A 57176-nucleotide genomic window follows, 5' to 3' on the forward strand; every position below is an offset into this window, starting at 1 on the left:
AGTTCGGCGAGGGCGAGGGCCGCACGCCGCAGGTTATGAACAGCTGGCATGTCTCAGCGCCTCTCCTGTCTCACCAACGTCCTGGTGAGGCACCAGCTTGATCGGCTACGGACTGAGCGGGCAAGTGTCTCAGTGGTAGCCGGGGACCGTTGCTCGTTCGTGACCTGTGTGCCCGGTCCGCTGACGCATCTCTCGGGGGCGGGATGGGTCGGACAAGGCAGAGCCCCGGACCACTGTTCTCGTCGACCGCCGCAGACGGCAGGTCCTTGGGACGCCTTCGTGATCGTCGTTGGCATGCTCAGGGGCAGCACCGGCAAGACCACCTCGGCCTGGTTCGATCTTCTACGAGGCCGTTACCGAGGCGAAACGGCTGATCGTGCCGGTCGCTCCCACCTCTGACGCGAGTACGCGGTGGCAGAGGTTCACGGGGAGGATGCCGGCTCGCATTCCGCCGGCACCGTCCCTCAGGTACTTCGCCCCCCTTGGTCCGCCCCAGCAGCACACCGAGGCGGGTGAGTGGGGTGTGCGACCCGTGACGCGGAGGGGGTCAGTCCACGTTCACCGCCTGCCACAGCTGGCTGTCGGCGTTCGTGTCCGTCGTCTGAACGAGCTGAGCGCCTGCTGCGGTCGAGGAGCCGGACACCGAGAGCAGCTTGCCGCTGTTCACATTCTTGATCTTGTAGTAGCCGTTCCCACTGGCGATCAGTGTCCAGTGCTGGCTCGCACCGTTGTTGTCGGGCTGCTGGACGATGGCCGCGCCGTCCGTGGTGGACCCGCTGGTGACGTCCAGCAGCTGACCGCTGTTCTGGTTGACGATCTCGTAGCTGCCGTCACCGACAGCGACCCACCGCCAGCGCTGGTTCTGCGCTCCGGTGTCGTTCCACTGGAGGACGTTCGCCCCGGCGGAGGCCGATCCACCCGAGACGTCGGTCGCCTTGCCGCTGTTCTTGTTGAGGATCTTGTAGTACGCGTTCTTGGCGGGGAAGGGGACGGAGGCGAACGCGTCCAGCGCGCAGACGGTGTTGGACGAGGCCGTGTTCTTCGTTCCGGCGCACACGACCTTGATTGTGTGGGGGCCCGCGGCGAGATCCGTCTTCTCGAACAGCGGCACCTGCTTCGTCACCGTCGAGGCATAGGCGTCGATGCCCGCCTGAGCCAGGGCGCCGTCGATGTAGACGTCGACCTTCCCCATGTTCGGCTGCTTCATGCCGAGATACCGAACGCCCGAGCCGGTGAACGCGTACTGGACGTAGTCGCCCGCCCTGTTCGTGAACTTCTCGGACCCGTTGAAGTCGCGGGAGTCGTTCCAGTTCGACCAGCCGGAGGAGTAGGTGAGAGTGGAGTCCTTGTCGTCGAGGTAGGCCCATCGCTGCCGTACGAGCGACTTCGACGCGGGGGATGCGTTCCCCTGGGCGTCCACGACGTAGAGGCGGTAGTCGCCGACTGTCTGCGGGACGTTGATGGTCGTCGCGGTTCCGGCTGCCTTCGTCATGGTGGGGCCGACGGCGAACGTCGTCGTACCGGAGGGAGCCAACCAGAGCGTCCTGGTCGCGTCACCGATGGTGCGGACGGGGATGGACGACACGCCCTTGCCGGTGAACGTGCTCGCGGGCAGGGCGTAGTCCTGCAGGCCCAGGTTGCTCTCGGGGACGAGGTCCTTGTAGGCGGCCTCCAGACCGGACTTCACGGCGATGTCGTAAGCCTGTGACGGCCACACGTTGTCCGCGTACGCGCGCACGTCCTGGATGGTGCTGTTCGGGACGCTCTTGCTGAAGATCTTGTTGACGGTGCCGTAGGTGTTGGTGATGCTCAGGTCGTGCTGCCGGCCCCAGGTGCCGGAGTTGATGGTGTAGGCCACGTTCGGGTCGACCTCAAGCACGTTGTCGTGGTAGTTGATGTAGGCGGAGCCTTCGTCGGGGTGCATCCCGTACTTGTGGCCGGCCGGAACGCCCTGGATGTAGTTGTTGCTGATCTCGGTTCCAGGCTGGCTGCCCAGCGTGTAGATGGGAGCTGAGTCGCCGAGCACCTGCATCGTGTCGACGAGCTCGTTGTACTTGACGGTGTTGTTCTTCGCCGTGGTGGTCGGGTTCCCGGGATTGATGGAGCCCGACGAACCGTCGAAGTTCCACCATCCCCAGCCGAGCGTGATGCCCGCCCAGGGGGACTTCTCGATCCGGTTGTGCTCCAGGTCCAGGGTGTCGGCGAAGTACGCCGACACGGGACTGGACCCCTGGAACAGGACCGCGCTGTCGTAGAGGTAGTTGTCCGTGACGGTGATGTTCTTGCAGACGCCCTCGACGTTCACGGGGTACTTCTCGTGGTTGGTCGAGGTGTAGTCCCCTATGTACACGTGCTGGGGGTGTCCCACGGTGAGGGCGGAACCGGCGATGTCATTCGTGAAATTGCCGGTCAGCTGCGAGTCCGTCACGTCGTTGGCCAGGGTGATCCCGTCGGCGCCGGTGTGCTGCACCGTGTTGCGCTGCAGGGTGATCCCGTCGGCGTTCTCGATCTGGATGATCCCCGGCGGCAGGTCGACGTTGCGGTAGCTGTAGGCGTGGAAGTTCTGCCTCGCGTACACGGTCGAGCCGGCGTTGCCCTGCTGGCCTTGCCGGAAGACGGATCCCGCGACATTGACCAGGTTCCAGTCGGAGTGCTCGACCGTGAGCCCGGAGAACGTGATGTTCCGGGCGTGGTCGGTCGTGGACGTGCCCGCGATCCTGATGAGGGTGGACACGTTGTTCGGCGCGAAGACCTTCGCCGTGGTCATGTCCTCGGAGCCGGACTTGTAGTAGTACAGCGTGTGCTTCGTCTTGTCGAAGTAGAACTCGCCCGGCTGGTCAAGGAACTCGTAGGCGTTCATGAACGTATGACTGCCGCCGGCTTTGAACGGGCCGTACGGCGGTGCCTGGGCGATGGCCGCACCCGGCTGCTGGAACAGGGCGACGCGGTTGGCGCCGTCCGAGCTGGTGGTGATCTGGCGGACGCCCACGATGGCCGTGGTCCAGGTCGTCGCCGACTCGATCTCGACGTCGTCCTGGTTGGACGCGATGGCCGGCAGGTCGGAGAGGCTGTACTTGGCCCCGTCGCACTGCGAACCCGACTCCCAGGCCCAGGGAGCCTGGCCGGCCGCGACGGTGTAGGTCCCGTAGCAGCCGGCCGAGTTGATCGTCTTCGAGGCCATCTCGGCGCGCTTACCGTTGACGTAGAGCGCGCGGAGCTTGTCGTCGCGGTTCAGCGGGGCCTTCCAGATGTTCCCGCTCTGCTGTCTCCAGCCGGTCACCTGAACGCCCCCGTCCAGGACCGGCTTCTCGCCCGGGTAGGCGGCGTACACGACACGGTGGCCGTTCGTTCCGGAGTCGGCCGACGTGAAGTCGATGGTGCTGCTCACCGGGTAGGTGCCGCCGCGGAGATAGACGTTGATGTCCCCGGTCATGTTGCTGTTGACCGTGCGCACGACGTCCCGTGCGTGCTGCAGGGTCTTGAACGGTGCGGTAATCGTCCCGGCGTTGGCGTCGTCGCCGTTGGGGGCGACGTAGTACGTCGCCTGGGTCGCGGCCGAGGCCGGGGTCGGCGTCGTGAGGGATGTCAGCAGCGCTGCGGAGCAAGCCATCGCAAGCACTGCTGACACCTGGCGGATGATGGAGGTGGCGGGTTCGTAACGGACTGCGAGTGTCATCGCGAGGTCAGGGTCCCTTCGGTGCGGACGCCGATCGTCAGCAGCAGGTTGACGTGGGTGCAGGGTGTCGCGGGTGTTCGCCGCGGGTGTGTCCGAGGGGTAGCCCGAGGTCATGACGCCTTCATAGAAGGTGCCCTGGGCCCACTTGCTGTTGTCACCTCCGATGCCGAGGATGATCGCGCCTTCCTTGTGCATCGGGTTGCAGCCGGAGACGGGGCCGCCGCTCACGTGCCCAGGGCCGTCACAGCCCCACTGGCTGCCATTCCTGGTTGGAGCCGCCGTTGGCGGGCCACTGGATGACCTTGGCGCCGTCGGCGGTGGATCCACTCTGCACGTCCGCGCACAGCCCGCTCTTGATGTTGACGAGGCGGTAGTAGCCGCTGGTGGCCGCCGGAACGAGCTTCCACCACTGGTTGGTGCCGTTGGCGTCCGACCACTGGTCCAGGGCTGTGCCGCTGCTGGTGGAGCTGCCCGGGACGTCGAGCACCTTGCCGCTGTTGACGTTGGACAGGCGGTAGGACCCGTCGTAGTCGGGGAGCAGCTTCCACTGTTGGTTGGCGCTGCCGGACCACGTGTACTGGATGACGGGCCCGCCGTCGGAGGTGGAGGAGCCGGAGACGTCCATGACCTTGCCGCTCTTGCGGTTGACCAGCTTGAAGGGGCCGGTCAGCAGGCCGATCGTGATCGTGGTGCTCGTTCCTGCGGTCAGCGACACGATGCGGGCGTGGTTGCCCAGCGACGACGTGGTGACCGTCGCGCCGGTGCTGATGGATGTGATGCCGCGCCGGCAGATGAAGGTGATGTTCTGGTCGATGTCGGAGGTGAGCGTGACGGTGGCCGTGCGGGCCGCCGTGTCCCAGGACAGCGACTGGATGGTGACGCGGTTGCGGCCGCGGACGCCGTTGATGGTGCCCTTCGTGAGCTGGTCGGGGAGGGCGGGGAGGATCTCAAGGACACCGGGGCGGGTGTAGACGAGTGCTTCGCCGAGGACGGCGGGGATGGTGTTGGCGGCGTCGCAGTTGTAGATGTCCAGGTTGGGGTTGTGGGAGGTCATCAGACTTCGCCACACCATGTTCTGGCCGTAGATCTTCAGCAGGTTGCCGTAGACGCCGGGGCCGTCCTTCAGGCGGGCGCGGGCCAGCGCCCGGTGGAGGCTGCCGTGGGCGGAATAATTCTGGTCGCCTCGCTTGTCCAGGGCCGTGCGGGCGTACTTGACCAGGTCGGGCTTGTCCTCGGGGTTGATCTCGTGCAGCGGCCAGGCGCCGTACAGGTGCTGGACGTGCCGGTGGTTGTAGCGGTCGGTCAGGCCCGGCCAGGACCACTCGGCGAGCGCCCCGTCGCTGTTGACGGTGTAGTCGGGCAGCTTGGCGAGAAGAGCGGTCCAGCGCTGCACGCCCTGGCCGCTGCCCTGCTCCAGGCCAAGGGTGTTGGCCGCGTCGATCGCCGCCTGGAGGGCGTGCCGGCCGGCCATGATGTCGCCGGTGGCGTTGATGGAGAACGCCTGGCCGGTGCTGGTCGGGGTGTTCTCCATGGAGTAGGAGGGGACGAAGACGGCCTTGCCGCTGGAGTCGGTGCGGGTGAGGAAGTCCTCGTAGAACAGGGCCAGTTCCATCAGGGCCGGGCCGAGCTTGTTCTTCAGGAAGGCACTGTCGCCGGTGACCTGGTAGTACTCCAGAAGCGGGTAGAGCAGCCAGTCGGCGCCGCCGGTCCAGGCCTCGCCGGGGAAGCTGCCGCTGTTGAAGTGCAGCATGTGCCCGTACTCGCCGTCGGTGCGGGACGGGGCGAGGAAGCCGCGAGCGCCGTAGAGGTTGGTGGCGTTGTCGCGCCAGTGCTGCAGCTGCCCGAGGATCAGGTCGAAGTAGCCCTGCATGGCGTCGGTGAGGTCGAGGATGTTGCCCCCGGCGACCTGCAGGTTGATGTTGGCGTCGGTGGTGAAGTCGTCGGCCCAGGAGCCGTTCCAGGTGCCGGTCCAGATGCCGGTCAGGCGTGGTGGCAGGACGCCACTGGAACTGATGAAGAGATAGCGGCCGGAGTCGTACATCCTCTCCAGCAGTGCGACGTCGATGGCGGACGCGTTGCTGTTCTGGCGGGCTATGAGCTCGCTGGTGGCCAGCCGGCGGTCGGCGGCGGAGACGTTCAGGTCGATGCTGGAGCGGTCGTACATGGCCTGGTGCTTCGGGGCATGGCGGCCCAGGAGGGTGGCGTAGTCGGCCGTCAGCGCGGCGAGGGCGGTCTGCAGGGGCTGGCTGTTCCAGCCGGTGGAGGTCTCGTACCGGCCGAGCTTGGTCAGCAGCAGCACCTTGGTGGCCTTGGCGACCACCAGGGTCTGCCCGCTGGCGGTGACGGAGGAGCCGCTGCCGGAGACCACGACGCGGGTGACGCCCTCGTAGCCGTAGGCACCGCCGGAGGGGTAGGTGCCGCGCAGGTTCAGGTAACCGTCGCCGCTGGTGACGGTGGCGGTGGTGGAGAAGGACACGCTGGTCGGCACGCCCGCAAGAGCGGTGTTGACGCTGATGGTGGTGTCCACGGTGCGGCCGGTGGCGGGCAGCAGCTCGTGGACGATGACCTGGTCGGCGCGGGAGACGAAGACGTGGCGCTTCCAGGTGCCGTACTGGTCGGTCCAGGTGTGGGTGACCTCTCCGGTGCGGAAGTCGGTGATGCGGGCGAAGTCGTTGACGGTGGTCATGCCCGGGGTGCTCAGCTGCAGTTCGTAGCCGGGGTGGAAGCTCTGCGTCCACCGCAGGCTCCAGCCGCCTGCGAAGGTCGTGGAGGCCCCGGCGTAGTCACCGGCCAGCGCCTTGTCCCGGGCCGCCTCCAGCTTGCCGGAGATCACCGGCGGCATGACGCTCCGGCTGCCGTTGGGCAGCACGAACCGGTGATGATTGAAGATCACCTTCTCGAGCGTCGGCTCCCCGTAGTAGACGGCCCCGTACTCGCCGTTTCCGCTCAGGAACCCGTCGGTCCAGGCGGAGGCGGTGGCGTTGTCCCAGATGCCGCGGTCGGGCAGGGTGACCTGGGGCGGTACGGCCGCGGCGGCCTGGGAGGCGAAGACGAAGCCGGGCAGGGCCGTGGCGCCGGCGGCGAGGGCGGCCGTGGTGAGGAAACGCCGACGGTTGAGGGGAAGGTCGGGCAGCGGCATGGGGCGACTCCGTTGTCGGACGGTGAGGACAACTGGGCACAGGGGTGCCACCGGTGCGGGTGCGGTGGTGGACAACAGCGCTTTGTCAGACATGCGGTGGCTGGATCAGCCGTCGACGGCAGAACCGGACGGCTGAGGCCGGCCCGCCCCGCGGGGACGGACCGGCCTCGAGTGTCTACGGGGTCAGGGTCACCCCGGGCGCCATCTCGGCGGTCCCATTGGTGAGCTTTCCGGAGCCGGTGGCGCCTTCGGAGCTGACGAAGCGCAGCTCGTGGTTGGTGCCCCCCGCGTTGCAGACGGCGAGCAGGAGCGTGGACTGGTTGGCCGCATAGGCGTTCTGGACGAAGGAGGTGATGTCGACGGTGATGTCGCGGCCGTCGATGGCGTTGCCCTGGTGGGTCCCGCCGCCCTCGGGGATGAGGGTCGAACCGAGGGTGAAGGTGGCCGACTTCGCGACGGAGGAGGTCGTGGCGGTGAAGCTCGGCCGGTTCTGCCAGGTCATCGTGTTGATCGGGCAGGACGTGCCGCCGCCGGTGCAGGTGGTGTCGCTGACGGGTTGCACGAGCAACTGGTCGGTGTCAGTCGACGGGACCGTCGAATAGCGGTGGCCGACGTAGGTGAGGTGGAGCGTCGCCTGGCTGGGTGCCCTGGTGAGGCTGCTGAGGGGGAACTGGATGTAGGAGAGCTTTCCGTCCCCGGATCCTGTGGTGTACTGCTCGCCCATCAGGCCGGTCCCGGTGTTGCGGGTGATGAGGGTCAGGTCCGTGGAGTTGTTCTTGGTCTGGTCGCCGGTCCACGCACCCACCCAGGTGTCACCGTTGGTGAGGGCGCCGGCCTTGACGTTCTGGGTCTGGCCGTTCGCGTCCGTGTAGGTGGTGGTCAGCGTGCCGATCCCGCTCGTCGTCAGCGGGAGCTGGCTGGTGTATTCGACGAGCTGGCCGGCGACGCGGATGTTGTTCAGCGTCGCGTTCGTGGTGCCGTTCAGCGTGCTGCTCGTGTTCTGCTGCGAGAACCACACGTTGTCGAGCTTGAAGGTGCCGATCGGGGCCCGGGTGTACGTGTACGCGGTGCCCGACCCGTCGGGGTTGGGGGCGAACCCGTAGGTCGCCTGCTGGTCGGCGGTGATGGTCTGGGTGGATCCGTTGCCGCCGTTGAGCCCGATCGGTCCCTTGGTGAACCGGGAGGTGTCGATCGAGCTGTTCTTCACCACGATGCTCTGGATGCGCGGGTACGGGTTGGGGCTGTTGTGCGTGAAGATGCCGCCGGCCAACGGCGACACGGAGTTGAAGTTGTCGAACGTGTAGTTGGTGAGCCGGTATCCGTACGAACTCCATCCGAGCCGGATCGCGTTGCCGGCGGCGACGGACCAGTTCAGCGTGTTGCTGACCGAGATGTTCTTCGAGTCCTCGTTGTCCCAGTGGTAGTTGTTGAACCCGAGATCGTCGGCGACGGTGTCGTGGGCGGCTACCGCGTTGACATAGCCCTGGACGTCGGCCGTGGAGGTGCCGAGCTGGAAGTTGTTCCACACGCCGGAGGCCAGCGGGGTGAATCCGTCGCTGGGGTTGTAGTGGCCGGAGGCGAACGCGTCGTCGTTGCCGAGGGTGAAGACGCCGTTGGCGGTGATGTCCTGGCCGCTCGCGAAGTCCGTCCCGTCTATCCAGGGCTGGCGGTACGGGGTGAGGGCCTTGATGTTGTTGAACGTCACGCGGTTGGCGCTGTGGGTCTCGTAGTTCCACTGCTTCGCGTTGCGCTCGTAGGTGTCGTTGAACGTGATGTCCGACGAGTGCATGACCATGACGCCGCCCTGGTGCTGGCTGCGGTAGGCGTCGTGCAGATCACCGCTGCTGGAGGCGTTGTAGTTCGCCACGCCGTTGCCGTCGAAGACGCCGCGGCCGTCGATTTCGATGTTGCTCGAGTTGATGATCCCGATCGCCGGCTCGAACGCCTCCATGTACGCCTGGATGCGGTTCTTCAGCAGGGCCCCTTCGTCGGTGTAGATCTTCAGCCTGCCGCCCTTGAGCTTGCTGCCGTCCACACCGTTGACCAGGAGACCGGACCACACGTACGTGCCGTTCGGGAAGTAGAGCGTGTTGAGCGCCGTGGGGTTGGCTTTGATGGTGTCGATGGCGGCCTGCAGGGCGTACGTGACGTCGCCTGCGGCCATCACCCGCACCTTCGGGTACCGCACATTGACGCTGCTCGCGCTCACCAGGCTCCCGGCCGAGGTTTGCTGACCGGCGGGGATGGCCGTGCCGTTGACGGTCTTGCCGGCCATGGAGCTCGTCGTCGCGGCGGGAGCCTTCTGAGCCGCGCTGTTCGGGTGCGCCGCGAGGTACTTCGCGGCGAACTCCTGGAAGTTGAGGACACCGGTCTGCAGGTTGACGCCGGAACCGTCCGAGGCGCTCGTGGTGTTCGGACGCTGCGCCGGATCCTCCAGAGGGTCGTTGACGACCGCCAGGTAGGGCTGTCCCGTGGCGTTGGTCGAGTCGCCGTTGACCATCACGATCGCCTGGTTCAACCCGGCGGCCGCTGACATCTGGAACGTCAGGGTGTGCTTGTCCGCGCTCACCGAGACGCTGCTGGAGGGGTAGTAGCGCGCCGGGTAGATGTTCACCGTGTCGATCGTGGTGCTGGGCAGCGTGACCGTGATCGTCGGTGTCCGGGAGTCCGACGCGAAGCGCGCGATGTCGAAGTTGTGGCCGTTCTCGGTGTACTGGACAGCCTGGACGGGCGTACCGGCGACCTGCACCTGGTACTTGGTGGACGCCACGTCCGGGGACGTCGTCGTACCGCCTCCCACTCCCGTCGGTGCGTACGTGTGGACGGTGGTGGCGGCGTGTGCGGGGACGACGCCGGTGAGCATGAGGCTCGCCGCCGTGATGGTGGCACCGGCAGCGGCCGCGATGAAGCGCTTCACGCGCGAACTGCGTCGCGCCGGGGCCGGGTTCGGGTCGGCGTCGCCGCCGGCCGGTCTGATCATGTCTGCCTCTCCTCAGGACGAGACCTCTCCAGGTCTGTTCAGGCGCTCGCCGCCTGCTGGAGACGGCGCGGAGCATTCGCGATGCTGCGGCCGGACCGCGGCCGGACCGCGGCCGTTGGGGGCCGTCGCGGCCGAGAGGACCACCCCGACGCACCGAGCGCGGGAGCGCGAGGTGACATCGAGTGTTGTTGCGCGCGGTGGACCAGGGGTGACACCGCCACGTTGACCCCGCCACGTTGACCGATCCATAGGATCAGCGTGGCGGGGACGTTACTGTCGCACTTCCGGAACCGTCAATGCTCCGCGCACTTAAAGTCGCTGAAACAGCCATGACTTGCTCATGACGCCCTCACCGCGCTGCGTAACGGCTGAATCACGGCCACGGTACGAAGCCTTGCCCTCCTGCGACAGTCGCCCTACGCTGACGCCACTTTCGTGGATCGATAAAAGTTTCGGGAGCCTACGTGGTGACAATGGCGGATGTGGCCGCGAGGGCGGGAGTCACGAAGCAGACCGTCTCCAACGTGGTGTCCGGCAAGAAGGTGCGGCCGGAGACCCTGGCGAAGGTGAACAAGGCGATCGCGGAACTCGGCTACAAGCCGAACCTGGTGGCGCGCTCACTCCGCACCGGCAGCACGTCGACAGTGGGGCTGTTCGTGCCATCGGTGGCCAACGCGTTCTATTCGGAGGTGGTCGAGGAGGTGGAGAACCTCCTGGTCGGCCACGGATACAACCTGCTGCTCGCAACGACGCGCGACGATCCCGACTACACCCGGGCCCACCTGGAGAACCTCACCGCGCGCTCGGTGGACGCACTGCTGGTCGCCGGGGACAACGGCGTCGAACAGCAGCTGCCGATGCTCGCCGCGGCCAACTTCCCGGTCGCGCTGTTCGCCTGGGAGGGCGACCCGCCGACCACACTCCCGGTGGTGTCCATCGACTACCAGCACGCCGGGTTCCTGGCCGGGTCTCACCTGCGGGATCTCGGCCACCGGAACGTCGCTGTGGTCGCCGACCTCCCCGCGCACACGCCGCGCGTCGTGGGGTTGCGCCGGGCGTTCGCCCCCGACGAGCTGGACGACCGCAAGGTGTTCGCCTGCACCAGCGACGACGCCGCCGGCGGCTTCGCCGCGGCCTGCGCGGCGCTGGAGGCGGATCCGGAGCTGACGGCGATCTTCGCCACCCACGACGTCCTGGCCGTCGGTGCCATAGAAGCGGTGGTCCGGTCCGGGCGGCGGATCCCCGACGACGTCAGCGTCGTCGGCTTCGACGACATCGCCCAAGTCGGGCGGATCCGACCGGCACTGACCACGGTCACCTTCCCCAAACGCGAGATGGCCCAGCAGGCCGTCGAACTGCTGCTGCGGGCCGTCGACTCGGGCCGGCCGCCGACCAATGTCGTATCGCTGCTGCGCCCGACCCTGACCGTCCGGGACAGCAGCGGTCCCGCCCGGCGCGACCGCTTGGCACCTGGCACCGCCTGACCTGCCACGGCACACCCTCATGAGCCGCCGGCGCAGTCCTTCCATGCCGTTGCCCGCTATGACGGGGCATTTTGAAAGGAAACACCTTTACTGATGAGCGGCCTCGACCCCAACGCCTACGTCGAAGACCGGTCGCCGGGCACCGGACGGCTTCGGCCGCGCGCCGCGTTCGCTTCCGACCTGCCCACGATCGCGCTCGACGGCGACTGGAGATTCCGACTGGCGTCGGGGCTGGACGACCTCATCGGGGACTTCGCCGCGCCGGACTTCGACGACACCGCCTGGGACCTGCTCGCCGTGCCGTCCTGCTGGCAGATGACCGGCCTGCCCGGCGAGCCGCGCTACGGTGCCCCGGCCTACACCAACATCCTGTACCCGTTCCCGGTCGACCCGCCGCGGGTGCCCCGGCAGAACCCGACCGGCGAGTACCGCCGCGAGTTCGACGTTCCGGACGGGTTCCCGGCATCGGCTGCGGTGCTCCGGTTCGAGGGTGTCGACTCCGCGTTCGCCGTGTGGCTCAACGGGATCCGGCTCGGCGACGGCAAGGGCAGCCGGCTGACCACCGAGTTCGACGTCTCCGCCGGTCTGCGGCCCGGCCGGAACGTACTCGCGGTCCGCGTGCACCAGTGGTCGTCCGGCAGCTACCTGGAAGACCAGGACATGTGGTGGCTGTCCGGGATCTTCCGGTCGGTGTCCGTGGCCGCCCGCGGTGTCGAGGACTTCTTCGTCCACGCCGCCTACGACCACACGACGGGGCAGGGCACCCTGACCGTCGACGTCACCGCCCCCACCCGGGTGTCCCTGTCCGTGCCCGAGCTCGGCATATCCGCCGCCGATCCGGCCGGCCCGCACGTGATCGACGGCATCGAGCCCTGGTCGGACGAGCAGCCGCGTCTGTACACGGGGGAACTGGTCTCCGAAGCCGGCGAGCGGATACCGCTGCGCATCGGCTTCCGCTCCGTGGCCGTCGTGGACGGCGTCCTGACCGTGAACGGCAGGCCGATCTCCCTGCGGGGCGTCAACCGCCACGAATGGCATCCGCTGACGGGGCGGACCCTGACCGAGGACACCATGGTGACCGACGTGCTGCTCATGAAGCAGCACAACATCAACGCGGTGCGCACCAGCCACTACCCGCCCGACCACCGTTTCCTGGACCTGTGCGACGAGCACGGCCTGTGGGTGTTCTGCGAGGGCGACCTCGAGACGCACGGCTTTGAACCCGGCGGCTGGCGGCGCAACCCCAGCGACGACCCCGCGTGGCGCGAGGCCTACCTGGACCGGGCCGAGCGGCTGGTGGAGCGCGACAAGAACCACCCCTCGGTCATCGTCTGGTCGCTGGGCAACGAGTCCGGCACCGGAGCCAACCTGGCCGCCGCAGCCGCGTGGATCCGGCAGCGCGACGACAGCCGCCTGATCCATTACGAGGGCGACTTCGCGAGCTGCGCATACGTCGACCTGTACTCCCGCATGTACATCGGTGTGGACGAGCTGGCCGCCGTGGGACGCGGCCAGGAGGCACCGACGGCTGATCCGGCCGACGACGCACACCGCCGCGCCCTGCCGGCCGTGCTGTGCGAGTACGGACACGCCATGGGCACCGGCCCCGGCGGGCTGTCCGAGTACCAGCAGGTCATCGAGGCACATCCGCGCCTGGCCGGTGGATTCATCTGGGAGTGGATCGACCACGGGATCGCCCGGCTCACCGGGCAGGAGGACCCCCACACGTTCTACGCCTACGGCGGCGACTTCGGCGAGGAGGTCCACGACGGCAATTTCGTCGCCGACGGGCTGCTCTTCCCCGACCGCACGCCGTCGCCGGGTCTGGTCGAGTACAAGAAGGTCATCGAACCGGTCCGGATCCACATCGACCCGGCGACCCGGCAGATCAGCGTGCACAACCTGCACCACGTCCGCGACAGCGGCTACCTGGACTTCCGCTGGACCGTCGAGGACGGCGGCGAGCCGGTGGGCTCCGGCGGCCTGACCGTGCCCGCGACCGCTCCGGGCGCGACGACGACCGTCGAATGGCCCGCCGAGGTCACCGCCGCGCTCGATGCGGCGCGCAAGAACGACTCCGGCCACGAGGTGTGGCTGACCGTGACCGCGGTGCTCGCCGCCGACGAGACCTGGGCCGGGGCCGGTCACGAGATCGCCTGGGCCCAGGGGCTGGTCGTGGCTCCGGCCGCCTCACCCGTCCCCTTCACTCCGGCGCCGGCGATCGCCCGTGACGGGTACATCGCACTGGGGCCCGCGCGGTTCGACGCCCGCACGGGGGTGCTGATACGGCTCGGCGACCTGGAGCTCGACGGTCCGAGGCTGGACGTCTGGCGGGCCCCGATCGACAACGACCTGCTCAGCGCCTTCGGCGAGCCGCAGATCGGCGCTTGGCTCGCCGCCGGACTGCACCGGATGCGCCACGATGTCCTGGGTGTCGAGCCCGACGCGTCGGGTCTCACGGTCACCGCCCGGCTGGCCGCCGCCGGGTCCTCCTCCGGGCTCGGTGTGGTCTACCGCTGGACGGCCTGCGACACACCGGATGCGGGCCAGGCCCGGCTCCGGCTGGAAGCCGTCGTCACCCCCGACGGCCCATGGTCGGTGCCGCTGCCCCGACTGGGGGTCGCGATGTCGCTGCCCGGCACCGACGCCGAAGTCGAGTGGTTCGGTCCCGGTCCCGGTGAGGCGTACCGCGACTCCCGCGCCGCGGCTCGCGTCGGCCGCCACCTGTCGACCGTCTCGGCGATGCAGATCCCTCAGGTCCGCCCGCAGGAGAACGGCAACCGCCACCAAGTCCGCCGAGCCAGGATCACCACCCCGGACGGCACCCTGCTCATCACCGGCGACCCGGTCATCGACCTGACAGTTCGTCCATGGAGCACCGAAGCCCTGGCCGCCGCGGCCCACCAGCACGACCTGGTCCGCGACGGCAGACTCCATCTGCACCTCGACCACGCCCACCACGGCCTCGGCAGCACGGCCTGCGGCCCGGGCCCGTCGGCACCGCACGTCCTGGCCGCGGTCACCACCGCGTTCGGCGTGGAGTTCAGCAGCAGCCGGTAGACGGGCCTTGCCCGCCCGCCCACCGGCCATCCATCAAGTCAGCCCCTGTCACAGAAGGTTCCCTCACATGGACAGCACCACCATACGCACCCGCAGACTTCTGACGATCACCACCGCGGCGCTCCTCGTGGCCGGCCTCGGCGCGTGCAGCAGCACCAAGAGCACCTCCGACAACGCGGACAAGAGCCAGGCCGGGCCGGTGAAGATGGAGTTCTGGGGCTGGGCCGGCTACGAGAAGATCGTCGACCAGTGGAACGCCTCCCACCCGAACATCAAGATCACCTTCAAGAAGATCCCGTCGGGCCCCAAGGGCGGCTACACCCAGATCAGCAACGCACTCACCGCCGGCAAGGGCCCGTGTCTGGCCCAGATCGAGTACCAGACCATCCCGTCGATGCTCGTGAAGAACTCGGTCATGGACATCACGCAGTACGCGAGCGACGGCATGGACAAGTACGTCCCGTCGGCCGTCTCCTCCTCCAGCGTCGGCGGCAAGATCTACGGGGTTCCGGTGGACGTCGGCCCGATGGTCCTCTTCTACCGCAAGGACCTGTTCGCCAAGTACGGCATCACCAAGCCGCCGGCCACCTGGGCCGAGTACAAGGCCGACGCCGAGAAGGTCACCGCCGCCGACCCCGGTGTGAAGTTCGGCCCCATGCTCGGCGACGCCGGCGGTTTGGCGGCCTTCACCCTGCAGACCGGCCAGTCCTGGTACTCGGCCAAGGGAGACAGCTGGACCGTCAGCATCGACAACCCCGGCACCCGCAAGGTCGCCTCCTACTGGCAGGACCTGAAGGACAAGGGGCTGGTGTCGAAGACCGGCAGCGCCTGGGACCCGCAGTTCAACAAGGCCTCGGAAGCCGGCAAGGTGCTGACGTTCGTCGGCCCGGCCTGGGCCGCCGGCGGTCTGAAGTCGGACCTGAAGGGCGAGGCCGGCAAGTGGAGGGTCGCCCCGATGCCGACCTGGGAGGCCGGCGACGGCAAGAGCGCCAGCGGCGGCGGCTCGGCCACCTCGGTGATGACCGGGTGCAAGACGCCCCGCGAAGCAGTGCAGTTCGCCGATTTCCTGTCCAGTGACCCGCAGGCCGTGAAGACGGGCATCGAAGGCGGGCTGTACCCGGCGTCGAAGGCCGGTCAGGAAGACCCGTCACTCACGGGGGGTGACCCGTACTTCGGCGGCCAGAAGGTCGGTGACGTGTACAAGGCCTCCGCCGCGCAGGTGCCCAGCACCTGGACCAACGGCCCGACCTTCCAGCAGGTCGAGTCGGACTTCACCGGTGCCATCGGTCAGGGCACCCTGCCGGACGCGGTCACCAAGGTCCAGGCCTCGACGGTCGCCGCGATCAAGAAGCTCGGACTGTCGGTGACCAACGGCTGAGGCAGCGGGACTTCAGCCCCCGATGGATTCCCGCGGCCGCCAGTGTCCGGCGCCGCGGGAACCCGCTCCCTGACGACGAACCGCCCAGCGAGGTTTCCATGAGCAGTCCCAGCAGCACCCGGACCGCGTCACCGCCGCGACCGGCGCCCGCGGCCACCCGCCGCGTCTCCCCCTCCGGTCGGCCGCGGCGCACCGGCCGCCGCAACGCGCTGACCGCGTCGGGTTTCCTGGCGCCGTTCGCGGTGCTCTTCCTGTCCATGATGGTCGCGCCGATCTGTTACGCGATCTACCAGAGCTTCTTCACCGTCCACCGCGCCGGGCTGTTCGGCGGTGCGCAGACCACGGAGTTCGCGGGACTGTCCAACTACGCCGACGCCTTCAGCGACCACGACTTCATCGCGTCGATCGTCCGGGTCGTGCTGCTGGGCTGCGTCCAGGTCCCGGTCATGCTCGGCCTGGCTCTCCTGCTCGCACTCCTGCTGGACTCCCGCTCGGCCCGGCTGCGGAAAACCTACCGGCTCACGTTCTTCCTGCCGTACGCGCTGCCGGGTGCGATCGCCGCGGTGATGTGGTCCTTCCTGCTGCTGAAAGACCTCTCGCCGTTCACCGGACCGCTGTCCCACATCGGGATGCACGTCGACTTCCTGTCGCCGTCGTGGGTTCCGGCCTCGATCGGGAACATGCTCACGTGGGGCTGGACCGGCTACAACATGCTGATCATCTACTCCGCGCTGCAGACGATCCCCGCCGAGGTGACGGAGGCCGCCGCGCTCGACGGCTGCACCGGCTGGCGCCTGGCGTGGGCGGTGAAGATCCCGCTGGTGCGCCCCGCGCTGGTGCTGACCACGGTCTTCTCCATCATCGGGACAGCGCAGCTGTACACCGAGCCGGCAGTGCTGGTCAGCGCGCGCATCCCGGGCGTCGACCCGAAGTTCTCCCCGATCATGAACACGACCCTGGGCATGGACGTGGGCGGCCAGAACCTGGCCGCCGCCGAGTCCGTCGTGCTCGCGCTGATCACCCTCGTGCTCTCGTTCGGATTCCTCAAGTACAACCAGCGCAAGGGAGCGATGGCATGAGCGTGATTCCGGCCGGCCGACCGACCCGACCGCCCCGGCGCGGCAGCGACATCGCGAGCAAGGTCGTCGTCAACGGCGTGCTGGGCCTGATGGCCCTGTACACGCTGATCCCGCTGTGGTGGCTGTTCGTCTCCTCGACCAAGGAATCGGGCTACCTCTACACCGGTACGCCGCTGTGGTTCTCCCACTTCGACCTGGTCACCAACATCAGGAACGTGTTCAGCTTCGAGGACGGCATCTTCCCCACCTGGCTCGCCAACAGCGCGCTGTACAGCCTCGTCGGCGCCGCCGTCGGCACCCTGCTGTCCGCGATGGCCGGCTACGCGCTGTCGAAGTTCACCTTCCGCGGCCGCGAAAGCGTGTTCAACGTCATCCTCGCCTCGGTGCTCATTCCGGCGCCGATGTTCGCCCTGCCGTTGTTCCTGCTCATGGCCAAGCTCGACATCACCAACTCCTACTGGTCGGTGCTGCTGCCCAGCTGTGTCAGCCCGTTCGGCGTCTACCTGTGCCGGATCTTCGCCGCGTCGTCCGTCCCGGACGAACTCCTTGAGGCCGCACGGCTCGACGGAGCAGGCGAACAGCGCACCTTCTTCCGGATCGCCCTGCCGCTGATGTCCCCGGCACTGGTGACCGTCTTCCTGTTCCAGTTCGTCGGCATCTGGAACAACTACCTGCTGCCCTCGCTCATGCTCAACACCCCCTCACTGCAGCCCGTCACGGTGGGCCTGGTGCAGTGGCGCTCGGAGTTCGCCAGCGGAGTGCCGCTGCTGCTGCCGATCACCGGTGCGTTCCTGTCGCTGATCCCTCTGCTCGTCGCCTTCGTCAGTCTCCAGCGGTTCTGGCGCAAGGGCCTGACCGCAGGCTCCGTCAAGTAGCGCGTTCGCTGCCCCACGCCCATCCTGACCCGCAAAGGACCACTGCATTGCCCCGCGCCCACGTCATTCTCGACAAGCAGGCCGTCATCGCTCCTGTCCGACGCCGCACCTTCGGCTCGTTCGTCGAACACCTCGGCCGCTGCGTGTACACCGGGCTCTACGAGCCGGAACACCCGAGCGCCAACGACGACGGGTTCCGTATGGACGTCGTCGAACTGGTCAGGGAGCTGGGCACCAGGACCGTCCGCTACCCGGGCGGCAACTTCGTCTCCGGCTTCCGCTGGGAGGACTCGGTCGGCCCACGCGACAAGCGCCCGGTCCGCCGCGACCTCGCCTGGCATTCGCTGGAGTCGAACCAGGTCGGCCTGGACGAGTTCGCCCGCTGGCTCAAGCTCACCGACTCCGAGATGATGCTCGCGGTCAACCTCGGCACGCGCGGCATCCTGCCCGCCCTTGACCTGCTCGAGTACGCCAACCACCCCTCCGGTACGGCGCTGTCGGACCTGCGTGTCGCCAACGGCACACCGGAGCCGCACAACATCCGCATGTGGTGCCTCGGCAACGAGATGGACGGACCCTGGCAGACCGGTTTCCTGAACGCCGACGACTACGGCAAGCTCGCCGCCCGTACCGCCGGCGCGATGAAGATGGCCGACAAGGACCTCGAACTCGTGGTCTGCGGCTCCTCCGGCTCCTGGATGCCGACCTTCGGCGACTGGGAGCGCACGGTGCTCGAGCACACCTACGACCACGTCGACTACGTCTCCTGCCACGCCTACTACCAGGAGCTCGACGGCGACCTCGGCTCCTTCCTCGCCTCGGCGACCGACATGGACTACTTCATCGACACCGTCGTCGCGACCGCCGACCACGTGGGCTACAAGAAACGCTCCAAGAAGAAGATCAACATCTCGTTCGACGAGTGGAACGTCTGGTACCAGAAGGAGTTCCATGAGTCCGACGAGGTCAACGACGAGTGGCGGCACGCCCCCCGGCAGCTGGAGGACGTCTACTCGGTGGCGGACGCCGTCGTCGTCGGCAACCTGCTGATGACGCTGCTCAAGCACAGCGACCGCGTCACCTCGGCCTCGCTCGCGCAACTGGTCAACGTGATCGCACCGATCATGACCGAGCCCGGCGGCCCTGCCTGGCGGCAGACGACCTTCTACCCGTTCTCGATCACCAGCCGGCTCGCCGCCGGTGAGGTGATCCGGCCCGTTGTCGAGGCGCCGACCTACACGACGGCACGCCATGGCGAGGCGTCCGTCGTCGACGCCGTCGCGACCGTCGACGAGGACCGGGCCGCGGTCTTCCTCGTCAACCGTGGGCTTTCGCAGGCCACTCAGGTCACCGTCGATGTGCGCAGCCTCGGCTCCTCGCGGATTCTGGAGGCGGTCACACTCGCCGACCCGGATGCGTATGCGAAGAACACACTCACCGAGCAGAACCGCGTGACCCCGCACGCGAACCCGAGCGCGATCCTGTCCGACGGGCTGCTCAGCATCGAGCTGCCGCCGGTGTCGTGGACCGCAATCGCGCTGGGCTGAGTGACTGTCACCGCCGCCGGCATGCAAGACCGCGACGGCGCTCACCGACTGCTGGCGCTGCTGCGCGAACGGTTCTCCACGATCAGTCTCGTCTGGGCCGATGGCGGCTACGCCGGACGTCTGGTGGCCTGAGCCAAGACCGTTCTGCGACTGACCGTGACAATCGTCAAACGTACCGACAAAACCGCCGGTTTCGTTGTCCTGCCCCGCAGGTGGGTCGTCGAGACGTGTCAAGCGCAGTGCACGTCGGCGAGTTTGTGCTGGTCAACGTGGGCGATGAGCCGGTGCGGCCAGCAGCTCTCGCGGCGTGTGGCGATCCAGCCGCGCGGTGCGGCCGCGCAGGGGCAGCGGATCGCGTCGGAGCTCTTCGGGCGTGGGCTGCGGGAGTCGGGGCACGGTCGCCATGATGCGGACGGCGGGCGCCGCACGCACCCGGTTTTCCCACGCCCCGAGGTACGGCGGGCGGTCGGTCAGCAGCCGCAGTCCGCGTCCTGGACAGGTGCCGTCAGAGGGTCGGCGGCGCGCTGCCCGGGGCCCTGCCAGGTCTCGTACGCGAAGCCCTCACGCACCCAGTACTCGAAGCCGCCCAGCATCTCCTTGACCCGGAAGCCCCGTTCGGCGAGGGCGAGGGCCGCGCGCGTCGCGCCGTTGCAGCCCGGGCCCCAGCAGTAGGTGACCACCGGCACCGCCCTGTCGAGGAGTTGCGCGGCCTGTTCGGGGATGAGCGCGGTGGGCAGGTGCACCGCGCCGGGGATGTGGCCCTGGTCCCAGGCCGCGGTGGAGCGCGAGTCGAGGAGGACGAAACCGGGGTCGCCGCCCGCCGCGAGCGCCGCGGCGACGTCGGACACGTCGGCGTGGAAGGCGAGGCTCGCCCGGAAGTGGGCGGCGGCGGTGGCCGGCGCGGCCGGGGGGACGCGCAGGACGGGGTTCTCGGTGGTCATGCTGATGCTCAACGGGCCGGCCTTTCCCTGGTGGAGTTGGCTGACCAGAAACCTATGGCGATCGATCGCCTCGCTGAACGGACGATCAACGGCGTACATCTTGATCAGCCGGGGATTCCCCTGCTATCCCTCGGGAATGACCGCCTATTCCCCGGACGCCACCGACTGGCGCATCCTCGATGTCCTCCAGCGCGACGCCCGCGCCACCTACGCCGAGCTGGCGCGCGCCGTCTCCATGTCCGCGAGCGCGGTCACCGAACGGGTGCGGCGGCTGGAGGAGGCCGGCGTCATCCAGGGGTACGCCGCGGTCGTCGACCCGGAGCGGCTGGGCCTGCCGATCCTGGCGTTCGTGCGGCTGCGCTACCCGAACGGCAACTACAAGCCGTTCCACGACCTCGTGGCCGCGACCCCGGAGATCCTGGAGGCGCACCACGTCACCGGCGACGACTGCTTCGTCATCAAGGTCGCGGCACGCTCCATGCGCCACCTGGAGGAGGTGTCGGGCAAGATCGGCGCGCTGGGGTCGGTGACGACGAGTGTCGTGTACTCCTCGCCCCTCCCCCGCCGTTCTCTCGGCCGTTGACCGCCGCTCAGCCGACTCCCCGCTGCCGTACGACGGAGCCGGTCCGGTCCTTCACGACCTCCAGCTGCGCGTGGATACGGCGTCGCAGGTCGGCGACATGGCTGACGATGCCCACGCTGCGGTCCCGCTCGCGCAGCGAGTCGAGCACGTCGAGGACCTCGTCGAGGGTCTGGTCGTCCAGGCTGCCGAACCCCTCGTCGATGAAGAGGGTGTCCAGGCGTACCCCGCCCGCCTCGTCGGTGACGACGTCCGCGAGGCCGAGGGCGAGGGCGAGGGAGGCGAAGAACGTCTCCCCGCCGGACAGGGTCGCGGTGTCGCGCTCCCGCCCGGTCCACGCGTCGACGACATGCAGTCCGAGGCCGCTGCGGCCGCGTCCGGACCGGTCGTCGGAGTGGACGAGGGTGTAGCGGCCCGAGGACATGCGCTGCAGCCGTACGGTCGCGGCGGCCGCGACCTGTTCGAGGCGGGCGGCCAGTACGTACGACTCCAGGCGCATCCTGCGTTCGTTCTCGGCGGAGGTGCCGGCGGCGAGGGACGCCAGCCGGGCCACCCGGTCGTACTCGTCGCGCAGCGGCGCGAGACGCCGTACGGACGCGGTCGCGCGCGTGGACAGCCGGTCGAGTTCGGCGCAGCGGCGTGCCGCCTCGTCCTGGGCGGAGACCGCTGCCTGCAACCGGCGGGCCGCGGCCTCGGCGGCCTGCTCGGCGCCGGGGAGGTCGGCCGGCGGCTGCTGGGCCGCCGCCACCGTGTCGGCCTCGGCGAGCATCGCGCGGACGGCGGCCTCCTCCTGCTGCCAGGCGTCCAGGCGTCGTTGCAGCTCACGATGGGCGGTGTTGTCGAGGAGGGCGGCGGCCGCGGCCTGCGGGGTGTCGAAGCCGGCGCGGAAGGCCGCGTCGGCCAGGCGTGCGTCGGCCTCCTTGAGGCGCTGCGCGCTGTCCTCGGCGGCGCGGGCGGCGTCGGCGGCCTCGGTGAGGAGGGCGGCCCGGCGCTCCAGCTGCGCGGCGCGCGCGGCCACGGTCACAGCGTCGCCCCGGGCACGGCCCAACTCCTCTTCGAGAGCCGCCCGTTCGCGTTCCAGGGTGTCCCGGCGGGAGACGCGCGCCGCCACGCGCAGGGCGGCCTCCTGCCGGGCCGCGCTGCGCCGCTCGCGCTCCAGCTCGGCCCGCCGCAGCTCCTCCTGTGCGGGGTGCAGCTGCGAGGCGCCCGCGCGTGCGGCGTTGTAGAGCCGCTCCAGCTCGTCCGCCTGCGCGGCGAGTTCGCCGGTCGGCGTGTCTCCCGCCTCGGCGGTCGCGGCGGCCAGCGCCTCCCGTACGGCGGCGAGTCGCCGTTCCTCCTCGGCGTGCTGCTCCTCTGCGTACCGGTAGGCGGCGAGCGCCCGCTCCTCCGCTTCCCGGTCGACGTGTCCGGCCACCTTCCGGGCGGGCGCGGGGTGGTCGGTCGCGCCGCAGACGGCGCAGGGTTCGCCGTCGACGAGCCCGGCGGCCAGTTCCGCGGCGATGCCCTTCAGCCGCTGTTCCTTGAGGTCGAGCCAGTGTTCGTGGGCCGCGAGCGCGCGCTCCCGGGTGGTGAGAGCGCGGGCCTGGGCCGCTTCGGTGTCCTGGGCGAGCCGGTCGCGCTCACGGGCCGCCCTCAGCCGGTTCCGGGCCGGTTCGCGTTGCACGGCGAGCTGCTCGGCGCGGGTGGCGGCCTCCTGGGCGGAGTCGATCCGTTCCTGCAGGGCGGCTCGGATCTGCTCCCACTCGGCGAGCCAGCCCTCGGCATCGTGCAGGACCTCTTCGTCGGCACGCTCCTGCCGGTCCATCTCCGCCCGTTCGGCGGCGAGTTCACCCAGTCGCCGCTCGGCGCGGCGGGCCGATTCCAGACCGCCCAGCTCCTGTGCCGCCCGGCGCGCGGCGGCCGCGAGCCCTGCGGCCCCGGCGTCCGCGTCGGTCTCCGGGAGCCGGGCACGCGCGCGTGCCTCGGCGTCGGCGGCACGCCGGTGCTCGGCCTCGGCGGAGTCGCGCAGGTCCAGGGCGGGCGCCACGGCCTCGGCCTTGCGGGCGCGTTCCATGCGCTCCCGCGCCTCCCGGTGGGCCTCGGCCCGCTGCTCCAGGAGGGCCGCACGCTCCCGGGCCTCGGCGAACCTGCGCTGGAGCCGGGCCCGTTCGCGTACGTCGTCCAGGGCGCGCTCGGCGGCGGCTCGCGCCGACTCGGCGGCCGTACGCGCGCACTGAGCGATGACCAGGCGCTCACGGGCAGTGCTGCGGGCGACGGCGGCCCAGCTCAGGACGGCATCGGCGAGCCCCGGGTCGCCGGGAGCGAGGTCCGGCAGGGGCACAGGGTCACCGGCCGCCTGCTGCATGCGGTGGGCGTCGGCGAGCAACGCGGCGTCGCCGTCCCGTACTTCGGCTTCCGTGGTCCGGCGCCGCTCCGCGAGGCGCTTTTCGGCCTCGGCGAAGCGGTGGGTGTCGAAGAGGCGGCCGAGCAGCTTGCCGCGGGCCTCGGCGTCGGCGCGCAGGAAGCGGGCGAAGTCGCCCTGGGGCAGCAGCACCACCTGGCAGAACTGCTCGCGGCTCATGCCGAGCAGCTGGGTGATCTCCTCGCCGACCTCCTGATGGGAGCGGCTGAGGTCCTTCCAGGTGCGGGCAGCGCTGTCGTACTCGCGCAGCCAGGTCTGGGCCTTGTCGGTCGTCGTGCCGCTGCCGCGCTTCTTCGGGCGCTCCCAGGGCGGCTGCCGGGTGATCTCCAGCCGCCGTCCGGCGACGGTGAGTTCGAGCCGGATCTCGGTGCGTGTCCCCGGCGCCGCGTGGTCGCTGCGCAGGGTCAGGCCCTGGCCGCTCTGCCGGGCGCCGGGCACGGCTCCGTAGAGCGCGTAGCACACGGCGTCCAGGACGGATGTCTTGCCGGCGCCGGTCGGCCCGTGCAGCAGGAAGAGTCCGGCCGCCGACAGGGCGTCGAAGTCGACCTGCTGGGTGCCGCCGAACGGGCCGAAGGCCGTGATGTCGAGTCGGTGCAGCCTCACTGGTCCCCCTCCGTTCCACGCGTGCGCGAGGTCACCGGGCGCCCTCCCGGACCGCCTGGTCGGCGCGCACCGCGTCGAACGCCTCCCTCAGCACCGCCCGTTCGCGCTCGTCGGGTCCCGCCCCGCGCACATGCGCCACGAAGTCCTCCGCGATCTGCTGGTCGGAGCGACCCGCCAGCCTGCGTGCGTACGACACGCCGGAGTCCTCGGGGGCGCGCTCGGGGTCGAAGACGAGGCTGAGGGTGTGCGGGAAGCGCTCGGTCAGCCGGGCCATGGGCTCGGCGGGCCGCACCGGGTCGGTGAGCGTGGCCTCCACCCACGCCTCCTCGTGCCGCGCCAGCTCCGGGTCGGCGAGCAGGTGCTCCAGATGCCCGCGGAGCCGGGCGAGGGGCCGCGGCACCGGGCAGTCGACGCGCTCCGCCGCGACCGAGCCGTCGGCGCCGAGGTCGACGAGCCACATGCCCTTGCGGTGGCCGGCCTCCGAGAAGGAGTACGGCAGCGGGGAGCCCGAGTAGCGCACGCGCTCGGTGATGGTCTGGCTGCCGTGCAGATGGCCCAGCGCCACGTAGTCCACGCCGTCGAAGACGCCGGCCGGCACCGCGGCGACCCCGCCTACCGTGATGTCCCGCTCGCTGTCGCTGGGTTCGCCCCCGGTGACGAAGGCGTGGGCGAGGACGACGGAGCGGGTGCCCGGGGCGCGCGTGGCCAGGTCGGCGCGGACCCGGTCCATGGCGGCCGCGAGCACCGCCTCGTGGCCCGCCCTCTCGACCGCGAACTCGTCCTTGACCAGGGCCGGTTCGAGATACGGCAGGCCGTAGAAGGCCACGTCCCCGTGCGCGTCGCCCAGCACGACCGGGGTTCCGCAGGCCGCGGGCTCGGTCCGCAGATGGATGCCCGCGCGGCCGATGAGGCCGGCGCCGACGCCCAGGCGGCGCGCCGAGTCGTGGTTCCCGGAGATCATCACCGTGGGCACGCCGAGGTCGGCGAGGCGGTGCAGGGCGTCGTCGAACAGCTCGACCGCGGCGAGCGGCGGCACCGCCCGGTCGTACACGTCTCCCGACACCACGACCGCGTCCACACCGCGCTCGCGCACGGTGGTGACGAGGTGGGCGATGAACGCGGCCTGGGCGTCGAGCATGTTCACCCGGTGGAACGCCCGGCCCAGATGCCAGTCGGAAGTGTGCAGCAGCCTCATGATCCCCGAGACTAACGGCCGGGTCTGACATCACGGGCGGTTACTCCCGTACCGGGCCGCCCCGGGACGGGAGCGGCCCCACGGCCCGACGGACCGTCAGACGTCCGGTGCGTCCGTCATGCGTCCCCGTACGCCTCTCCGCCCAGCTCCAACCGGGCCGTGCCCGCCGTCACATCGGCGAGCCACGCGCGGAACGCCTCGACGTCGGCGTCCGGCAGCCCGACCTCGATGGTGACGTTCTCGCCGTAGCGCACGTCCCGTACCTCGCGGCCGGTCGCACGCAGGTCGTTCTGCACCTTGCCCGCGCGCTGGTGGTCGACCGTCACCGTGGCGAGCCGGAAGCGGCGCCGGGTGAGGGTGCCGAGCGCGTCCAGCGCCTCGCCGACCGCTCCCCCGTACGCCCTGATGAGCCCGCCCGCGCCCAGCTTCACGCCGCCGTAGTAGCGGGTGACGACGGCGACGACGTACCGCATGTCGCGGCGCAGCAGCATCTGGAGCATGGGGACGCCCGCGGTGCCGCCCGGTTCACCGTCGTCGCTCGCCTTCTGGATCGCGGCGTCGGCGCCGATGACGTACGCGTAGCAGTTGTGGGTGGCGTCGGCGTGCTCCTTGCGGACGCCCGCGATGAAGTCCTGCGCCTCCTCCTCGGTGGCGGCCGGGGCGAGCGCGCACAGGAAACGGGAGCGGTTGACCTCGGTCTCGTGCACGCCCGCGCGGGCGACTGTGCGGTACTCGTCCTGCATCACGCCAGCGTATGCGGCACCCTCCCGGGTTCCGCAGGCGGGCCGGTGCCCGCGGCCGCCCACGCCACGCGCGCGTGGCGCTGGTCACGGACAGGGTGGGAAGGCCCCGTACGCGTGGGCTCGTCACGGCCGCCCGAAAGCCCCCGCGCGCAGGGCGTTCGTCACCGGCGCAGGCCCCGCGCGGCCGCCTCCCGGTCACCCGCCTGTACGTGTCCCAGGCGTTCGCCCCCGGCATCCGGGCACACCACCCCGTAGTGGATACTCGCTCGTCGTTGTCCGACCGCCCGACGATCACAGGGAGAACACCGCATGACCGGCACCCAGGTGGAGAGCCCGGACGCCGCCGAGCCCGGCCGTTCGCGGCCCCCCACCGCCGCGGCCCGCTGCCGGGCCTGGCTCCTGGAGGGCCTGAGCGAGCGCGCGGCCCGCCACCCGGGCCCGCACGCCACCCGGGACGACGGGCACGAGGGTCACGCCTGGTGGCGGGTGATGTGCCTGACCGGCGTGGACTACTTCTCCACCCTCGGCTACCAGCCCGGGATCGCCGCCCTCGCGGCCGGGCTCCTGTCGCCGCTCGCCACGCTCGTGCTGATCGCGCTGACCCTGTTCGGCGCGCTCCCGGTGTACCGCCGGGTGGCCCACGAGAGCCCGCACGGCGAGGGCTCGATCGCCATGCTGGAGCGGCTGCTGCCGTGGTGGGCGGGCAAGGTCCTCGTCCTCGTGCTCCTCGGCTTCGCGGCCACCGACTTCCTGATCACGATCACCCTCTCGGCCGCGGACGCCGCCGCCCACGTCGTGGAGAACCCCTTCGCTCCGCACTGGATGGACGGCGGCAACACCTGGATCACCCTGCTCCTGGTCGCCGCGCTGGGCGCCGTGTTCCTCAAGGGCTTCAAGGAGGCCATCGGTATCGCGGTCTCCCTGGTGGCCACGTACCTCGCGCTCAACGTCGTCGTGATCGCCGTCTCGGCCTGGGAGGTGCTCAGCCATCCGGTGCGGATCGGCGACTGGACACACGCGATGACCGCCGAGCACTCCTCGCCGCTCGCGATGATCGCGGTGGCGCTGCTCGTCTTCCCGAAGCTGGCGCTCGGTATGTCCGGCTTCGAGACGGGCGTGGCGGTGATGCCGCAGGTCAAGGGCGACCCGACGGACACCTACGCGGATCCGGCCGGCCGGGTGCGCGACACGCGGAAACTGCTCACCACGGCCGCCGTGATCATGAGCTGTCTGCTGCTGCTGTCCAGCCTGGCGACGACGATCCTGATCCCGCAGAACGCCTTCAAGAGCGGCGGCCCGGCCAACGGCCGCGCGCTCGCGTATCTCGCGCACGAGCACCTGGGCGGGGCCTTCGGAACGGTCTACGACATCTCGACGATCGCCATCCTGTGGTTCGCGGGCGCCTCCGCGATGGCCGGCCTGCTCAACCTGGTGCCGCGCTATCTGCCGCGCTACGGCATGGCTCCCGAGTGGACCCGCGCCGTCAGACCCCTCGTGCTGGTCTTCATGGCGGCCGCGGTCCTCATCACGCTGTGGTTCCACGCGGACGTGGACGCCCAGAGCGGCGCGTACGCGACGGGCGTGCTCGTGCTGATGCTCTCCGCGGCGTTCGCCTCGACGGTCGCCGTGCACCGGCGCGGCCACCGGGCCGCCGCACTCGGCTTCGGCACGATCACCGCCGTCCTCGCGTACACCCTGGTCACCAACGTGATCGAGCGGCCGGACGGCATCAAGATCGCGCTGATCTTCATCGTGGCGATCCTCGTCACCTCCTTCGCCTCGCGTGTGCACCGCGCCTTCGAACTGCGGGCGGCGACGGTCACGTTCGACGAGGCTGCGGCCCGGCTGGTCGACGAGGCCGCGGCGAGCGGACCGCTGCTGCTCATCGCCAACGAGCCGCAGGAGCACACCACCGGGGAATACCGCGCCAAGGAGTCCAGCCAGCGGGAGCAGACGCACATCCCGGACGGTCGGCCGGTGCTCTTCCTGGAGGTCTTCGTCACCGACTCCTCGGACTTCACCGCCGATCTGACCGTCCACGGCGACGAGAAGCACGGGGTGCGCAGGCTGCGCGTCCAGGGCGCGACCGTGCCCAACACCATCGCGGCGGTCCTGATGGAGCTGCGCGACCGCACCGGCCGGGTGCCGCACGCCTACTTCAACTGGACCGAGGGCGCCCCGTTCAGCCACCTGCTGCGCTTCCTGGTGTTCGGGGACGGCGAGGTCGCCCCGGTCACGCGGGAGGTGCTGCGCCGTGCGGAGCCGGACCCGGAGCGGCGCCCCCGGATCCACGTCGGCTGAGCAAGCCCTACTTCGGCTTCCTCCCGCGCGCCACGACCACGTCCGTGAGGAGCGCCGCGCCGGGGGCCAGCGCCTCCCAGGCGGGGCCGCGCCACGCGAGGACGGCGATGGCCGCGGTGGGGAACTTGCTGCGGACCCGGTCGAGCGTGTCGTTCAGGCCGTCCCCGGCGAGTTCCAGCACCAGTTCGGCCAGCCCCGGGTTGTGCCCGATCAGCAGCAACGTCCGCACGGCGGCGGGCACTTCGTGCACCGCGTCCAGCAGATCGGGGACATCGGCGGCGTACAGCCGCCGCTGGAGTCGTACGGGCGGTGGTGTGCCCCATTGGGCCGAGGCCAGCTCCCAGGTCTGGCGGGCGCGGGCCGCGGTCGAGCACAGGGCGAGGTCGGGCAGCCAGTCGGCCTCGGCGAGCGCGCGCCCGGCGGCCGGGGCGTCCCGGAGGCCGCGCGCCGCGAGCGGCCGTTCGTGGTCGGGGACGCCCTCGGGCCAGGCGGACTTGGCGTGCCGCAGCACGACGAGCCTGCGCAGCGGGCCCTGCCCGGCCGGGGTGCTCATGTCCGGGTACCGATCTCGCGGGTGAGGTCGAGCCCGAGCAGCCGGTCGGCGTAGGCGTACGTCTCGAAGCGCGCCCCGTCCGGCACGTCGTCGGCGCTCTCCACACACCGCAGGACGTCCAGGACGGCGGGGACGTCGAGATCGTCCTCCCACGCGGTGCGCAGCTCATGCCGCACCGGTTCGGGGACCGGCTTGGAGGGGCGGGTCGCCCAGGCGGCGACGGCCTTGCGCCAGCGGACCAGCGTGTCCCGCGCCTCGGTGAGGGCGGCCGTGTCGAGGTCGGCGGGCTGTCGGCGCGGGTGGGCGAGCAGGGCGAGGCGTAGCGCCGAGGGCGGGGCGGCGGTGTCGGCGGGGCCGGTCGCGGGGGCCACCTCGACACGTACCCCGTCGGGGGCGGCGCCGCGCGCTCCGACCACGTGCAGTACCTGTCCGATGCCCGGTGCGTCCAGCTCCGCGGGGCGGATACCGAGGTCGTCGGCGCGCGCCCGGAGCGCGGCGAGCGGTGCGCCCACCGTGACGACGGGTGTTCCGCCGAGCTCCAGGGCCCTGGCCAGCACATCGGCCACCAGCAGCACCCGCAGCGCGGAACTGTCGGTCCCGGCCGGGTGCGCATGGACCCGGACCAGGCCCGGACGGACGTCGGTGGGCTCGCCGCTGCGGGCGTCGATGATTCGGAGCACGAGGCGAGCGTAGGCGGGCCAGGCCCCCGGCGCAGCCGAGCGGACCCGGTTCCGGACGGCGGGAGCGGCCCGGCCGTACGCCGGGAATCAGCGCCTCCCACCGGCTGTTGCCGCCCTCAGCAGGCGGCGCGGGACTGCCGGGCCGCAGGACGTCGAAGGGAACCGGGCGTGTACGGCGACTCAGCAACGATCCGCAAGATCCTCACCGAGCTGGGCGACACCTGGGCGGTCGTGGGGCTGTCCAGCAACCAGCGTCGGGCGGCCTACGGGGTCGCCGCCGTCCTTCAGCGCTTCGGCAAGCGCATCGTGCCGGTCCATCCCAAGGCCGAGACGGTCCACGGCGAGCAGGGCTACCCCTCGCTGGACGCGATCCCCTTCCCGGTCGACGTCGTCGACGTCTTCGTCAACTCCGACCTGGCGGGTCCGGTCGCCGACGAAGCGGTCGCGATCGGCGCCAAGGCCGTCTGGTTCCAGCTGGGCGTCATCGACGAACAGGCGTACGAGCGCACCCGCGCGGCCGGCCTGGAGATGGTCATGGACCGCTGCCCGGCCATCGAGATCCCTTCCCTGCGCTGACGTTGCGACGACCGGCCGACGGGCCGAGGGGGCCGGGAGAGTGACCCGGCGCGCGCGTCAGCCGGGTTCGGGCCGTGCTCTCGGATACCTTGATACGACGAAGTAACTGGTCGGGCGGCGGCGAGGAGTTCCGCCCCGCCTCCGCCGACGTCGACGAGACCGAACCGCTCAGGGTGCCGAGCTGCTCGACGTACGGGCCCCTCACCTTCGACCGGGACCGACGCACGGGCTGCAGCAGCCGGCGCCGCAGACCCGACACAAAGCACCACGGAGATCGATCGACCTGCCTTCGTCGAGGGGCTTCGCGCCCTGCCGGAGTCTCTCGGACGCAGCGGCTGGAAATGTCCGGGAGGCGCTATGTGGTCCGTACTGGAGCAGGTGGCCGTGGCCGCCCCTCAGCTCTTCGTCTACGCCGTCGGCCTCTTCGTCGCCATGATCCTTCTGTCGCTCGCCATCAGTCTGCGGCAGGCGGAGGCGTCGCAGCGCCCCGAGATCATCAGGGCGCTCGCGGATCTGATGGCGTTCTGGAAGAAAAGGTGAGCCGCCCCTCCCCCCGCGTCAGCGGGCCAGACGTCCCAGCAGCGACGAAGCCGAGGTGATGCCCACGGCCGCCGCCACCAGCAGCACCAGGAAGTCGGTGAGCAGGTGGGAGGGCGTGCCGAGGAGCAGGCCGCGCAGGGGGTCGACCTGGTAGCTCAGGGGGTTGACCTTGCTGATGGCCTGGAGCCAGCCGGGCATGACGTGCACCGGGTAGAGGGCGTTGGAGCCGAAGAACAGCGGCATCGTGATCGCCTGGCCGATGCCCATGAGGCGGTCCCGGGTCAGGACGATGCCCGCGATCGTCATGGACAGGCAGGAGAAGAAGGCCGAGCCGAGGACGACGGCCACCGCGACACCCAGCAGCCGCAGCGGGTTCCAGGTCAGCGCGACCCCGAGGAGCGCCGCGATCAGGACCACCACGACCGCCTGGACCAGTGCCTTCACTCCGGCGGCGAAGGCCTTTCCCGCGATCAGCGCGGCCCGCGGGGTCGGGGTGACCAGCAGCTTGGTGAGGATCCCGGAGTCCCGCTCCCAGATGATCATGATGCCGTAGAAGATCGCGATGAACATCGCGGACTGGGCGATGATCCCGGGCGCGAGATAGTCGAGGTAGGGGATGCCCCCGGTGGGGATCGCCCGGATCCTGGTGAACGTCTCCCCGAAGATCAGCAGCCACAGCGCCGGCTGGACCGCCCGGGTGTACAGCTCGGTGCGGTCGTGGCGCAGCTTCTGCAGCTCGACGGCGCACATGGCGCCGACCCGGGCGGGCAGCACCCTGAAGCCGGTACGGGCCCGCGGTGGGGCCACCAGCAGGTCGAGGTCCGCCGGGTGGGCGCGGTCAGCCGACGCGGGACGCGGTGCGGCGGGTGCTTCGGACATCGCGGAAGTCTCCTGACTGGTCGTCGAGTCCGCTGCCGGCGACGTCCCGGAAGACGTCCTCCAGCGTCGGCAGCGGGCCTTCGGTGCCGAGCCGCTGCGCGAGGCCGCTCCGCAGCTCCTCGGGGGTGCCGAGGGCGCGAACGCGGCCGCGATGCATCAGGGCGACGCGGTCGCAGTACTGGTCGGCCTCGTCCATGTAGTGGGTGGTGACGAGGACCGTCATGCCGGTGGCGGCGCGTACGGCGTTGATGTGCTCCCACACGTTGGTCCGGGCGATGGGGTCGAGGCCGATGGTGGGCTCGTCGAGGATCAGCAGCCGCGGCGCGCTGACCAGCGCCTGGGCGAGTTCCAACCGACGGACCATGCCGCCGGAGTACGTCTTCGCGAGCCGGTCGGCCGCGGCGGTGAGGTCGACGGCGGTCAGGGCCTGGTCCACTCGGCGGGCGCGCTCACTGCGGGAGACGTCGAAGACGCGGGCGAACAGGGCGACGTTCTCCCGGCCGGTGAGCCCGGCGTCCGCGGAGAGCTGCTGCGGTACGTAGCCCAGCAGGCGCCGTACGGCCATGCGTTCGCGCGTCGCGTCGTGGCCGAAGACGCGCACCATGCCGGCCGGGACCGGCAGGAGTGTGGTCATGCAGCGGATCGCGGTGGTCTTGCCCGCTCCGTTGGGGCCGAGCAGTCCGAAGACCTCGCCGTCGCGGACGGAGAGGTCGAGCCCGTCGACCGCGTTGGTCTCCCCGAAGGAGTAACGCAGTCCGGCACAGGTGACGGCGTCGACTGCCGGGGCCTTGCCGTCCGTCGCGTTCCGCGTCATGTCTCCTCGGCCTCCTCGTGCAGGTTCTCCGCCAGCTTGCGCAGGGCCGGGAGGGCCACCTCGAGCGCCTTGCGGTCCGCCTCGTCCAGGCGGGCCACCTGGCCGCGTACGAGTGCCGCGCGCCGCTCGCGCCAGTCGTGCAGCCGTGCCCTGGCCGCTTCGGTGGGCAGCAGGCGCGCGGCCCGCCGGTCGGCGGGGTCCGTCTCACGGATCAGATAGCCGTCGCGGACCAGGTGCTTGACGAGCGTGGAGACCGAGTTGCCCGCCAGGTAGAGCTCCTTGGCGGCGTCCGACACTCCGATGCCCGGCCGTTCCACCACCAGGCGCAGCAGTTCGACCTCGGCGCCGCGCAGCGGCGGCGCGGCCATCCCTCCGCGCACGCGTCGGCGGATCAGCCGCTGCACTCCGATCAGCGCGGCCACCAGGTCGTCGGCGAGCCTTTCCGGTTCCACACCGACGAGATTAGCTCTGCTTCAGAGGTATTCGGGGAAAGAGACGGTCAAGGACCATCAAGAACGGGTCGAGACGCTCGCCGTCAGTGGTGGTGGGGTTCCTCCCGGTGCACCGGGCCGTGCGGGGCGTCGCAGTGGGCGGCGTCGTCCGCGGTGCTCCGGTCGCCGGGCAGGGCCACCTGCAGGACCTGTTCGGGGGCGTGGTCGACCTGGAGGGTGGTGTGGGTGATGCGGTAGTCGTGGCGCAACACCTCCTCCAGGTCGCGGCGCACGGCGTGGCAGTCACCGCCGGGTTCGACCAGGACGTGCGCGGACAGCGCGGCCTGGCCGGAGGTGATCTGCCAGACGTGCAGGTCGTGCACCTCGACGACGTCCGGCCGGGCGACGAGCCGGTCGCCGAGCGCGTCCGGGTCGACATCGGCGGGCGCGGCCTCCAGGAAGATGCGGCCGGAGTCGCGCAGCAGCCCGTACGCGGCCTTCACCATCAGCGCGACGACCACCAGCGTGGCGATCGGGTCGGCGCGCTCGAAGCCGGTCAGGACGACGACGAGCGCGGCGATCGCGGTGCCGATGAAGGCGAACAGGTCGTTCAGCACATGCTGATAGGCGCCCTCGACGTTCAGCGAGGTGCGGTTGGCCTTCGAGATGCAGTAGGTCGCGGCCACGTTCACGACGATCCCGGTGAGCGCGGTGGCCAGCATGAGGCCGCCTTCCACCCGGGGCGGCGCGATCAGGCGCCGTACGGCCTCGTACGCCAGCCAGGCGCCCAGCAGGAACAGGGTCAGGCCGTTCGCCTGGGCGGAGAGGATCTCCGCGCGTTTGAGGCCGTAGGTGAAGCCGCCGCGGGCCGGGCGGGCGGCCAGCCGCATCACGATGAGGGCGAGCACGATGGACGCGGCGTCGGTGAGCATGTGGGCCGCGTCGGAGATCAGCGCCAGGGAGCCGGCGACGATGCCGACGGCCACCTCGGCCGCCATGAACACGGCGATCAGGCCGAGGGCGAGGCCCAGCCAGCGGCGGTCGGCGTCCGCCGACACACCGTGGGAGTGCCCGGAACGGTCCCCCGCTCCGTGCTCATGACCGTGCCCGCTCATGTGGTCCGCCTTCCCCCTCGCAATCGGTTGTCCCGACGGCAGTGAAACCCATGGCCCCGCCCCAGGGCAAAGGCTGCACCGGTGACCGTTGTCATGTCCGATAATACGCCGCTGACCTGCACAAACGTTACGGCGATGAGGGACGGGCGGTGCGCCGGCCGGAGAGGAGATCCAGGAGGAGGGTGCGTTCGTCGCCGGTGGCGGGGCCCCGCACGCGGGGATCACGGCCGGCGGGGACGAACAGCTCGGCTTTCCCGATCACGGTTGCCACGACCACCACCATGGGACGCGCGAGGTGCGGGTCACCCCCTACATCGGCCGGTACATCGGCTCGTGTACCGGTCCACCAGGTCGCACCAGCCGGCCTCGACCCGCTCCAGGGACATCCCGCGGCGGGTCAGCAGGTGGTCGACGAGCGCCGTCTCGAGATAGCCGAGCAAGGTGTGCGCGACGAGCTCGGTGTCGCCGTCCGCCCGCGCCTCGCGCAGCAGCATGCACACGTGGACCAGCCGGAGCTGGTACGGGGGAGTCGCGCGCCGGCGGTTCGCGTCCACGTGGGCGGCCAGGTACAGGTCGCGGTTGGTGTGCTCATGGCGAATGACGGCCGCACCGAACGCACGCAGCCGCTCCCGGGCGGGCGCGCCCGGACCGAGCGGCGGCGGTCCGGAGAGGAAGGCGGCCTGGAGCTTCTCCTCGTGGTGGCTGAGCAACTCCACCATCAGGCCCATGCGATCGCCGAACCGCCGGAAGACGGTGCCCTTGCCGACGCCCGCGCCGCAGGCGATGTCCTCCATGGTCACGTTCGCGATGCCGCGCTCCGCGGCCAGGCGGGCCGCGACCTCCAGCAGACGCGTGCGGTTGCGCGCGGCATCGGCACGCAACCGGGCGGTCTCGCCGGTGGGCATGAGGGCGAGGGCGGTCGGCGTGTCGATGTCGGCCGGGGGCGACAGAAGGGGCGGGAGCGGCTCGGTCATGACACCAGACTAGCGCCGAGGGAAGACAATCGGACCCTGGTCCGTTTATGGTGGCAGGAAGTGGACCGCGGTCCGGTTGGAGTGGTACAACATTCAACGGACTTCCCCGGTCCGCTTGTACTGATCGCACATCCCGGGAGTTTTGCCATGTCTGTACGTATCCTCGCCCTGGTCGGCAGCCTTCGTGCCGGTTCCCACAACCGTCAGCTCGCCGAGGCCGCCGTGAAGCACGCCCCCGCCGGCGTCGAGGTGGTGCTGCACGAGGGTCTGGGCCAGGTGCCCTTCTACAACGAGGACATCGACGTCGAGGGCACCGTCCCCGAGGCCGCGACCGCGCTGCGCAACGCCGCCGCCCAGGCCGACGCGCTGCTGCTCTTCTCGCCCGAGTACAACGGCACCATCCCCGCCGTCCTGAAGAACGCGATCGACTGGCTGTCCCGTCCGTACGGTGCCGGCGCCCTGACCGGCAAGCCGGTCGCCGTCGTGGGCACCGCCTTCGGCCAGTACGGCGGCGTGTGGGCGCAGGACGAGACCCGCAAGGCCGTGGGCATCGCCGGCGCCCACGTCGTCGAGGACGCCAAGCTGTCCATCCCCGGCTCCGTGACCCGCTTCGCCGAGACCCACCCGGCGGACGACACCGAGGTCGTCGAGGGCCTGACCAAGGTCATCGAGCAGCTCTCCCAGGCCCAGCCGGTCGCCGCCTGATCTCCCGCGTCCCGGGCCGCGCACCGCGCCGCACACGGTGATACGACCGTGGGCCAGGACCGAGTAGGTCCTGGCCCACAGTTGTGCGCGGGTGCGTCGCGAGCTGTGCGGCTTTGTTGGTTCGCCCATCAGACGCATGTTCGTGCTTTGCCTGGGCGTCGCCGGGCGTACGCCTTCGGTTGCTTGCATCGAGGAATGGACCACATCACGTTCCTTGTGGCCGTCGTCATCGTCACGGCGTTGGCCTTCGACTTCACGAACGGATTCCATGACACCGCCAACGCGATGGCCACCTCCATCGCCACCGGCGCCCTGCAACCACGAACAGCGGTCCTGATCAGCGGCGTCCTGAACGTCGTCGGCGCCTTCCTGTCCACCGAGGTCGCGAAGACGATCTCCGGCGGCATCGTGGACGACACCCTGGTGAGCCCGGGCATGATCTTCGCCGGGCTGGTGGGCGCGATCCTGTGGAACCTGCTGACCTGGCTGCTGGGACTGCCGTCGAGTTCCTCCCACGCGCTCTTCGGCGGCCTGGTCGGGGCCGTCTGGGTCGGTGCGGGCAGCCATGGCGTGCACTTCGACAAGGTTGTCGAGAAGGTGCTGATCCCCGCCGTCGCCTCGCCGATCGTGGCGGGTCTCGCCGCGCTGCTGGCCACCTACCTCGCCTACAAGATCACCGCCCGGGCCCGCAGGGATTCGGTGACCAGGGGTTTCCGTCTGGGCCAGATAGCGTCCGCCTCCCTGGTCTCCCTCGCCCACGGCACCAACGACGCCCAGAAGACCATGGGTGTGATCACCCTGACGCTGATCTCCGCCGGTGCCCTCGGCCATGACGCGGGCCCGCCGGTGTGGGTGATCACCTCGGCCGGACTGGCCATCGGCCTCGGCACCTACCTCGGCGGCTGGCGGATCATCCGCACGATGGGCAAGGGCCTGACGGACATCCAGTCCCCGCAGGGCTTCGCCGCCGAGGCCGCCTCCACCACCGTGATCCTGACCTCCGCCCACCTGGGCTTCGCGTTGTCCACCACGCAGGTCTGCTCCGGCGGCATCCTCGGCGCGGGCCTCGGCCGGCGGCTGGCGGAGGTGCGCTGGGGCGTTGCGGGCCGCATGGTGATGGCCTGGCTGATCACCCTCCCGGCCGCGGCCCTGGTCGGCGGGCTCTCCGCGAGCGTCGTGAAGCACGGCGGCAACGCCGGGGCCGCGGTGATCGCCCTGATCGCCGCCGCCGTCGCCACGGGCATCGTGGCCCTCTCCCGCCGCAACCCGGTGCGCGCCGACAACGTCAACGAGACCCACGAGGTCACCCTGCGCACCACCGCGCCCACGAGCGTCGGCACCGCCGCCTGAGCCACGAAGGAGTTCTGCCCATGCACCTCGACTGGAGCGCCCTCGGGCAGGTCACCGCGGTCAGCGTCGGAGTCACCGTCGCCGTGGTCGTCGTCTTCGCCCTCGGCGTCCTCGGCCTCGCCCAGGTCGAGTCGGCCTCCGAGAAGGACGGCGGCACGCACGCCCTCGGCCTCGCCCAGGCCTGGCTGTGCTTCCTGGCCTGCGCGGCCGTGGTGGCGTACGGGATCTATCTGATCGTGCCGCAGTTCCACTGATCCCGGGGCGCGCGGAGGAAGAGAAGAGGGAAGGACGGATGACACCTCTGGTCACGGACGGTCTGCGGGTCGACTACACCGACCACGACGACCCCGTGCTGATCCGGCCGGACGGCAGCCCGGTGGAGACCTGGCGGGAGAACTACCCGTACGGCCACCGGATGGAGCGCAAGGAGTACGAGTGGCACAAGCGGCTCCAGCAGATCGAACTGCTGAAGCTGCAGAACTGGATAAAGGAGACCGGACGTCGGCTCGTCATCGTGTTCGAAGGACGTGACGCGGCCGGCAAGGGCGGCACGATCAAGCGCTTCACCGAGCACCTGAACCCGCGCGGCGCCCGGGTGGTGGCCCTTGAGAAGCCGACCGAGCGCGAGCGCGGGCAGTGGTACTTCCAGCGGTACGTCCAGCACCTGCCGACGGCGGGCGAGATCGTGCTGTTCGACCGGTCCTGGTACAACCGGGCCGGGGTGGAGCGCGTGATGGGCTTCTGTACGGACGACGAGTACCGCCGCTTCATGCGGCAGGCCCCGCTGTTCGAGCGGATGCTCGTGGACGACGGCGTGGACCTGGTGAAGTTCTGGTTCTCGGTCTCCCAGAGCGAGCAGCGGACCCGCTTCACGATCCGTCAGGTCGACCCGGTGCGGCAGTGGAAGCTGAGCCCGATGGACCTGGCTTCACTGGACCGCTGGGACGAGTACACCGCGGCCAAGGTCGCCATGTTCCGCGAGACGGACACCGACCACGCACCGTGGACCGTGGTGAAGAGCAACGACAAGAAGCGGGCCCGGGTCGAGGCGATGCGGAGCGTGCTCGCCCGCTTCGACTACACCGACAAGGACCGGGAGGTCGTCGGCATCCCCGATCCCCGCATCGTGGGCGCGGCGGCGAACCTGCTGGAGGCCGGCGAGGACGACACCGGCCGCTGAACCGGCGTCTCAGTCGTGCGCCGGGCTGTCGGTGAGCCGGTGGTCGGCCAGGCTGAGGGCCTCGTCCACGACCCGGCGCAGATGGCCGTCGCGCAGTGAGTAGATCACGCGGCGGCCTTCCTTGCGCGTGTCGACCAGGCCGGCCAGGCGAAGCCGCGCCAGGTGCTGGCTGACGGCGGGCCGGGCCGCGCCGCACGCCTCGGTGAGCGTCGAGACGTCGGCCTCGCCGCCGCTCAGGGCGTGCAGCAGGGCGAGGCGGGTGCGGTCGCCCAGCAGCGCCAGCAGCTCGGCCGCCAGCGCGAACTGCTCCTCCCCCGGCGTGCGGGGATGGGCGCCGTCCGTGCCGTCCGTGCGCGGCTGCGCATCCTGCGCAGATGATAGGTGCATGCGTGCGCTCATACGCACATAATGGCTCCCTGGACGGGTACCCGTCCACTGCCGCACGGCGGAAGGGGCCTGGGATGGCGGACGAGCACGCGGGGCGTGAACAGGTGGGGCACGAGCACACGGGGCAGCGGGACATGGCGCACCAGCACGCGGGGGACGCACACGTGCGACATGGGCACGGCCGGGCGCATACGCACAGCCGCCACACCCCTCTCCACGACCACCCGCACCCGCACGCCCACGGGCACGACCACGAGCCTGCGCACGGCCCGTTCTCCCGCCTCCGCCACCTCCTCACCCCCCACTCCCACGAGACCGCCGACAAGCTCGATACGGCGCTGGAGTCCTCCGCGCGCGGACTGCGTGCGCTGTGGGCCTCGCTGGCCGTGCTCGGGGCCACGGCGCTGGCGCAGGCGGTGGTGGTCGTGCTGTCCGGTTCCGTGGCGCTGCTCGGCGACACCGTGCACAACGCGGCCGACGCGCTGACCGCCGTACCGCTCGGCATCGCGTTCGTCCTCGGGCGGCGTGCGGCCACACGCCGCTTCACCTACGGGTACGGCCGCGCGGAGGACCTCGCCGGGATCGTGGTCGTGCTGACGATCGCCGCCTCCGCCGCCTTCGCCGCCTGGACCGCGGTGGGGCGACTGCTGGACCCGCGCCCCTTGCAGCACGTCCCGGTCGTCGCCGTCGCGGCCGTCATCGGTTTCGCGGGCAACGAGTGGGTCGCCCGTCACCGCATCCGGGTGGGCCGCGCAATCGGTTCGGCCGCGCTGGTCGCGGACGGACTGCACGCGCGTACGGACGGGTTCACCTCGCTGGCGGTGCTGGTGGGCGCGGGTGGGGCGGCGCTCGGGTGGCAGCTCGCCGACCCGGTGGTGGGGCTGGCGATCACGGCCGCGATCGTGCTGGTACTGCGGGACGCGGCGCGCGAGGTCTTCCGTCGGGTGCTGGACGCCGTCGACCCGGCCCTGGTGGACCGGGCGGAGCGGGCCGTCGCGGAGGTGCCGGGTGTGCGTGCGGTGGGCGAGCTGCGGCTGCGCTGGATCGGGCACCGGCTGCGCGCCGAGGTGGCGGTCGTGGTCGACGGCGAGGTGAGCGTACGGCGGGCGCACGCCATCGCGGTCGAGGCCGAACACGCCCTGCTGCACGCGGTACCGAGGCTCACGGCCGCCCTGGTGCACGCGGATCCGGCGCCTGCACCGGGCGAGGCGGACCCGCACCTGGCACTGGCCCACCACGCCCGGAGTTGACCGCAGCGCCCCTCAGGGGTCCTTCACTGTGCGGGCGCTCATAGTGCAAGGACCCCGAAGACGCCGAGACCCTCAGACGCCCAGGCCCTCCAGCACCACCGCGTTTGGCAGTTCCGCGAACGCCTTGCCCGGCACCAGCAGCTTGCCGCGGCGCCGGCCGCTGCCCACCAGGACGTACGGCAGGTCGACGACCCTGGAGTCCACCAGCACCGGCCAGCCGTCCGGCAGGCCGATCGGGGTGATGCCGCCGTACTCCATCCCGGTCTCGCCCGTCGCCACGTCCATGGGCGCGAACGAGGCCTTCCGCGCGCCGAGTTGGCGACGGACCACGCCGTTGACGTCGACCCGGGTGGCCGACAGGACCACACAGGCGGCCAGCGTCGTGTCGCCGCCGCGCTTGCCCGCGACCACGACGCAGTTGGCGGACTGGTCGAGCAACTCCTTGCCGTAGTGCTCCAGGAAGGTCGCCGTGTCGGCCCAGTCGGGCTCGGTGTCGACGTACACGATCTGCTCGGCGGGCACGCTGCCGCTCCATTGGCGTACGGCGTCGGCGACGGGGCCGGTGAGTTCCTCGAGGCAGTCGGGGGCCGGGACGGCGTGGTCGAAGTCTCCGATGGGTGCGCGCATGACGGCACGCTAACAGCCGGGCACCCCCGGCCCGCCGGCGTCTCAGCGCACGGGCGGCACCGAGACCGCCATCACCATCTCCATCGGGACGTCGCCGTCGTTGGCGTAGGTGTGCGGGGTGCTCGCCTCGAAGGAGGCGCTGGCGCCGGTGGGGACCCGGTGCTCGACGCCGTCGACGGTGAGGGTCAGCTCGCCGGCGGTGACGTGGACGAGTTCGACCGTGCCGACGGGGTGCGGGTCCGAGGGGCTGCGGTCCCCGGGCATCAGCCGCCAGTCCCACATCTCCAGCGGACCGGGCGCCTCGGTGCCGGCGAGGAGGCGGTTGTAGCTGCCGGCGTCGGTGTGCCACAGGCGTACGGCCTGCTCGGCCGGGACGATGCGGACCTTGGGGCCCTGCTCGTAGTCGAGCAGCGTGGTGACGCTGACGCCGAGGGCGTCGCCGATCTTGACGACCGTGCCGATGCTCGGGTTGGTGCGGGCCTGCTCGATCTGGATGAGCATGCCGCGGCTGACTCCGGCGCGGGCGGCCAGCGCGTCCAGGGTGAAACCCCGCTCGGTACGCCACCGCTTGACGTTGCGCGCCAGGGACTGGGTCAGCAGGTCGAGGTCCGACACATTCCGTCCAATATTGTGTATGACAGAGTTGACTCGGTTGAACTAGGGTGGGGTGCACCCGATCGTTCACTGAACTGTACTGCGAGGCGGTCCGATGACAGCACTCTTCGCCCTGGCCACCAGCCTTCTGTGGGGCCTGGCCGACTTCGGCGGCGGACTGCTGACCCGGCGCATGCCTGCGCTGACCGTGGTCGTCGTCTCGCAGACGATCGCCGCGGCGGTGCTGGGGGCGATCGTGGTGGCCACGGGCGGCTGGAGCGAGGCGGGGCCACGGCTGTGGTTCGCGCTCGCCGCGGGCCTGATCGGCCCGGTCGCGTTGCTCTCCTTCTACCAGGCGCTCGCCCTCGGCCCGATGGGCGTGGTCTCCCCGCTGGCCACCCTGAGCGTGGCGGTCCCCGTCGGCGTCGGGCTGTTCCTGGGCGAACGGCCCGGGCTGGTGCAGGTGGCGGGCATCCTGGTCGCCGTCGCCGGCGTCGCGCTCGCGGGCGGCCCCCAGCTCAGGGGCGCCCCGGTGCAGCGGAAGGCGATCCTGCTGACACTCGTGGCCGCGCTCGGCTTCGGCACGGTGTTCGCGCTGATCGCGGAGGCGTCGACCACGGTCACCGGACTGTTCCTGGCGCTCTTCGTGCAGCGCGCCGCGAACGTCGCCGGAGGCGGAGCCGCCCTGTACGTCGCCCTGCGCAGGGGCGCCCCGGCGGTTCCTGCCGAGGGCCTCCCCTGGCGTTCCCTGCCCGCGCTCGCCTTCGTCGGTCTGGCCGACGTGGCGGCCAACGGCACCTACGCAATCGCCGCCCAGCACGGCCCGGTCACCGTGGCGGCGGTGCTCGCCTCGCTCTACCCCGTGGTCACCGCGCTCGCCGCGCGCGGCTTCCTCAGCGAACGGCTCCGCGCCGTGCAGGCGGCGGGCGCGGGCCTGGCCCTGGTGGGTACGGTGCTGCTCGCCACCGGCTGACTTCAGGATTCCGCCTCCAGCTCGGCGAGCCGGGCGACGTCCTCCTCGTCCAGTTCGGCCAACGCCAGCAGCTGGTCCGGCGTGACGCCGTCCGGGATCGGGACCGGGGCCGGGGTTCTGAGCGGCGGCTGCCAGCCGGCCTCGGGCGTCCAGCGCCGTACGACTCGTGCCGGGGCCCCCGCCACCACGGCGTGGTCCGGTACGACGCCCCGTACCACCGCTCCGGCCGCCACCACCACGTTCCGCCCGATCCGCGCCCCCGGCAGGATCACCGCGCCCGTGCCGATCCAGCAGCCCGGCCCGATCTCCACCGGCTCCATGCGGGGCCACTGCTTGCCGATCGGCTCATGGGGATCGTCGTAGGAGTGGTTGGTGGAGGTCACATAGACGTACGGCCCGAAGTAGCAGTCGCTGCCGATCGTGACCGTGGTGTCGGCGATGACATGGCTGCCCCGGCCGAGGACCACACCGTCGCCGATGCACAGGATCGGGTCCGGGCCGAGGTCCAGGTCGGGCATGAGCCCCGCGGTCAGCGTGACCTGCTCGCCGATGATGCAGTGGGCGCCGAGGTGGATCCAGGGCTCGCCGAAGACCGTGCCGAGCGGGAAGGCGAGTCTGGTAGCTGTTCCCATCGCGCCGAAGCGGAAGCGCCCGGGGCGCTCAGCGGTGACGGACCCTGTGCGCTGCATCCAGGCCCAGCCCGCGTGAACGGCGCGCTGCGCGAGGCCACGGCGCCATGATGAGAACGTGTTCCTGCTCCTGAGCACCCGCTTACCGTAATCGGCCGGGATCGGGGCCGGGCGTCCGGGCGCCTGTGATCTTCGCCCCACCGGTGGCGTACGGTGCCGGTGTACCGACCACGAGGAGACGACCATGACGCAGAGGGCGCTGATAACGGGGATCGGCGGAAGGGATCCCAAGGTGGATCAGGAGGCGTTCGTGTCTCCCACGTCGGTGGTGATCGGGGACGTGACGCTGCACGCGGGCGCGAGCGTCTGGTACGGCGCGGTACTGCGCGGCGACGTCGAGCGGATCGCCGTCGGTGCGAGCAGCAACGTCCAGGACAACTGCACGCTGCACGCCGATCCGGGCTTCCCGGTCACCGTCGGCGAACGGGTCTCCATCGGGCACAACGCGGTGGTCCACGGCGCGACCGTGGAGGACGACTGCCTGATCGGCATGGGCGCCACCGTCCTCAACGGCGCGGTCATCGGCGCGGGCTCCCTGGTCGCCGCCCAGGCCCTGGTCCCGCAGGGCATGCAGGTTCCCCCGGGCTCACTGGTGGCGGGCGTACCCGCGAAGGTCAAGCGGGAGCTGACGCCCGAGGAGCGGGAGGTCATCACACTGAACGGCACGATGTACGCGGACCTGGCGCGTGCGCACCGCGAGGTGCACGAGGAGAAGTGAGGCTCACTCGGAGGCCGGTACGGTCTCCGGTTCCGTCTCCTGCTCACCGGCCGCCGCTCTGTTCGCCTTGCCGGCCTTGCGCTTCACGATCAGCATCGAGGCGAGGCCGATCAGCGCCGCCGCCACCAGCCCGAGGTAGGAGAACTTCTTCAGCCAGGACTCGGCGACGACACCCACGTAGTAGATGACCGCGGTGGTGCCGCCCGCCCAGACGACGCCCCCCAGGAAGTTCGCGATCAGGAACTTCCAGTACGGCATCCGCAGCACCCCGGCGAGCGGCCCGGCGAAGATCCGCAGCAGGGCGACGAAACGGCCGAAGAAGACCGCCCACATGCCCCACTTCTCGAAGGACCGCTCGGCGGTCGCGACATGGCCCTCGCCGAAGTGCTTGGGGAACTTCTTCCCGAGCCAGGCCAGCAGCGGCCGTCCGCCCTTGCGGCCGATCGCGTAACCGATCGAGTCACCGACGACGGCGCCGACGCTCGCGCACGCCCCGAGGACCACCGGGTTGATGTCGCTGTGCTGGGAGGACAGCAGGGCCGCCGACACCAGGACGATCTCGCCGGGCAGCGGGATGCCCAGGCTCTCCAGACCGATGACCAGCGCCACCACGGCGTAGACGGCGGCCGCTGGGACCGTGTCGAGCCACTCCTGGACGTGCACCGCCGGTTCCTCCCCGATTCGCGTCCCTGCCTTCACGGCGCGCGCGGGCCCGGCCGGCACCGCACACGCCGTGAAGCCTACCGGCTCAGCCGGCCGTGCCGCCGTCCCTGGAATCGCACTGGTGGTCGTGTCCGACGGTGGCACTCAGGGTGTTCCCGCCCTGGGAGGCCGTCGTCAGGGAGAGGACGAGACCCGGTCGGCCGGGCACGGCGAATCTCCCCCGCGGCGCGCGGCACCCCGTCCCGGGCGAGCCCCGGTACGGAGAAGGCAAAGAGCCGCCCTTCGATCGTGTTCGCCCCCGTCCGCGACAAGAACCGGAGCGGCGCGCACCGGCGAGGGTGGGCGCCGCGGAGCCCGCCGGCCGTCCCGCGTGAGCCATTCGGCCCGCAGGGAATGCGGAAACGATGCTGTTCAAATATCCACGTCACGCAGGCGGTTGATAGTTCAATGGGCCCGCTGCAATACTCCGCATCCGGCCCCGTCACCACCCCGGACAGGGTCGCCCGGCCTTGCCGTGAATCCGAGGACGAGGGCGCCACAAACCCCCCACAAAGTCCGCACAAAAGCCCGGCTTCGGCACCCCCAGAAGTTCTCGGCGGGCCCTTCCTCCAGGGCCGACCCGTCCCTGGTTACGCAATCTGACCTGCTCAGAAGACGGCAGCGCGGCACACGCAGCGAAGAAGGTGCGTCATGAACGGTTATCCACCGCCACCCGCCGACTGGTCTCCCCCGGCAGCGGATTCCACGAGAGTTCCGTCCCTTTACGAGCATCCCGATTTCCAGTCGATTCGCGGAGCCTTCCGCGCCTTCGCTGCCGTCGCGGTGACGCTTGTCGTGGGCGGTTTCCTGCTCTACGTGTTGTTGTCGAGTTTCGCCCCGGGTGTGATGAACCAGCCTCTGGCCGGTCATCTCACCGTGGGCCTGGCGCTCGGCCTCGCCCAGTTCGCCGTGATGGCCCTCGCGGTGTGGCGCTACACCGTGCACATGAGCCGGCGCGTCGACCCGGCGGCGCGCCGACTGCGCAACGAGCTGGAGCGCGCCGACGCCCGTGGGACCAGCGAGCCGCAGGCCAGGGGGTTCGGCACATGGTGACGGTCTCCGCGAGCGTCGTGAACCGGTTCAGCCTGCAACTGACGTTCGTCCTCTTCCTGTCCGTCGTCGTGGTGACCCTGTTCACGGCGCTGCTGACGGCTCCTCAGCGCGACGAGATCAGCGAGTTCTACCTCGGCAACCGGAACATGTCGCCGCTGCGCAACGGCCTGGCGATGTGCGGCGACTACCTGTCGGCGGCGACCCTCCTCGGCAGTACGGGCCTGGTCGCGCTCACCGGTTACGACGGACTGCTGTACCTGGGCGGGACCACGGTCGCCTGGGTGGCGGTGCTGCTGGTCGTCGCCGAACCCCTGCACAACTCCGGGAGGTTCACCCTCGGCGACACCCTGGCGCTGCGCCTGCCCCGTCTCCAGCGGCCGGTGCGCCTGGCCCTCGCCGTCTGCACCCTGGTCATCACCACGCTCTACCTGGTGGCCCAACTCATCGGCAGCGTGGCCCTGCTGACCCAGTTCGTGGGTGAGCCGAGCCGGGCCGTCCGCACTCTGTGCGTGATCGCCATCGGCACCATCGTCATCGTCTACGCCGCGCTCGGCGGCATGCCCGGTGCGACCTTCATCCAGGTCGTCAAGGCCGTGATGCTGGTGTCCGGCGTGGCGATCATGGCGGTCCTGGTACTGACCCGCTTCCACTGGAACGTCAACGCGCTGCTGTCGGCCGCCGCCCGGGGCAGCGGCCTCGGGCAGCGCTTCCTGGAGTCCGGGCTGCGCTACGGCGCCGGGACCACCAGCAAGCTCGACTTCTTCAGTCTGGAGCTGGCCATCGTCCTGGGCCTCGCCGCGCTCCCCCACGTGGTGATGCGCCTGCTCGCTCCCCGCACCAACCGTGTGCTGCGCACGTCGGTCGTCTGGGCCATGGGGCTCGTCGGCTTCGTCTGCCTCGCCGCCGGCATCCTCGGACTGGGCGCGACGGCGATCCTGGGGCGGGAGTACATCGCGAAGATCGACCCCAGGGGCGACGCGACCGTCCTGCTGCTCGCCCAGTCCCTCGGCGGCGGCCTGCTCACCGCGCTGATCTCCTGTCTGGCCTTCGTGACCCTGCTCGCGGTCGCGGCCGGACTCACTTTGGCCGCCGCCTCCTCGCTCGCCCACGACCTCTATGGCGAGGTCATCCGCAAGGGGCAGGCGACCCAGACCGAGGAGCTGGGCGTGGCGCGGATGGCGGCGGCCGTCATCGGTGTCCTCGGCATGCTGCTGGCCCTGCTGCCGTGGGAGATCAGCACGGCCAGTCTGGCCTTCCTCGCCTTCGCCATCGCAGCGTCGGCGATCTTGCCGGCCCTGGTCTACAGCCTGTTCTGGCGCCGCTTCTCCGCGCACGGGGCGCTGCTCAGCCTGTACGGCGGCCTGGCCTGCTCGGTGCTGCTGGTGGTGTTCTCGCCGGTGCTGTCCGGCTCCCCCACGTCGGTGTATCCACATATCGACTTCGCCTGGTTCCCGCTGCAGAACCCGGGCATCGTCTCGATCCCGGCGGGATTCCTGCTGGGGTGGCTGGGGAGCGTGCGGCGACCGCAGCAGGAGCCGTCGGAGTACGAGGAGTTCGAGATCCGCACGCTGGTGGGCACGGCGCCCCGCGCGGCCCGGGACTGACCACTCCCTCCACCGTCCCGGCACCGCCCGCCGCGGAAAGGCCCCGGCCAGGGCGAACGCGCCCGGCCGGGGCCTTCGCCGCACGGCGGCCTGTGGTCGAGGCCACCGGCCCGGTCATGGGACGACCATCGGGGCGGCCCTTGGCGTGCGCGACGCCGTGTCCGCCCGCGGCGAGCATGGCGACCAGCCCGAGTCGGCCGCCAGGGAGCGGCCGTGGCCCGGCTCGGCGGCACCTCCACCGTGCCCATGGCCCCGCCCCGGCGTGGCGCATGTCGTGGTGGACGAAGGAGTAGTGGCCTGCCGCCGGGAACGTGGTCTCGACGAAGCCGCCCTGGGCCACGGCGAGGTCCAGCACCTGCGAGCCGCCCGACATCCGGATCGGCCGACAGTCGGCATCCGGCATCGGGCGGAGCCGTCGCGGCGGCCGATGAGCCCATCGACACCGGCCGGGGGTCCCTGGTTCCGGCCATCACGACAGGGCCGGACAGGCGTGATGCCCGGCCACAGCGCTCCCGACCTGGCCACCGCGACCGGCCGTATCCGTCAGAACGGAACAGGCCAAGACAAGATCGGCCCTGATTCGGGCAAGACGGCAGCTTCTTCCCGGCGATCGCCCATGATGTGTCACTCGACAGGCGCTCGGAGTGACGGGATGTGAGCGGTGTGGTGATCGAAGCCGGTGTGGTCACGGGATACGTGATCGCGTGGGCGGTGCGCAAGGCGCGTCGAGCGGCGGGGCGGCTGGACGGCGAAGTCGACGCGGCGATCGATGCCGGGTTGGACAAGCTGCATGAGGTGGTGGCAGGCAAGCTGGCAGGTCACCCGGTGCTGAACGAACTCGAAGAGGAGGCCGCAGCCACGGCCGTCGGTGACAGCCACATCAGTGAGCTGACCCGTCAGCAGGTGGAACTGGCCGTCACTGCCGCGGCCGGCAAGGACGATGCCTTCGCGCGGGCGGTGACCGAGCTCGTGGACGCTGTGAGGGCCGGCGAGCAGGCCGGCGGCCAGAGTGTGCTCGGCCACGGCGGTGTGAACGTCGCCGGTGACGTCGACATCCGCGCCGACCACGGTTCCGCGGCGGCGTGGAACATCGGGACGGTGACGTTCGGTCGGACTCCGGCGGACCCTCAGGGGCCGGGTCGTTCGCGCGACTGAACGCTCCCGGCTTTCTTTCCCGACGTCGCTCTCCGTCCCGCGGTCACGCTTCGGCAGACGCTCGAGCACAGGGTGCCGGGGTCATCGCCTCGGGGACCGTCGCAGCCGGAACCATCGGGACCGTGAACCTGTTGTTCAGGCGCCGACGAGAGGATCTGGACACGGCTGCCCACCATCTCGCGACCGAATCCGGGCGCTTCTGGGGCGCTGAGAAAGGGGTGTACGACCTGGACGACAAGCCGTCCATCCCGGTCCAGTGGATCTGGGACCGTCGCTTCTCCCGCCCGCGCGACGAGGTCCTCCCGGAGTCGGACAGCGACAGCGGTGTCGTCGACGACCTCTACACACAGGTCTACAGCCGGCTTCCCGGCCCCGCCCGCCTAGTTCTGCTGGGGCATGCGGGCACCGGCAAGTCGGCCGCCATGCTGCTCCTGCTGCTGGCCGCCCTCGACGACCGCGAGGAGAACCCGGACGTCAGGGTTCCCGTCTGGATCACGCTCAGCAGCTGGAACCCGCACGAGCGCCGGCTGCGTGAGCTGGCGGTCGAGGCGATGGAATGGCTGGTGCCTCATCTGCGCAAGGACTCCGTCTACGGCCCGGCAGCCGCGGCACGGCTGTTCGACGAGGGCCGGGTGGCACTGTTCCTCGACGGGCTCGACGAGATGCCCAAGGAGCTGCGCAAGGCGGCGATGACAGCCGTGGCCACCGAGGCCGGTGCCCTGCCGGTCGTGATCACCTGCCGGTCGGGCGAATACGTCAGGCCCACGGCACCCGGCCGCAAGATCGCCGCTCCGGTGGTGCTCCAGCTGCGCCCGCTGCAGGCAGACGCCGTCGCCCACTACCTGACGAAGAGCAACGCGGGCGCTGATCTGCCCGTCTGGCAGAACCTGGCCGACCACATCGTCGCCCACCCCGGCGGGCCGATGGCTCGCGCCCTGCAGACCCCGCTCTACGTGTCCTTGATGCACGCCGCCTATCCCGAGCCGGGCCCTGAGCACGACCCGGCCGAACTCCTGACGCTGGGCGACCACGACAAGATCCAGGAGACGGTCGTCGACCAGTTCCTCGACCGGGTGTACCCCGACGCACCCGGAATTCCGGGCCCTTCGGACGAGCGCCGCCGCGACACTCTTCGCGGTTCCCGGCGCGGCCGGTGGTGGGCCCGCGCGACGAGAAGGATCAGCGCCTGGAACCTGGCACGGCGCAGGCGCCGAGGGCTGCGCTTCCTCGAATGGACCGCGTTCCACCTGGGTGAAGGCACCGACCTGCGGTGGTGGCAGATACCGAACTGGGCGTCCCCGGACCGGCTCGCCGGGATGTGCATGGTCCCTGCCGCGCTGTCCACCACGGTGCTGTGCCTGCTCGGGGCACTCGTCACGGGCGAGCGGTCCACGGTCCTGCTCGTCGGCATCGCGCTGGCCGCCTGCGGGTTCGGTGGCGTCTTCGGCGTCCTGGCGTTCAACCAACTGCATCGCGCAGGAGGCCGACCACTGGGCATGCGGCTCCGCAAGCCCACAGCCGCCGAGGCTCGATACGTCCTGGGCAAGGGGCTTACGCCGGCCGCGCCGTTCTTCTACGGCGCCTACCTCGCAAAAGGAGTCCTCGCGGGGCTGGGTGCGAGCCTGGGCATCTTCTTCTTCGGGGTCTTCGGCGGAGACCTGACCCCACACGGTGAGGGCGGCCTGCTCGCCCTGTGGTCACAGCCGCTGACCGACGACACACGCATCAACGTGCCCCGGAGCTACCGCGGCGACTGGTTGCGTACCGTTTACGTCGTCCTCACCGCCACCATCGCCACCGGGCTGGTGACCGCCTTCGCCGGAGCCGTCGAGGGCGGCCCGTCCACGGGGTTGCGCTACGGCTGTGCCATCGGCGCGGCCATGGGCTGGTTGCTCGGTCTCGGGCCTGCGGTCGTCCTACGGCTCACACCGGTCGTGGTGAGCCGGAGCCACGGCCTGGGGTACGGCTCGTTCACCCGTCACCTGCGCACGGCACACCGGCTGAAGGTGATCCGGCAGGCGGGCGTCGTGTACCAGTTCCGCCACACCGCCCTGCAGGCCCGTCTGCGGAGCCGGTACGAGGCCGTCACCTCGAACAGCCGCGGCTTGGAGCGGCCGGCACCGGCGGAGCGGTGCGACTGACCGCATGCCCGGGTCACCTAGACGATCGGGTCGCTCGGGCGGTCTTGTGCCTGTGCGAGCCGACGTACGAGGAGATAGGTCCGCTGGCTGGGGTGCTCGTGTCCGGGGTGTGGGGCTCGGTCGAGTCGTGCGGTGAGGGTGAGGCCCGCTTGGGCCAGGGCCGCCGTTTCGGCGACCGGGTCGAGGAAGCGGAAGGTGAGGTCGACGGGGCGGTCCCACCATTCGGTGAGGTGTGTTGCCTGTCCGGGGCGGGTGTCGCCGTCGCTGGTGTGGAAGGCGAGGAGGGCATGGCCGTCAGGGCGCAGCACGCGGGCGAATTCCCTGTAGGCGGCGGCTCGTCGGGTCTGGTTCAGGTGGATCACGGCGTACCAGCACAGGATGCCGCTCACCGTCCGCGAGCGGATCGGCAGCGCGGTCATGTCCGCAGCGGCGAACGGCAGGGAGGTGGTGTGGTGCGCGATGGTGCACATGGCAGGCGACAGGTCGACGCCGAAGGTACGGGCCCCGCGGCGGGCCAGGTGGGCTGTTGCGTGGCCCGGGCCGCAGCCGATGTCCACGATCGGTCCGTCGGCGGCCAGTTCGGCGAAGGCGTCCAGCAGGGCGCGGTCGAGGGGCTTGCCCTGGAGTTCGTCGCCGATCTCGGCGGCGTAGCGTTCGGCCACCGTGTCGTAGCTGCGGCGTGTCACGGCGGACGCCGCGGTGTGCGGGCGAGGCGCTGTCATGCCTGGCTCCGTTCGGGTCGGATGATCGCTTCGGCACCGATCGGAGTGAACCCGGCGGCGAGGAAGGAGCGCAGGGAGCGGGCGTTGCCCGGGGCGACGGCAGCGTGGACGAGCTCCCCTTCCGGGACCAGGGTGAGGGCGTCGGCGAGCAGCGCCCGGCCGTGTCCGCGACCGCCGTCCGCGGGTTGATGCAGTTCGATGCCGAGTTCCGTGCGCCCGGCGAGTCCTGCCGCCAGAGTGACCAAGCCTCGCTCGTCCCCGAATACCCGTACGCCGGAGCGCAGTTGCCGGGCGTGCCGCACCCTGGGGTGGTCGTCGGCGTCCGTGATCGGCCGCAGGCGCGGTGGGCCGCCGGTGCCGCGGTGGACGAGGGTGGCGTCGACGCTGCCGATGCGGCCCGTGGGGCCGGCGAGGGCGCGCAGGAAGTCCGGGGACAGGGAGCCGCCGAAGCCGTCGGGCCGGTGCGCGTGGACCTGTGCGCCGGGCAGCGCGGTGGCGACGACGGCGTGGCCGGTGAAGGCGACCGAGCACTCCAGTCCCCCGGGCAACGCGGGCAGCACCGTGACCGCCCCGTCGGCGGGCGGGAAGCGTCCGTCGGCGGCGTCGCGAAGGTACGCCAGCAGCGGGTGCGCGGGCGCGAGTGCGGTTCGGTGGGCATCGAGGAAGGCCAGCAGCGCGGCGTTGAACCGCTCCGGTTGCTCCAGGTTCGGCAGGTGGGCGGCGTCGTCGATGACGTCGAGCGACGAGCCGGTGACGAGCCCGTGGATGAGCCGGGCCTCTTCCACCGGCGTGTAGGTGTCGTCGGCGCCCACCATCACGAGGGTCGGTACCCGCACCGCCTCCAACGTAGGGCGGTAGTCCGGCCGTTCGGCCCGCCCGCGCAGGGCCGCCGCGGCCCCGGCCGGGTCGGTGCCGCGCATCATGCCCAGTACGTGCCCGGCGACCTCGGGCAGGCCGGTCACGTGGTGCGGCGCGATCATCCTGTCGATCACCTGGGTCGCGTAGCCGTCCATGCCCTCGGCCGGCAGGCGGTCGGCGAGCGCGTTGCGGAACGCCCTGCCTTCCTCGGTCTCGGCGGCCGGTGAGGTGTCGGCCAGCACCAGCGCGGCCACCCGCCCGGGGTGACTGCGCTGCATCTCCATGGCGATCTGGCCGCCCATCGACAGCCCCGCCACCACGGCCCGCTCCACCCCGAGCCGGTCGAGCAGCTCCGCGAGATCCCGCGCGAAGTCCGACAGCAGCGTCTTCCCCGGTACGACCGTGCTCTCCCCGTAGCCGCGCAGGTCGGGGACGATCACCCGGTACCCCGCGTCGACGAGCGCCTCAACCTGGGGACGCCACATGCTGCGGTTGAAGGGGTGCCCGTGGATCAACAGGACCGGCACCCCTGCGGGGGAACCGAGATCGTCACAGGAGAGGGTGACACCGGGCGCGACGAGGACCCCGCACGCTCTGGTCCCGCTCGCCGATGCCGGCGCTGCGCTGGTGGAGTTCATGTCAGTCGCCCCCTTCTGGGTGGGAGTACGCCGGGCGCGTACCGCCTCGTCGCCGGTGCTGAGGACACCGGCCCGACAACGGCGTCGTGCGTGGGTCCCCGGCGGTCTCGATGGCCGCGGCGCATGCGGTCGACGAGCTGCAGCATCAGGGTACGGACCAGCTCGTGTGACGGATCGGCGGTCTCGTGCCGGCCGGCTCGGCCGGATCCGGGGTCGTGCGTGATGTGAAGAAGCAGGATGGCTTGAACATCCGGCTGGCAGGCGGCGGCAAGCCGGCCGCCGCGCTCCGCGACGAGAAACAGGATCCGCATGGCGCAGGCCGCGCTCCGGGACGGCGTGCACCTGAACCGTGGCGGTCTCCGGGCCTGGACGCGGCTTGCACAGCGTCGGTCCTTCGCCCGGGTGGTGCGGTCAGCCGGACAGCACGCACTTCGGCCGATCGGCGAACTCTTGATCACTCCGGTCGGGCTTGCTGTGCCAACGGGGCACGACGATTCGTCTGCGTGCCGAACCGGAGGAGTGGTTGCCGGGGGTCGCGCCTGTACCCGGCTTGGGCACCCCGAGCGCCACCGGGCGACCGGACAGGGCCGGCAGACGGCGTCAGGTCGCCGGCGTTCGTGCAGACGTCTCGGCCCTGCCCTTGAAGACGGCCGGGCCCGAACTCGGCCCGCCCCGACGGCAGCGCGGCGCCGAGATGGCTCGACTCCGGCTCACCCGTTCAGCCGCAAGGTCCACACCACCGTCATCTCGCCCGTGACGGCCCCGTCCTCGCGCTGAATGGCGATGCTCACAGGGAATTCCGGCCGCGCACCCGCGTCGAGTTCCGCAATGACCTCGGCAGCCGGGCGGCCCAGGGTCGCCGTGGCCGTCACCGGTCCCATGGCGAGCTTCTTGTAGTCGATTTCGGCCCGCACCGCGAGCGGTACCGCGCGAGAGAGCTGGTCGCCGAAGGCTGTCAGAACGATGGCACCGCTGGCGGATTCGGCCAACGTGAACATGGCGCCGGCGTGGGGACCGCCGAGGTGATTGTGGTATTCCGGCTGGTCCGGGAGCTGGAGCACGGCACGCTCCGGGGTCACCTCGATGAACTCGAGGTTCAGGGTGCGCACCATAGGGACCGCGGCGGCAAGCATCTCGCCCATCGAGGCGCTGTCAACTGTCACAGACGACATGTTACCGACGAGTAGAAGTTCTGGCCACCCCGCTCCGCGGATGCCGCAGCGCCGGACACGGCACCCCCTCAGCCGATGCTGAAGGCGCCGTCGGGAGGTTCGGGCGACGGGACGGCGTTCTCGTCGTGCACCGGCTCGGCACCGCCCATGAAGTCCCGTAGCGCCGCGCCGTGTTCCACGCGGGCCGGGAACGCGTCCGCGGCGCACCGGCGGGCGAGCGGGGCCGTGTCCAGCGGCCGGTGCCCGGCGACGAGTACGGCGTTGCCGAAGCGGCGGCCGCGCAGCACGGCCGGCTCGGCGATCAGCACCAGCTCCTGGAACACCGTGGCGAATGTGGCGAGTTGGGAGCGCAGGAAGGCGAAGGGCGCGGCGTCGGCGAGGTTCGCCAGATAGACGCCGTCCGGGCGCAGCACCCGCTCGGCGGCACGCGCGTACGCCACCGTCGTCAGGTGGGCGGGGACGCGGGAGCCGCCGAAGACGTCCGCGATCACGATGTCGGTCGAGGACGGCGGGGCGGCCTCGAGCCAGGCGCGGGCGTCAGCCGGGTGCAGTGCGATGCCGGAGCCCGCGGGCAGCGGCAGGTGCTCCACGACGAGGTCCAGCAGGCCCCGGTCGGCCTCGACCACGTCCTGCCGTGAGCCGGGTCTGGTCGCGGCGACATAGCGCGGGAGGGTGAGCGCGCCCCCGCCGAGGTGCACCACGTCCAGCGCCCGCCCCGGCTCCGCGGCCGTGTCCAGCACATGGCCGAGCCGTCGCGCGTACTCGAACTCCAGATGTGTCGGGGCGTCCAGATCGACGTACGACTGCGGCGCCCCGTCGACCGTGAGGAGCCAGGCCCGCTCACGGTCGACGTCGGGCATCAGCTTGGCGGTGCCGTGGTCGGTGGTACGGGTGACGGGTACGGGCTCGCTCACGGCTCCATTGTGCGGGTGCGGGAAGACCGCGGCCTCCCCGCACCCGCTCGGACGGCACCGTCAGACCACCGACGTCACCGTGCCGGCGCCGACCGTCCGGCCGCCCTCACGGATCGCGAACCCCAGCCCCGGCTCCAGCGGGACCTCACGGCCCAGCTCGACCGTCATCGTGACCGTGTCGCCGGGGCGGGCGACCGCCGTCTCCCCGAGGTCGACGTCCCCGACGACATCCGCCGTACGGATGTAGAACTGCGGACGGTAACCGGTCGACACCGCCGTCGTACGCCCGCCCTCACGGGCCGACAGCACGTACACCCGCGCCGTGAAGCGCCGGCTCGGCACCACACTGCCGGGCGCCGCGACGACGTGCCCGCGGCGGACCGCGTCGCGCGGCACCCCGCGCAGCAGCAGCGCCACGTTGTCCCCCGCCTGCGCCTCCTCCATCGGCTTGCCGAAGGTCTCCAGACCGGTGACCACCGTCTCCACTTCCGCGCCGAGCACCTCGACCCGGTCGCCCACCCGGATTCTGCCGCGCTCGACCGCGCCGGTGACGACCGTGCCGCGGCCGGTGATGGTGAGCACGTTCTCCACCGGCAGGAGGAACGGCGCGTCCACGTACCGCTCGGGCATGGGCACATACGTGTCCACCGCGTCGAGCAGCGCGTCGATCGCCGCGGTCCAACGCGGGTCGCCCTCCAGGGCCTTGAGCCCCGAGACGCGTACGACCGGTACGGAGTCCCCCGGATACCCCTGCGCGGTGAGCAGGTCGCGGACCTCCAGCTCCACCAGGTCCGCCAGCTCCTCGTCGGCTCCGTCCGCCTTGTTCAGGGCCACCACGATGTGGTCCACGCCCACCTGCCGGGCGAGCAGCACGTGTTCGGCGGTCTGCGGCATGATTCCGTCGAGCGCGGAGACGACGAGGATCGCCCCGTCGAGCTGCGCGGCCCCGGTGACCATGTTCTTGACGTAGTCGGCGTGGCCCGGCATGTCCACGTGCGCGTAGTGCCGGGTGTCCGTCTCGTACTCGACGTGCGCGATGTTGATGGTGATGCCGCGCGCCGCCTCCTCCGGGGCCCGGTCGATCCGGTCGAACGGCACGAAGGTGCCGCTGCCGCGCTCGGCGAGGACCTTGGTGATGGCGGCGGTCAGGGTGGTCTTGCCGTGGTCGACATGGCCCATCGTGCCGATGTTCAGGTGCGGTTTGGTGCGCACGTATGCCGTCTTGGGCATGGCTGTACCTCGTAGCCTCTTCGGTGGTGCTCAGTGACGGCCCCGGCGTCGGGAAAGGCGGCCGGGACGGGGACCCCAAGGTCTTGCCGACCCTCCCCCTGCGGGGTCCGCCGGACGATCCGGGAAGGGTCAGCTTCGGGCGCCGTCGACTGCGGCCACGAGGAGCGGGACGGCAGCCTTCGGAGCATCCGCGACGGCGGATGCTGCGAGGACGAAGGCGTACCGGAACATGCCGTAGAGCATCGCCGACTCGTCCGCCGGCGTCGAATGGTTTTCCGCGCGGGGCGAGTTCGACGAGAGATGCCTCTCACGCTCATGGGGCGGACCATACGGCGATCACACGCACCCGTCGGTTACTGTCACCGAATGCTCGATGCCACCACCCGCTCTGGCGGCACCGCCACGGCCTCTCCCCGGGCCGTCACCACGGCCTCTCCCCGGGCCGCCGCCACGGCCTCTGCGCGGGCCGCCGCCACGGAGCACACAGCCGCACCGGTCGCCGCCGCCGTCATATCGCCCGGTTTCGCCGCCCGTTGCACCAGAGTGCTGCTGTCCCCCTGGTCGCGTCTCGCCCTGCTCGTCGCGCTGCTCGCGGCGGCGGCGTCCTGTGTGCTGGCGTTCGAGCCGCAGAGACTGCTGGCGCACGGCTGGCCGCCGCAGCTCGGAGGTGCCGCGGCGGCCGTCGTGTTCGCGGTGGCGTACGGGCTGTGCACGGTCGCGTTCGTGCCGCGCCCGCTGCTGAATCTGGCGGCGGGCGCCCTGTTCGGCTCCCAGCCCGGCACGGGCGCGGCCCTCGCGGGCACCGTGCTCGGGGCGGGGATCGCGTTCGGGCTCGGCCGGGTGCTCGGGCAGGACGCACTGCGCCCGCTGCTGCGCGGGCGCTGGCTGAAGGCGGCGGACGGGCAGCTCAGCCGGCACGGCTTCCGCTCGATGATGGCGGCGCGGCTGTTCCCCGGGGTGCCGTTCTGGGCGGCCAACTACTGCGCCGCCGTCTCCCGGATGCGCTGGGCGCCGTTCCTGCTCGCGACGGCGCTCGGGTCGGTCCCGAACACCGCCGCGTACGTGGTCGCCGGAGCCCGTGCCGCGAAGCCGACCTCGCCGGCCTTCCTGATCGCGCTGGCGTTCATCGCGGTGCCCGCGCTGGCCGGAGCGGTGGTGGCCTGGCGCAAGCGCCACCACCTGCGCGGGCGCTAGTGCCGATGCGGGCGTCGGGAGCCGGTGAACCTTTCCGGTCATGGCGCTGGACCGCCACTGGACCGCCACTGCACCGCAGTGGACCGTGCCTGGACCGCCCATGGACCGCCTCTTGGCCGACACCGCCTCCAGGCGCCTCTAGACCGCCTCGAGGATCATCGCGTTGGCGAGGCCTCCCGCCTCGCACATCGTCTGCAGGCCGAAGCGGGCTCCGCGCGTGCGGAGTGCGTGCGCGAGCGTCGTCGTCAGGCGGGTGCCGCTCGCGCCCAGCGGGTGGCCGATCGCGATGGCCCCGCCGTGCACATTGACCTTGTCGAGGTCGGCACCCGTCTCCTGCTGCCAGGCCAGGACGACGGAGGAGAAGGCCTCGTTCACCTCGAACAGGTCGATGTCGTCGAGCGTCAGCCCCGCCCTGCGCAGCACCTTCTCGGTCGCCGGGATGACCCCGGTGAGCATCAGCAGCGGGTCGGAGCCGGTGACCGCGAAGCTGTGCAGCCGGGCGAGCGGGCGCAGTCCGAGGCGGGCCGCGGTCTCGCTTGAGGTGATCAGCACGGCGGAGGCGCCGTCGTTGATGGGGCTCGCGTTGCCGGCGGTGACGTTCCACTCGATCTGCGGGAACCGCTCGGCGAACGTGGGGTCGTAGTAGGCGGGCTTGAGTCCGGCGAGGATCTCGGGCGTGCTGCCGGGGCGTACGCACTCGTCGCGCCTGAGGCCCTCCAGGGGCGCCGTCTCCGCGTCGAACAGGCCGGCGTCCCAGGCCGCCGCCGCCTTCCGGT

At 70.8% G+C, this 57176-nt stretch carries 48 protein-coding genes and 2 pseudogenes (1 of these 50 running past the window's edge); 22 read left to right on the plus strand and 28 right to left on the minus strand.

Translation table 11 applies throughout. The features are described from left to right. Window positions 1–547: 547 nt before the first annotated feature. The 4 genes and pseudogenes from SY2F82_RS36850 to SY2F82_RS36860 all read right to left on the minus strand — a co-directional run bounded on the left by SY2F82_RS36850 (window position 548) and on the right by SY2F82_RS36860 (window position 9795). Window positions 548–3628 carry an RICIN domain-containing protein gene (locus SY2F82_RS36850; protein ID WP_236041852.1) on the minus strand — a complete coding sequence of 1027 codons (3081 nt, stop codon included), beginning with the start codon at window positions 3626–3628 and terminating at the stop codon, window positions 548–550. A gap of 147 nt (window positions 3629–3775) precedes the next feature. After that, window positions 3776–4003 (minus strand): annotated as a pseudogene (locus tag SY2F82_RS40025) (arabinofuranosidase catalytic domain-containing protein); the annotation flags it as partial. Beyond that, entirely contained in the window at window positions 3918–6815 is a 2898-nt protein-coding gene (locus SY2F82_RS39615) for an RICIN domain-containing protein (protein ID WP_200422134.1), read from the minus strand. The gene SY2F82_RS39615 and the pseudogene SY2F82_RS40025, both read right to left, overlap by 86 nt. 175 nt (window positions 6816–6990) lie before the next feature. After that, window positions 6991–9795, minus strand: coding sequence for a DNRLRE domain-containing protein (locus SY2F82_RS36860; protein WP_200422135.1), 2805 nt, complete (start codon window positions 9793–9795; stop codon window positions 6991–6993). A 473-nt stretch (window positions 9796–10268) separates the two neighbouring features. Between SY2F82_RS36860 and SY2F82_RS36865 the strand changes: the two genes are divergently transcribed. The 6 genes from SY2F82_RS36865 (at window position 10269) to SY2F82_RS36890 (ending at window position 19218) form a co-directional block, all read left to right on the plus strand. Beyond that, a complete protein-coding gene (locus tag SY2F82_RS36865; protein ID WP_308437796.1) occupies window positions 10269–11279 on the plus strand; it encodes a LacI family DNA-binding transcriptional regulator in 1011 nt (336 codons plus the stop codon). 93 nt (window positions 11280–11372) lie between these two features. Beyond that, complete coding sequence (locus SY2F82_RS36870) at window positions 11373–14339, plus strand: glycoside hydrolase family 2 TIM barrel-domain containing protein (RefSeq protein WP_200422137.1); 2967 nt, start codon at window positions 11373–11375, stop codon at window positions 14337–14339. Between the two features lie 67 nt (window positions 14340–14406). Then, window positions 14407–15717, plus strand: coding sequence for an ABC transporter substrate-binding protein (locus SY2F82_RS36875; protein WP_200422138.1), 1311 nt, complete (start codon window positions 14407–14409; stop codon window positions 15715–15717). A gap of 98 nt (window positions 15718–15815) precedes the next feature. Next, on the plus strand, window positions 15816–16796 hold the full coding sequence (locus SY2F82_RS36880; RefSeq protein WP_200422139.1) for a carbohydrate ABC transporter permease: 981 nt from the start codon (window positions 15816–15818) through the stop codon (window positions 16794–16796). Beyond that, the gene (locus tag SY2F82_RS36885; RefSeq protein ID WP_200422140.1) at window positions 16793–17671 is read left to right on the plus strand and encodes a carbohydrate ABC transporter permease; all 879 of its coding nucleotides are present in this window, start codon (window positions 16793–16795) and stop codon (window positions 17669–17671) included. The genes SY2F82_RS36880 and SY2F82_RS36885 overlap by 4 nt, the downstream gene beginning before the upstream one ends. Before the next feature lie 47 nt (window positions 17672–17718). Beyond that, complete coding sequence (locus SY2F82_RS36890; RefSeq protein ID WP_200422141.1) at window positions 17719–19218, plus strand: alpha-N-arabinofuranosidase; 1500 nt, start codon at window positions 17719–17721, stop codon at window positions 19216–19218. Between the two features lie 470 nt (window positions 19219–19688). Here the strand turns inward: SY2F82_RS36890 and SY2F82_RS36895 are convergent, their stop codons facing one another. Beyond that, on the minus strand, window positions 19689–20159 hold the full coding sequence (locus SY2F82_RS36895; protein ID WP_236042032.1) for a rhodanese-like domain-containing protein: 471 nt from the start codon (window positions 20157–20159) through the stop codon (window positions 19689–19691). A gap of 136 nt (window positions 20160–20295) precedes the next feature. Between SY2F82_RS36895 and SY2F82_RS36900 the strand changes: the two genes are divergently transcribed. Beyond that, window positions 20296–20742: an Lrp/AsnC family transcriptional regulator gene (locus SY2F82_RS36900; RefSeq protein WP_200423461.1), complete on the plus strand. Its 447-nt coding sequence runs from the start codon at window positions 20296–20298 to the stop codon at window positions 20740–20742. Window positions 20743–20749: 7 nt separating this feature from the next. Here SY2F82_RS36900 and SY2F82_RS36905 read toward each other — a convergent pair whose 3' ends face one another. From SY2F82_RS36905 to SY2F82_RS36915, 3 genes are all read right to left on the minus strand, one after another. After that, window positions 20750–23743 carry an AAA family ATPase gene (locus SY2F82_RS36905; RefSeq protein ID WP_200423462.1) on the minus strand — a complete coding sequence of 998 codons (2994 nt, stop codon included), beginning with the start codon at window positions 23741–23743 and terminating at the stop codon, window positions 20750–20752. 31 nt (window positions 23744–23774) lie between these two features. After that, window positions 23775–24938: an exonuclease SbcCD subunit D gene (locus tag SY2F82_RS36910; RefSeq protein WP_200423463.1), complete on the minus strand. Its 1164-nt coding sequence runs from the start codon at window positions 24936–24938 to the stop codon at window positions 23775–23777. A gap of 116 nt (window positions 24939–25054) precedes the next feature. Then, complete coding sequence (locus SY2F82_RS36915) at window positions 25055–25681, minus strand: YigZ family protein (protein WP_200423464.1); 627 nt, start codon at window positions 25679–25681, stop codon at window positions 25055–25057. Window positions 25682–25990: 309 nt separating this feature from the next. Between SY2F82_RS36915 and SY2F82_RS36920 the strand changes: the two genes are divergently transcribed. Next, window positions 25991–27982 carry an amino acid transporter gene (locus tag SY2F82_RS36920; protein WP_200423465.1) on the plus strand — a complete coding sequence of 664 codons (1992 nt, stop codon included), beginning with the start codon at window positions 25991–25993 and terminating at the stop codon, window positions 27980–27982. A gap of 7 nt (window positions 27983–27989) precedes the next feature. Here SY2F82_RS36920 and SY2F82_RS36925 read toward each other — a convergent pair whose 3' ends face one another. Both SY2F82_RS36925 and SY2F82_RS36930 read right to left on the minus strand, forming a co-directional pair. Continuing rightward, window positions 27990–28535: a histidine phosphatase family protein gene (locus SY2F82_RS36925; RefSeq protein WP_200423466.1), complete on the minus strand. Its 546-nt coding sequence runs from the start codon at window positions 28533–28535 to the stop codon at window positions 27990–27992. Next, complete coding sequence (locus SY2F82_RS36930; protein WP_200423467.1) at window positions 28532–29215, minus strand: hypothetical protein; 684 nt, start codon at window positions 29213–29215, stop codon at window positions 28532–28534. Before SY2F82_RS36930 ends, SY2F82_RS36925 begins: the two co-directional genes overlap by 4 nt. Window positions 29216–29383: 168 nt before the next feature. On the opposite strand from SY2F82_RS36930, the gene SY2F82_RS36935 reads away from it, so the two are divergent. Beyond that, window positions 29384–29791, plus strand: a complete 408-nt coding sequence (locus SY2F82_RS36935) for a CoA-binding protein (protein WP_200423468.1) — start codon at window positions 29384–29386, stop codon at window positions 29789–29791. Between the two features lie 357 nt (window positions 29792–30148). Further along, complete coding sequence (locus SY2F82_RS36940) at window positions 30149–30331, plus strand: hypothetical protein (RefSeq protein WP_103844673.1); 183 nt, start codon at window positions 30149–30151, stop codon at window positions 30329–30331. An 18-nt stretch (window positions 30332–30349) separates the two neighbouring features. On the opposite strand, the gene SY2F82_RS36945 is transcribed toward SY2F82_RS36940, so the two are convergent. From SY2F82_RS36945 to SY2F82_RS36970, 6 genes are all read right to left on the minus strand, one after another. Then, the gene (locus SY2F82_RS36945; protein ID WP_200423469.1) at window positions 30350–31210 is read right to left on the minus strand and encodes an ABC transporter permease; all 861 of its coding nucleotides are present in this window, start codon (window positions 31208–31210) and stop codon (window positions 30350–30352) included. Beyond that, on the minus strand, window positions 31170–32024 hold the full coding sequence (locus tag SY2F82_RS36950) for an ABC transporter ATP-binding protein (RefSeq protein ID WP_200423470.1): 855 nt from the start codon (window positions 32022–32024) through the stop codon (window positions 31170–31172). Before SY2F82_RS36950 ends, SY2F82_RS36945 begins: the two co-directional genes overlap by 41 nt. Next, window positions 32021–32476 carry a MarR family winged helix-turn-helix transcriptional regulator gene (locus tag SY2F82_RS36955; RefSeq protein WP_236042033.1) on the minus strand — a complete coding sequence of 152 codons (456 nt, stop codon included), beginning with the start codon at window positions 32474–32476 and terminating at the stop codon, window positions 32021–32023. The genes SY2F82_RS36950 and SY2F82_RS36955 overlap by 4 nt, the downstream gene beginning before the upstream one ends. An 83-nt stretch (window positions 32477–32559) precedes the next feature. Then, complete coding sequence (locus SY2F82_RS36960) at window positions 32560–33570, minus strand: cation diffusion facilitator family transporter (protein ID WP_200423471.1); 1011 nt, start codon at window positions 33568–33570, stop codon at window positions 32560–32562. 127 nt (window positions 33571–33697) lie between these two features. Further along, window positions 33698–33841, minus strand: coding sequence for a hypothetical protein (locus tag SY2F82_RS36965; RefSeq protein ID WP_200423472.1), 144 nt, complete (start codon window positions 33839–33841; stop codon window positions 33698–33700). Between the two features lie 31 nt (window positions 33842–33872). Continuing rightward, window positions 33873–34544, minus strand: a complete 672-nt coding sequence (locus tag SY2F82_RS36970; RefSeq protein WP_200423473.1) for a TetR/AcrR family transcriptional regulator — start codon at window positions 34542–34544, stop codon at window positions 33873–33875. A 147-nt stretch (window positions 34545–34691) separates the two neighbouring features. Here SY2F82_RS36970 and SY2F82_RS36975 point away from each other — a divergent pair, with 147 nt between their 5' ends. From SY2F82_RS36975 to ppk2, 4 genes are all read left to right on the plus strand, one after another. Beyond that, window positions 34692–35249 carry an NAD(P)H-dependent oxidoreductase gene (locus SY2F82_RS36975; protein WP_200423474.1) on the plus strand — a complete coding sequence of 186 codons (558 nt, stop codon included), beginning with the start codon at window positions 34692–34694 and terminating at the stop codon, window positions 35247–35249. Between the two features lie 195 nt (window positions 35250–35444). Beyond that, on the plus strand, window positions 35445–36599 hold the full coding sequence (locus tag SY2F82_RS36980) for an inorganic phosphate transporter (protein ID WP_200423475.1): 1155 nt from the start codon (window positions 35445–35447) through the stop codon (window positions 36597–36599). A 20-nt stretch (window positions 36600–36619) separates the two neighbouring features. Next, window positions 36620–36853, plus strand: coding sequence for a hypothetical protein (locus tag SY2F82_RS36985; protein WP_200423476.1), 234 nt, complete (start codon window positions 36620–36622; stop codon window positions 36851–36853). Window positions 36854–36891: 38 nt separating this feature from the next. Then, window positions 36892–37779, plus strand: coding sequence for a polyphosphate kinase 2 (gene ppk2, locus SY2F82_RS36990; RefSeq protein WP_200423477.1), 888 nt, complete (start codon window positions 36892–36894; stop codon window positions 37777–37779). Between the two features lie 9 nt (window positions 37780–37788). Here ppk2 and SY2F82_RS36995 read toward each other — a convergent pair whose 3' ends face one another. Then, window positions 37789–38178 carry a metalloregulator ArsR/SmtB family transcription factor gene (locus tag SY2F82_RS36995; protein WP_200423478.1) on the minus strand — a complete coding sequence of 130 codons (390 nt, stop codon included), beginning with the start codon at window positions 38176–38178 and terminating at the stop codon, window positions 37789–37791. A gap of 122 nt (window positions 38179–38300) precedes the next feature. Between SY2F82_RS36995 and SY2F82_RS37000 the strand changes: the two genes are divergently transcribed. Beyond that, a complete protein-coding gene (locus SY2F82_RS37000) occupies window positions 38301–39416 on the plus strand; it encodes a cation diffusion facilitator family transporter (protein WP_374707243.1) in 1116 nt (371 codons plus the stop codon). Between the two features lie 72 nt (window positions 39417–39488). On the opposite strand, the gene SY2F82_RS37005 is transcribed toward SY2F82_RS37000, so the two are convergent. Together SY2F82_RS37005 and SY2F82_RS37010 are read right to left on the minus strand one after the other, a co-directional pair. Then, window positions 39489–40043, minus strand: coding sequence for a YbaK/EbsC family protein (locus SY2F82_RS37005; protein ID WP_200423479.1), 555 nt, complete (start codon window positions 40041–40043; stop codon window positions 39489–39491). 42 nt (window positions 40044–40085) lie between these two features. Beyond that, a complete protein-coding gene (locus SY2F82_RS37010; protein ID WP_200423480.1) occupies window positions 40086–40658 on the minus strand; it encodes a helix-turn-helix domain-containing protein in 573 nt (190 codons plus the stop codon). Window positions 40659–40752: 94 nt separating this feature from the next. Here SY2F82_RS37010 and SY2F82_RS37015 point away from each other — a divergent pair, with 94 nt between their 5' ends. Continuing rightward, the gene (locus tag SY2F82_RS37015) at window positions 40753–41610 is read left to right on the plus strand and encodes a DMT family transporter (RefSeq protein ID WP_200423481.1); all 858 of its coding nucleotides are present in this window, start codon (window positions 40753–40755) and stop codon (window positions 41608–41610) included. A 2-nt stretch (window positions 41611–41612) separates the two neighbouring features. Here SY2F82_RS37015 and SY2F82_RS37020 read toward each other — a convergent pair whose 3' ends face one another. After that, a complete protein-coding gene (locus SY2F82_RS37020) occupies window positions 41613–42377 on the minus strand; it encodes an acyltransferase (protein ID WP_200423482.1) in 765 nt (254 codons plus the stop codon). A gap of 106 nt (window positions 42378–42483) precedes the next feature. Between SY2F82_RS37020 and SY2F82_RS37025 the strand changes: the two genes are divergently transcribed. Then, complete coding sequence (locus tag SY2F82_RS37025; RefSeq protein WP_200423483.1) at window positions 42484–43017, plus strand: gamma carbonic anhydrase family protein; 534 nt, start codon at window positions 42484–42486, stop codon at window positions 43015–43017. Between the two features lie 3 nt (window positions 43018–43020). On the opposite strand, the gene SY2F82_RS37030 is transcribed toward SY2F82_RS37025, so the two are convergent. Both SY2F82_RS37030 and SY2F82_RS39620 read right to left on the minus strand, forming a co-directional pair. Further along, the gene (locus SY2F82_RS37030; protein ID WP_200423484.1) at window positions 43021–43680 is read right to left on the minus strand and encodes a DedA family protein; all 660 of its coding nucleotides are present in this window, start codon (window positions 43678–43680) and stop codon (window positions 43021–43023) included. An 85-nt stretch (window positions 43681–43765) separates the two neighbouring features. Further along, window positions 43766–43888, minus strand: coding sequence for a hypothetical protein (locus SY2F82_RS39620; RefSeq protein WP_268980422.1), 123 nt, complete (start codon window positions 43886–43888; stop codon window positions 43766–43768). A gap of 482 nt (window positions 43889–44370) precedes the next feature. On the opposite strand from SY2F82_RS39620, the gene SY2F82_RS37035 reads away from it, so the two are divergent. From SY2F82_RS37035 to SY2F82_RS37050, 4 genes are all read left to right on the plus strand, one after another. Then, window positions 44371–44772: a DUF485 domain-containing protein gene (locus tag SY2F82_RS37035; protein WP_200423485.1), complete on the plus strand. Its 402-nt coding sequence runs from the start codon at window positions 44371–44373 to the stop codon at window positions 44770–44772. Next, entirely contained in the window at window positions 44766–46376 is a 1611-nt protein-coding gene (locus tag SY2F82_RS37040) for a cation acetate symporter (protein ID WP_200423486.1), read from the plus strand. Before SY2F82_RS37035 ends, SY2F82_RS37040 begins: the two co-directional genes overlap by 7 nt. A gap of 663 nt (window positions 46377–47039) precedes the next feature. Further along, complete coding sequence (locus tag SY2F82_RS37045) at window positions 47040–47531, plus strand: hypothetical protein (RefSeq protein ID WP_200423487.1); 492 nt, start codon at window positions 47040–47042, stop codon at window positions 47529–47531. Between the two features lie 122 nt (window positions 47532–47653). Next, the gene (locus SY2F82_RS37050; RefSeq protein ID WP_200423488.1) at window positions 47654–49672 is read left to right on the plus strand and encodes an NACHT domain-containing NTPase; all 2019 of its coding nucleotides are present in this window, start codon (window positions 47654–47656) and stop codon (window positions 49670–49672) included. Between the two features lie 17 nt (window positions 49673–49689). Here the strand turns inward: SY2F82_RS37050 and SY2F82_RS37055 are convergent, their stop codons facing one another. The 5 genes and pseudogenes from SY2F82_RS37055 to tuf all read right to left on the minus strand — a co-directional run bounded on the left by SY2F82_RS37055 (window position 49690) and on the right by tuf (window position 55206). Next, window positions 49690–50394, minus strand: a complete 705-nt coding sequence (locus SY2F82_RS37055; protein WP_200423489.1) for a class I SAM-dependent methyltransferase — start codon at window positions 50392–50394, stop codon at window positions 49690–49692. Between the two features lie 659 nt (window positions 50395–51053). Next, window positions 51054–51890 (minus strand): annotated as a pseudogene (locus SY2F82_RS37065) (alpha/beta fold hydrolase); the annotation flags it as partial. Window positions 51891–52600: 710 nt separating this feature from the next. Beyond that, the gene (locus tag SY2F82_RS37070) at window positions 52601–53032 is read right to left on the minus strand and encodes a DUF4442 domain-containing protein (protein ID WP_374707244.1); all 432 of its coding nucleotides are present in this window, start codon (window positions 53030–53032) and stop codon (window positions 52601–52603) included. A gap of 98 nt (window positions 53033–53130) precedes the next feature. Next, on the minus strand, window positions 53131–53976 hold the full coding sequence (locus tag SY2F82_RS37075; RefSeq protein WP_200423491.1) for a spermidine synthase: 846 nt from the start codon (window positions 53974–53976) through the stop codon (window positions 53131–53133). A 60-nt stretch (window positions 53977–54036) separates the two neighbouring features. Continuing rightward, entirely contained in the window at window positions 54037–55206 is a 1170-nt protein-coding gene (gene tuf / locus SY2F82_RS37080) for an elongation factor Tu (protein ID WP_200423492.1), read from the minus strand. A 366-nt stretch (window positions 55207–55572) separates the two neighbouring features. Here tuf and SY2F82_RS37085 point away from each other — a divergent pair, with 366 nt between their 5' ends. Next, on the plus strand, window positions 55573–56400 hold the full coding sequence (locus SY2F82_RS37085; RefSeq protein WP_200423493.1) for a TVP38/TMEM64 family protein: 828 nt from the start codon (window positions 55573–55575) through the stop codon (window positions 56398–56400). 138 nt (window positions 56401–56538) lie between these two features. On the opposite strand, the gene SY2F82_RS37090 is transcribed toward SY2F82_RS37085, so the two are convergent. Further along, a protein-coding gene (locus SY2F82_RS37090) for a thiolase family protein (protein ID WP_200423494.1) crosses the window boundary here: on the minus strand, window positions 56539–57176 show its 3' portion. It continues 532 nt past the right edge of the window; only the last 638 of its 1170 coding nucleotides appear in the window; its start codon lies beyond the right edge, outside the window; the stop codon is at window positions 56539–56541.

This window comes from Streptomyces sp. Y2F8-2, from assembly GCF_014905555.1.
Taxonomy (GTDB): Bacteria; Actinomycetota; Actinomycetes; order Streptomycetales; family Streptomycetaceae; genus Streptomyces; species Streptomyces cynarae.

Coding starts and splice junctions, on each gene's coding strand:
- SY2F82_RS39615 (WP_200422134.1), bottom strand. CDS start 6,815: ATGCCGCTGCCCGACCTTCCCCTCAACCGTCGGCGTTTCCTCACCACG.
- SY2F82_RS37025 (WP_200423483.1), top strand. CDS start 42,484: ATGACGCAGAGGGCGCTGATAACGGGGATCGGCGGAAGGGATCCCAAG.
- SY2F82_RS36920 (WP_200423465.1), top strand. CDS start 25,991: ATGACCGGCACCCAGGTGGAGAGCCCGGACGCCGCCGAGCCCGGCCGT.
- SY2F82_RS36915 (WP_200423464.1), bottom strand. CDS start 25,681: ATGCAGGACGAGTACCGCACAGTCGCCCGCGCGGGCGTGCACGAGACC.
- SY2F82_RS36985 (WP_200423476.1), top strand. CDS start 36,620: ATGCACCTCGACTGGAGCGCCCTCGGGCAGGTCACCGCGGTCAGCGTC.
- SY2F82_RS37000 (WP_374707243.1), top strand. CDS start 38,301: ATGGCGCACCAGCACGCGGGGGACGCACACGTGCGACATGGGCACGGC.
- SY2F82_RS36880 (WP_200422139.1), top strand. CDS start 15,816: ATGAGCAGTCCCAGCAGCACCCGGACCGCGTCACCGCCGCGACCGGCG.
- SY2F82_RS36870 (WP_200422137.1), top strand. CDS start 11,373: ATGAGCGGCCTCGACCCCAACGCCTACGTCGAAGACCGGTCGCCGGGC.
- SY2F82_RS36900 (WP_200423461.1), top strand. CDS start 20,296: ATGACCGCCTATTCCCCGGACGCCACCGACTGGCGCATCCTCGATGTC.
- SY2F82_RS36940 (WP_103844673.1), top strand. CDS start 30,149: ATGTGGTCCGTACTGGAGCAGGTGGCCGTGGCCGCCCCTCAGCTCTTC.
- tuf (WP_200423492.1), bottom strand. CDS start 55,206: ATGCCCAAGACGGCATACGTGCGCACCAAACCGCACCTGAACATCGGC.
- SY2F82_RS36860 (WP_200422135.1), bottom strand. CDS start 9,795: ATGATCAGACCGGCCGGCGGCGACGCCGACCCGAACCCGGCCCCGGCG.
- SY2F82_RS36980 (WP_200423475.1), top strand. CDS start 35,445: ATGGACCACATCACGTTCCTTGTGGCCGTCGTCATCGTCACGGCGTTG.
- SY2F82_RS37015 (WP_200423481.1), top strand. CDS start 40,753: ATGACAGCACTCTTCGCCCTGGCCACCAGCCTTCTGTGGGGCCTGGCC.
- SY2F82_RS36945 (WP_200423469.1), bottom strand. CDS start 31,210: ATGTCCGAAGCACCCGCCGCACCGCGTCCCGCGTCGGCTGACCGCGCC.
- SY2F82_RS37040 (WP_200423486.1), top strand. CDS start 44,766: ATGGTGACGGTCTCCGCGAGCGTCGTGAACCGGTTCAGCCTGCAACTG.
- SY2F82_RS36960 (WP_200423471.1), bottom strand. CDS start 33,570: ATGAGCGGGCACGGTCATGAGCACGGAGCGGGGGACCGTTCCGGGCAC.
- SY2F82_RS37005 (WP_200423479.1), bottom strand. CDS start 40,043: ATGCGCGCACCCATCGGAGACTTCGACCACGCCGTCCCGGCCCCCGAC.
- SY2F82_RS37055 (WP_200423489.1), bottom strand. CDS start 50,394: ATGACAGCGCCTCGCCCGCACACCGCGGCGTCCGCCGTGACACGCCGC.
- SY2F82_RS36910 (WP_200423463.1), bottom strand. CDS start 24,938: ATGAGGCTGCTGCACACTTCCGACTGGCATCTGGGCCGGGCGTTCCAC.
- SY2F82_RS37070 (WP_374707244.1), bottom strand. CDS start 53,032: ATGGGCGAGATGCTTGCCGCCGCGGTCCCTATGGTGCGCACCCTGAAC.
- SY2F82_RS36950 (WP_200423470.1), bottom strand. CDS start 32,024: ATGACGCGGAACGCGACGGACGGCAAGGCCCCGGCAGTCGACGCCGTC.
- SY2F82_RS36875 (WP_200422138.1), top strand. CDS start 14,407: ATGGACAGCACCACCATACGCACCCGCAGACTTCTGACGATCACCACC.
- SY2F82_RS37085 (WP_200423493.1), top strand. CDS start 55,573: ATGCTCGATGCCACCACCCGCTCTGGCGGCACCGCCACGGCCTCTCCC.
- SY2F82_RS36865 (WP_308437796.1), top strand. CDS start 10,269: ATGGCGGATGTGGCCGCGAGGGCGGGAGTCACGAAGCAGACCGTCTCC.
- SY2F82_RS36970 (WP_200423473.1), bottom strand. CDS start 34,544: ATGACCGAGCCGCTCCCGCCCCTTCTGTCGCCCCCGGCCGACATCGAC.
- SY2F82_RS36975 (WP_200423474.1), top strand. CDS start 34,692: ATGTCTGTACGTATCCTCGCCCTGGTCGGCAGCCTTCGTGCCGGTTCC.
- SY2F82_RS36885 (WP_200422140.1), top strand. CDS start 16,793: ATGAGCGTGATTCCGGCCGGCCGACCGACCCGACCGCCCCGGCGCGGC.
- ppk2 (WP_200423477.1), top strand. CDS start 36,892: ATGACACCTCTGGTCACGGACGGTCTGCGGGTCGACTACACCGACCAC.
- SY2F82_RS37035 (WP_200423485.1), top strand. CDS start 44,371: ATGAACGGTTATCCACCGCCACCCGCCGACTGGTCTCCCCCGGCAGCG.
- SY2F82_RS36995 (WP_200423478.1), bottom strand. CDS start 38,178: ATGAGCGCACGCATGCACCTATCATCTGCGCAGGATGCGCAGCCGCGC.
- SY2F82_RS36925 (WP_200423466.1), bottom strand. CDS start 28,535: ATGAGCACCCCGGCCGGGCAGGGCCCGCTGCGCAGGCTCGTCGTGCTG.
- SY2F82_RS36895 (WP_236042032.1), bottom strand. CDS start 20,159: ATGACCACCGAGAACCCCGTCCTGCGCGTCCCCCCGGCCGCGCCGGCC.